This is a genomic window from Lunatimonas salinarum (assembly GCF_017811155.1).
Classification (GTDB): domain Bacteria; phylum Bacteroidota; class Bacteroidia; order Cytophagales; family Cyclobacteriaceae; genus Lunatimonas; species Lunatimonas salinarum.
In genome coordinates this window covers 1-57,671 of record NZ_JACVCV010000010.1, presented here as the reverse complement: position 1 = coordinate 57,671, position 57,671 = coordinate 1, and the positions used below count along the sequence as shown (strand labels likewise).

Annotated in this window: 51 protein-coding genes (1 of these 51 running past the window's edge); 14 read left to right on the top strand and 37 right to left on the bottom strand. The window is 45.4% G+C overall.

All coding sequences use genetic code 11. The features are described from left to right. The 4 genes from IAQ59_RS13335 to dusB all read right to left on the bottom strand — a co-directional run. Positions 1-394, bottom strand: the start of a protein-coding gene (locus tag IAQ59_RS13335) for a glycine--tRNA ligase (RefSeq protein ID WP_209331323.1). It extends 1,076 nt beyond the left edge of the window; the window shows 394 of its 1,470 coding nt (coding positions 1-394); the start codon lies at positions 392-394; its stop codon lies off the left edge, out of view. Positions 395-471: 77 nt separating this feature from the next. After that, positions 472-1,395, bottom strand: coding sequence for a mechanosensitive ion channel family protein (locus IAQ59_RS13330; protein WP_209331322.1), 924 nt, complete (start codon positions 1,393-1,395; stop codon positions 472-474). 45 nt (positions 1,396-1,440) lie between these two features. Beyond that, positions 1,441-2,358, bottom strand: a complete 918-nt coding sequence (locus IAQ59_RS13325) for a DMT family transporter (RefSeq protein WP_209331321.1) — start codon at positions 2,356-2,358, stop codon at positions 1,441-1,443. A 102-nt stretch (positions 2,359-2,460) separates the two neighbouring features. Next, positions 2,461-3,450: a tRNA dihydrouridine synthase DusB gene (dusB, locus tag IAQ59_RS13320; RefSeq protein WP_209331320.1), complete on the bottom strand. Its 990-nt coding sequence runs from the start codon at positions 3,448-3,450 to the stop codon at positions 2,461-2,463. A 146-nt stretch (positions 3,451-3,596) separates the two neighbouring features. Between dusB and IAQ59_RS13315 the strand changes: the two genes are divergently transcribed. Genes IAQ59_RS13315 through IAQ59_RS13300 form a run of 4 tightly spaced genes read left to right on the top strand, consistent with a single transcriptional unit; the run spans position 3,597 to position 6,284 of the window. After that, positions 3,597-4,547 (top strand): CPBP family intramembrane glutamic endopeptidase, encoded by a 951-nt coding sequence (locus IAQ59_RS13315; RefSeq protein WP_209331319.1) that lies wholly within the window; start codon positions 3,597-3,599, stop codon positions 4,545-4,547. After that, positions 4,531-4,737: a putative signal transducing protein gene (locus tag IAQ59_RS13310; protein ID WP_209331318.1), complete on the top strand. Its 207-nt coding sequence runs from the start codon at positions 4,531-4,533 to the stop codon at positions 4,735-4,737. The genes IAQ59_RS13315 and IAQ59_RS13310 overlap by 17 nt, the downstream gene beginning before the upstream one ends. Beyond that, entirely contained in the window at positions 4,721-5,560 is an 840-nt protein-coding gene (locus IAQ59_RS13305) for a phosphatidate cytidylyltransferase (protein ID WP_209331317.1), read from the top strand. Before IAQ59_RS13310 ends, IAQ59_RS13305 begins: the two co-directional genes overlap by 17 nt. 58 nt (positions 5,561-5,618) lie before the next feature. After that, positions 5,619-6,284 carry a phosphatidylserine decarboxylase family protein gene (locus tag IAQ59_RS13300; RefSeq protein WP_209331316.1) on the top strand — a complete coding sequence of 222 codons (666 nt, stop codon included), beginning with the start codon at positions 5,619-5,621 and terminating at the stop codon, positions 6,282-6,284. Positions 6,285-6,383: 99 nt separating this feature from the next. On the opposite strand, the gene IAQ59_RS13295 is transcribed toward IAQ59_RS13300, so the two are convergent. From IAQ59_RS13295 to ileS, 5 genes are all read right to left on the bottom strand, one after another. Beyond that, positions 6,384-7,022 carry a response regulator transcription factor gene (locus IAQ59_RS13295; RefSeq protein WP_209331315.1) on the bottom strand — a complete coding sequence of 213 codons (639 nt, stop codon included), beginning with the start codon at positions 7,020-7,022 and terminating at the stop codon, positions 6,384-6,386. Between the two features lie 47 nt (positions 7,023-7,069). Beyond that, positions 7,070-7,834, bottom strand: coding sequence for a sensor histidine kinase (locus tag IAQ59_RS13290; RefSeq protein ID WP_245189590.1), 765 nt, complete (start codon positions 7,832-7,834; stop codon positions 7,070-7,072). An 840-nt stretch (positions 7,835-8,674) separates the two neighbouring features. Continuing rightward, positions 8,675-9,025: a hypothetical protein gene (locus IAQ59_RS13285; protein ID WP_209331314.1), complete on the bottom strand. Its 351-nt coding sequence runs from the start codon at positions 9,023-9,025 to the stop codon at positions 8,675-8,677. Between the two features lie 119 nt (positions 9,026-9,144). Then, positions 9,145-9,768, bottom strand: a complete 624-nt coding sequence (locus tag IAQ59_RS13280; RefSeq protein WP_209331313.1) for a lipoprotein signal peptidase — start codon at positions 9,766-9,768, stop codon at positions 9,145-9,147. Between the two features lie 108 nt (positions 9,769-9,876). Then, entirely contained in the window at positions 9,877-13,254 is a 3,378-nt protein-coding gene (gene ileS / locus IAQ59_RS13275) for an isoleucine--tRNA ligase (protein ID WP_209331312.1), read from the bottom strand. A gap of 121 nt (positions 13,255-13,375) precedes the next feature. Here ileS and IAQ59_RS13270 point away from each other — a divergent pair, with 121 nt between their 5' ends. The 3 genes from IAQ59_RS13270 (at position 13,376) to IAQ59_RS13260 (ending at position 19,164) form a co-directional block, all read left to right on the top strand. Then, positions 13,376-13,531, top strand: coding sequence for a hypothetical protein (locus tag IAQ59_RS13270; RefSeq protein WP_209331311.1), 156 nt, complete (start codon positions 13,376-13,378; stop codon positions 13,529-13,531). A 350-nt stretch (positions 13,532-13,881) separates the two neighbouring features. Next, positions 13,882-17,103, top strand: coding sequence for a SusC/RagA family TonB-linked outer membrane protein (locus IAQ59_RS13265; protein ID WP_209331310.1), 3,222 nt, complete (start codon positions 13,882-13,884; stop codon positions 17,101-17,103). A gap of 39 nt (positions 17,104-17,142) precedes the next feature. Beyond that, complete coding sequence (locus tag IAQ59_RS13260; RefSeq protein ID WP_209331309.1) at positions 17,143-19,164, top strand: RagB/SusD family nutrient uptake outer membrane protein; 2,022 nt, start codon at positions 17,143-17,145, stop codon at positions 19,162-19,164. Between the two features lie 101 nt (positions 19,165-19,265). On the opposite strand, the gene dgt is transcribed toward IAQ59_RS13260, so the two are convergent. Continuing rightward, complete coding sequence (gene dgt, locus IAQ59_RS13255; RefSeq protein WP_209331308.1) at positions 19,266-20,603, bottom strand: dGTP triphosphohydrolase; 1,338 nt, start codon at positions 20,601-20,603, stop codon at positions 19,266-19,268. A 64-nt stretch (positions 20,604-20,667) separates the two neighbouring features. Between dgt and IAQ59_RS13250 the strand changes: the two genes are divergently transcribed. After that, positions 20,668-21,624, top strand: coding sequence for a pyridoxal-phosphate dependent enzyme (locus IAQ59_RS13250; protein ID WP_209331443.1), 957 nt, complete (start codon positions 20,668-20,670; stop codon positions 21,622-21,624). On the opposite strand, the gene IAQ59_RS13245 is transcribed toward IAQ59_RS13250, so the two are convergent. Genes IAQ59_RS13245 through IAQ59_RS13235 form a run of 3 tightly spaced genes read right to left on the bottom strand, consistent with a single transcriptional unit; the run spans position 21,621 to position 24,450 of the window. Continuing rightward, complete coding sequence (locus IAQ59_RS13245; RefSeq protein ID WP_209331307.1) at positions 21,621-22,766, bottom strand: cysteine desulfurase family protein; 1,146 nt, start codon at positions 22,764-22,766, stop codon at positions 21,621-21,623. The genes IAQ59_RS13250 and IAQ59_RS13245 overlap by 4 nt on opposite strands. Positions 22,767-22,790: 24 nt before the next feature. Continuing rightward, on the bottom strand, positions 22,791-24,182 hold the full coding sequence (glmM, locus tag IAQ59_RS13240; RefSeq protein WP_209331306.1) for a phosphoglucosamine mutase: 1,392 nt from the start codon (positions 24,180-24,182) through the stop codon (positions 22,791-22,793). A 37-nt stretch (positions 24,183-24,219) separates the two neighbouring features. Next, positions 24,220-24,450, bottom strand: a complete 231-nt coding sequence (locus tag IAQ59_RS13235; RefSeq protein WP_209331305.1) for a hypothetical protein — start codon at positions 24,448-24,450, stop codon at positions 24,220-24,222. 74 nt (positions 24,451-24,524) lie between these two features. On the opposite strand from IAQ59_RS13235, the gene mazG reads away from it, so the two are divergent. Further along, positions 24,525-25,343: a nucleoside triphosphate pyrophosphohydrolase gene (gene mazG / locus IAQ59_RS13230; RefSeq protein WP_209331304.1), complete on the top strand. Its 819-nt coding sequence runs from the start codon at positions 24,525-24,527 to the stop codon at positions 25,341-25,343. Between the two features lie 450 nt (positions 25,344-25,793). Here mazG and IAQ59_RS13225 read toward each other — a convergent pair whose 3' ends face one another. The 9 genes from IAQ59_RS13225 to IAQ59_RS13185 form a co-directional block, all read right to left on the bottom strand. Beyond that, the gene (locus IAQ59_RS13225) at positions 25,794-27,311 is read right to left on the bottom strand and encodes a GH3 auxin-responsive promoter family protein (RefSeq protein ID WP_209331303.1); all 1,518 of its coding nucleotides are present in this window, start codon (positions 27,309-27,311) and stop codon (positions 25,794-25,796) included. 13 nt (positions 27,312-27,324) lie between these two features. Next, on the bottom strand, positions 27,325-28,056 hold the full coding sequence (lptB, locus tag IAQ59_RS13220) for an LPS export ABC transporter ATP-binding protein (RefSeq protein ID WP_209331302.1): 732 nt from the start codon (positions 28,054-28,056) through the stop codon (positions 27,325-27,327). A 3-nt stretch (positions 28,057-28,059) separates the two neighbouring features. Beyond that, a complete protein-coding gene (gene recJ / locus IAQ59_RS13215; protein ID WP_209331301.1) occupies positions 28,060-29,760 on the bottom strand; it encodes a single-stranded-DNA-specific exonuclease RecJ in 1,701 nt (566 codons plus the stop codon). 101 nt (positions 29,761-29,861) lie between these two features. Beyond that, positions 29,862-30,476 (bottom strand): hypothetical protein, encoded by a 615-nt coding sequence (locus IAQ59_RS13210; RefSeq protein WP_209331300.1) that lies wholly within the window; start codon positions 30,474-30,476, stop codon positions 29,862-29,864. 193 nt (positions 30,477-30,669) lie between these two features. After that, positions 30,670-32,070: a class II fumarate hydratase gene (fumC, locus tag IAQ59_RS13205; protein WP_209331299.1), complete on the bottom strand. Its 1,401-nt coding sequence runs from the start codon at positions 32,068-32,070 to the stop codon at positions 30,670-30,672. A gap of 118 nt (positions 32,071-32,188) precedes the next feature. Next, positions 32,189-32,683: a hypothetical protein gene (locus tag IAQ59_RS13200; RefSeq protein WP_209331298.1), complete on the bottom strand. Its 495-nt coding sequence runs from the start codon at positions 32,681-32,683 to the stop codon at positions 32,189-32,191. Positions 32,684-32,713: 30 nt separating this feature from the next. Next, a complete protein-coding gene (locus IAQ59_RS13195; RefSeq protein WP_209331297.1) occupies positions 32,714-33,097 on the bottom strand; it encodes a RidA family protein in 384 nt (127 codons plus the stop codon). A 71-nt stretch (positions 33,098-33,168) separates the two neighbouring features. Beyond that, positions 33,169-33,864 carry a response regulator transcription factor gene (locus tag IAQ59_RS13190; RefSeq protein ID WP_209331296.1) on the bottom strand — a complete coding sequence of 232 codons (696 nt, stop codon included), beginning with the start codon at positions 33,862-33,864 and terminating at the stop codon, positions 33,169-33,171. Beyond that, entirely contained in the window at positions 33,861-35,576 is a 1,716-nt protein-coding gene (locus IAQ59_RS13185; protein WP_209331295.1) for a sensor histidine kinase, read from the bottom strand. The genes IAQ59_RS13190 and IAQ59_RS13185 overlap by 4 nt, the downstream gene beginning before the upstream one ends. A gap of 90 nt (positions 35,577-35,666) precedes the next feature. On the opposite strand from IAQ59_RS13185, the gene lysA reads away from it, so the two are divergent. The 3 genes from lysA to IAQ59_RS13170 all read left to right on the top strand — a co-directional run bounded on the left by lysA (position 35,667) and on the right by IAQ59_RS13170 (position 39,260). Further along, positions 35,667-36,899 carry a diaminopimelate decarboxylase gene (gene lysA / locus IAQ59_RS13180; protein WP_209331294.1) on the top strand — a complete coding sequence of 411 codons (1,233 nt, stop codon included), beginning with the start codon at positions 35,667-35,669 and terminating at the stop codon, positions 36,897-36,899. Positions 36,900-37,356: 457 nt separating this feature from the next. Beyond that, positions 37,357-37,605 carry a hypothetical protein gene (locus tag IAQ59_RS13175; protein WP_209331293.1) on the top strand — a complete coding sequence of 83 codons (249 nt, stop codon included), beginning with the start codon at positions 37,357-37,359 and terminating at the stop codon, positions 37,603-37,605. Positions 37,606-37,730: 125 nt separating this feature from the next. Beyond that, on the top strand, positions 37,731-39,260 hold the full coding sequence (locus tag IAQ59_RS13170; protein ID WP_209331292.1) for a cryptochrome/photolyase family protein: 1,530 nt from the start codon (positions 37,731-37,733) through the stop codon (positions 39,258-39,260). A gap of 5 nt (positions 39,261-39,265) precedes the next feature. On the opposite strand, the gene IAQ59_RS13165 is transcribed toward IAQ59_RS13170, so the two are convergent. From IAQ59_RS13165 to IAQ59_RS13115, 11 genes are all read right to left on the bottom strand, one after another. Beyond that, on the bottom strand, positions 39,266-40,690 hold the full coding sequence (locus tag IAQ59_RS13165; protein WP_209331291.1) for an aldehyde dehydrogenase family protein: 1,425 nt from the start codon (positions 40,688-40,690) through the stop codon (positions 39,266-39,268). 329 nt (positions 40,691-41,019) lie between these two features. Beyond that, the gene (locus IAQ59_RS13160; protein WP_209331290.1) at positions 41,020-41,604 is read right to left on the bottom strand and encodes a precorrin-2 dehydrogenase/sirohydrochlorin ferrochelatase family protein; all 585 of its coding nucleotides are present in this window, start codon (positions 41,602-41,604) and stop codon (positions 41,020-41,022) included. Positions 41,605-41,616: 12 nt separating this feature from the next. Beyond that, positions 41,617-42,390, bottom strand: coding sequence for a uroporphyrinogen-III C-methyltransferase (gene cobA, locus IAQ59_RS13155; RefSeq protein ID WP_209331289.1), 774 nt, complete (start codon positions 42,388-42,390; stop codon positions 41,617-41,619). After that, positions 42,390-44,492, bottom strand: coding sequence for a HEPN domain-containing protein (locus tag IAQ59_RS13150; RefSeq protein WP_209331288.1), 2,103 nt, complete (start codon positions 44,490-44,492; stop codon positions 42,390-42,392). The genes cobA and IAQ59_RS13150 overlap by 1 nt, the downstream gene beginning before the upstream one ends. A gap of 48 nt (positions 44,493-44,540) precedes the next feature. After that, positions 44,541-45,263, bottom strand: a complete 723-nt coding sequence (locus IAQ59_RS13145) for a phosphoadenylyl-sulfate reductase (RefSeq protein WP_209331442.1) — start codon at positions 45,261-45,263, stop codon at positions 44,541-44,543. A 153-nt stretch (positions 45,264-45,416) separates the two neighbouring features. After that, positions 45,417-45,833 (bottom strand): RrF2 family transcriptional regulator, encoded by a 417-nt coding sequence (locus tag IAQ59_RS13140; RefSeq protein WP_209331287.1) that lies wholly within the window; start codon positions 45,831-45,833, stop codon positions 45,417-45,419. Positions 45,834-45,938: 105 nt separating this feature from the next. Next, the gene (gene htpG / locus IAQ59_RS13135) at positions 45,939-47,825 is read right to left on the bottom strand and encodes a molecular chaperone HtpG (protein WP_209331286.1); all 1,887 of its coding nucleotides are present in this window, start codon (positions 47,823-47,825) and stop codon (positions 45,939-45,941) included. A 122-nt stretch (positions 47,826-47,947) separates the two neighbouring features. Next, complete coding sequence (locus IAQ59_RS13130; protein WP_209331285.1) at positions 47,948-48,454, bottom strand: hypothetical protein; 507 nt, start codon at positions 48,452-48,454, stop codon at positions 47,948-47,950. Between the two features lie 99 nt (positions 48,455-48,553). Then, positions 48,554-50,209, bottom strand: coding sequence for a BF3164 family lipoprotein (locus IAQ59_RS13125; RefSeq protein WP_209331284.1), 1,656 nt, complete (start codon positions 50,207-50,209; stop codon positions 48,554-48,556). A 104-nt stretch (positions 50,210-50,313) separates the two neighbouring features. After that, positions 50,314-50,607, bottom strand: coding sequence for a hypothetical protein (locus IAQ59_RS13120; protein WP_209331283.1), 294 nt, complete (start codon positions 50,605-50,607; stop codon positions 50,314-50,316). A 290-nt stretch (positions 50,608-50,897) separates the two neighbouring features. Beyond that, positions 50,898-51,461 carry a hypothetical protein gene (locus IAQ59_RS13115; RefSeq protein WP_209331282.1) on the bottom strand — a complete coding sequence of 188 codons (564 nt, stop codon included), beginning with the start codon at positions 51,459-51,461 and terminating at the stop codon, positions 50,898-50,900. 291 nt (positions 51,462-51,752) lie between these two features. Here IAQ59_RS13115 and IAQ59_RS13110 point away from each other — a divergent pair, with 291 nt between their 5' ends. Both IAQ59_RS13110 and IAQ59_RS13105 read left to right on the top strand, forming a co-directional pair. Further along, positions 51,753-52,655: a lysylphosphatidylglycerol synthase transmembrane domain-containing protein gene (locus IAQ59_RS13110; protein WP_209331281.1), complete on the top strand. Its 903-nt coding sequence runs from the start codon at positions 51,753-51,755 to the stop codon at positions 52,653-52,655. Further along, positions 52,652-54,259: an ArnT family glycosyltransferase gene (locus tag IAQ59_RS13105; RefSeq protein ID WP_209331280.1), complete on the top strand. Its 1,608-nt coding sequence runs from the start codon at positions 52,652-52,654 to the stop codon at positions 54,257-54,259. Before IAQ59_RS13110 ends, IAQ59_RS13105 begins: the two co-directional genes overlap by 4 nt. A 191-nt stretch (positions 54,260-54,450) precedes the next feature. Here the strand turns inward: IAQ59_RS13105 and IAQ59_RS13100 are convergent, their stop codons facing one another. From IAQ59_RS13100 to IAQ59_RS13085, 4 genes are all read right to left on the bottom strand, one after another. After that, a complete protein-coding gene (locus IAQ59_RS13100; RefSeq protein WP_209331279.1) occupies positions 54,451-55,590 on the bottom strand; it encodes a 6-bladed beta-propeller in 1,140 nt (379 codons plus the stop codon). 72 nt (positions 55,591-55,662) lie between these two features. Beyond that, positions 55,663-55,923 (bottom strand): hypothetical protein, encoded by a 261-nt coding sequence (locus IAQ59_RS13095; protein WP_209331278.1) that lies wholly within the window; start codon positions 55,921-55,923, stop codon positions 55,663-55,665. 218 nt (positions 55,924-56,141) lie between these two features. After that, on the bottom strand, positions 56,142-57,227 hold the full coding sequence (locus IAQ59_RS13090) for a BF3164 family lipoprotein (protein WP_209331277.1): 1,086 nt from the start codon (positions 57,225-57,227) through the stop codon (positions 56,142-56,144). A 70-nt stretch (positions 57,228-57,297) separates the two neighbouring features. Continuing rightward, entirely contained in the window at positions 57,298-57,558 is a 261-nt protein-coding gene (locus IAQ59_RS13085) for a hypothetical protein (RefSeq protein WP_209331276.1), read from the bottom strand. Positions 57,559-57,671: the final 113 nt, after the last annotated feature.

The following is a 57,671-nucleotide window of genomic DNA, read 5'->3' as shown; positions in this document are numbered from 1 at the left end:
AAAGGAGTGATTTGGCTCTGTCAATATCTCCGGCGTTTTCGTACTGGGCGGCTTTTTCTTCTATCAACACGTCCGCACGGTAGCGCTTTTTGCTGTCTTTGTTGTCTACCATGGGGTCATTGAAGCTATCCACGTGGCCGGAGGCTTTCCAAGTAGTCGGATGCATGAAGATGGCGGCGTCTAGCCCTACGATATTTTCGTGCAGTCGGGTCATGGATTCCCACCATACCCTCTTGAGGTTGTTCTTCAGCTCTACGCCGTAGGGACCATAGTCGTACACGGCCTGCAAGCCATCGTAGATTTCAGATGAAGGGTAAACAAACCCATACTCCTTTGCATGGGCGATGATATCTTTCAACAAATTGTTTTCTTGCGACTGATCTTTTTTTGCCATAGCCGCAAAATTAGTCAAAAAGTGACATTGTACAAGGGTTTCGTTTTTTATGCAAGCCGTGGGTTTGATCCTGCAACCTAACGAGTAGGCCCCTTTTCAGCACTGGGGTGGGTAGCAGGATGAACCTGATCCTGGTGTAACAAAACCGTAGAGGTAGGATAGGCAATCCGGATATGGTCTTCCGGACCCAAGCGCTCCAAGATCGACTCTGTAATCGAATGGGTGAGCATCCTTCGCTTTTTTGGATTGCAAAGGTACCGCATGGAGAGCTGTATGCCCCGCTCGGTGATATTGGTGAATATCATTGGGGTAAATTGCTTATACACGATTAGGCACTCGTGTTTGGCCCGTTTGAATTCCTTTTCGGCGAGCATAAGCTCGTCTTTTAGATGTTCGTTCAAAATGTCCAGCAGGATCGTTTTGGCCTTTTTAAAATCACTTCTCAGCGTGATGTAGATGGATTGTTCATTCCATATGTAATTAAAACCTATGGAGTAGTTGGCTTGGGGATCGGTAAATACCTTTCCATTTGGGATGTGCATCACTCGTCCGGTACTTTGATCGGCATCCACCCAGTTGCCGATTTCCAGCAGGCTAAACTGAAAAAGCCGTAAATCGATCACGTCCCCTCTAATGCCTCCTATCTCGATCCGGTCTCCCACATCAAAGGGTTTACGAAGGTAGATAAATGCCCACCCGGCGATGTTTACAAAGATGTCCTTTAACGCAATAGCTATGCCCGCTGACAATAATCCCAAAAAAGTAGTGATGGATTGGAAGTTGCTGACCCAAAGGTTACCGATGATCAGCAGGCCAATGATGGAGGTGGTGTATTCCACCACTTTCCTCCAGTGGTACTGCTTCCGCATTTGATCGGAGTCGCCCCGGTATATGAATTTCACCGACAGCTTGTTGATAAGTAGCATAACAACGATCACCAAAACAGTCTGTATCAGACGGTTCAGGATTTCTTTGTCTATACTCAAAAGGTTTTCAAACATAATCGGCTAAAATTAATCATTAATCCAATTTCAAGCTAACATCCATCAGCTGTTTGCTGCTTTTGGCCTGCGGTTTCCTGTCCAAACCCCCAAAATTACAGCCGCAATACCCACAAAATGCCAAGGAAGCAGCGCTTCGCCATCCCAAACGCCCCATCCAATGGCCACCACAGGAATCAGGTAGGTAACGGTACTGGCAAATACGGGAGACACCAATTTCACCATGGTGTTGAAAATGATCAATGCGATGGCTGTGCCTATGATCCCAAGTGTGGCTATGTAAAGTGCGGGCTGCCAAGCACCCGGTACGTGAACCAACTTGAAGGAAAATTGCGTGTAGGCGAACAAATAGATTGATGCCAAGGGTAACACCATCATCAAGGATACCGCAGTGATGGCTAGTGGTTTGAGCTCAGCGAGTTTGTATTTTATGATGTTTACATTAAACCCGTAGCACAGGGTGGCGGCAAGCACAAAAAACGCATAGAAGTTGATCCCTGAAAATACATCCCAGCCTGTGTCTGCCCGGTACAGGACCAGTATAGCCACTCCGAGCAAGGCGAGTAGCAGGCCAAGTGCATTTCGTCGGGTAATGTACGATCCAAATAACCATGCACCGATCAAGACTACCATGAGCGGAGTGAGCGCATTCATTACGCCGGTGAGTGAACTGGGTAACTGCGTTTGGGCTTTTGCAAAAAGAAAGGAAGGGATAAAACTCCCCACTAGCCCGATGATGACCAAGTATTTTATCTGCCTACTATTCAATGTTTTGAGTGGTGGCATGGCGAGGGGAAGCAAGACGAGCCCCGCGGCGACGATCCGGAATGCCCCCACCTCCCCCGGAGAAAAAACCACGAGCGATTTTTTGATAAGGATGAAGGAACTACCCCATATCAGTGAAAGGAGAATCAAAAGCAGCCAACTTTTTAGGACATGTTTATTCGGGTCAGTTGGCGTCATAGAGAGGTTAGTGGTTTGATATGTCAATTCCCAATGGGATTTTTGCTTCGGTCGATGGTTGTTATGCGTGCCTGCCGGCCAATAAAAACCAGGAATGGATCCTTAGAATTCGTAATTGGCGTATGCCTCACCCACTTTGTCCAGCAGTTCCAAAATGTGCGGATAATCTTCAGAGGTCACTAGTTCCGTGCGGTAAGGCTTGAAATTGGGCATGCCCCGAAAATAATTGGTATAATGACGGCGCATTTCCAAAAGCCCTAATTTTTCCCCTTTCCATTCCACGCTAAAATCCAAATGTTTTTTGGTGATCCGGATGCGTTCATCCAGATCGGGTGCCGGTAGAAGTTCACCAGTGGCGAAGAAGTGTTTGATTTCATTGAATATCCAAGGATATCCAATGCTGGCTCTGCCGATCATGATGCCGTCCACGCCATACTTTTGGCGGTATTCCAATGCCTTTTGCGGGGAATCCACATCGCCATTCCCGAATACCGGAATGGTGATTCTGGGGTTGTTCTTTACCTCCGCCAAGTATTCCCAGCGTGCGGTGCCCTTGTACATTTGCTTGCGGGTACGAGCGTGTATACTGATCGCTTGGATCCCTACATCTTGAAGGCGCTCTACTACTTCCTGGATGCGTATGGTGTTGTCATCCCAGCCGAGGCGGGTTTTTACCGTGACGGGGATATCGACGGCTTTTACGATCTCTGCCGTCATCGAGACCATTTTGTCTATGTCCAGCAGGATCCCTGCACCGGCACCTTTGCAAGCGACCTTGTTTACCGGGCAACCATAGTTGATGTCTAAGATATCGGGTTTGGCTGCGGCAGCGATTGCGGCTGCTTCCCGCATAGAGGATATCTCATTGCCAAAAATCTGTATGCCGATAGGCCGTTCGTAGTCGAATATATCGAGTTTTTGCACGCTTTTGGCGGCGTCGCGGATCAGTCCTTCCGAACTGATAAACTCCGTAAACATCAGATCCGCTCCGTTTTCCTTGCAGACAGCACGAAAAGGAGGGTCACTGACATCTTCCATGGGGGCCAGCAAAAGCGGAAATTCCCCTAGTGCGATGTTGCCGATTTTTACCACTTTTCAATTTTTTTTGCAAAGTTCGGGCATTTTGACTTGAAATCAAGGTTTTACCAGAAACTAATTCTCCGCCGGTGGATTTAAATGACGGGTTATTGCCCTCTTTTCTTGCGGTGAAGCCTATTTGATGTAAATTTACTCCGAATATGGAGATCTATGAAAACCAACAAGGAAGGCCGGTAATCCATCCTTGGCTGTTGTCACTTGTTTTGCTGTTTCTGGTGGTGTTTGGCGCTTTGCTGGTGACGCAAGGAATTGCGGTAGCGCTGATACCCGTATTATTTGATATGCCATTCGAGGAAATCCTTTCTGTGGCCGCGGGAAATTCACAGCATGAAAATGCCCGCATGTCGCTGTTATTTATTCAGGCGCTTGGCGGTGGGGGAGGATTCCTGTTGGGCGGTTGGATATTTCTGAAGTTCATAGATAAGAAATCGCTCAACTTGCCCAAGCAGTTTGCGAACCTGCGGCCGGGAGGGCTCATTTTGTTAATTTCATTAATTGGGGGATTTATTTCGTTTAACTCGCTTTTCGTATACCTAAATGGTCACATGCAGTTTCCAGATGCAATGGCAGAGCTCGAGCGTATGCTTCGGGCCAAGGAGGATGAACTGATGCAACTGACGCTTTTTATTACTGATTTTGCAAATGTAAACGAGCTTTTGATGGGTATTTTTGTTATCGGCATCATGGCCGGAATCGGAGAAGAGTACCTTTTCAGAGGCATTTTGCAGGCGAAGATGCACGGATACACCGGAAATGTCCACCTGGGTATTTGGATTACGGCAGCGATTTTTTCTGCAATTCACCTGCAGTTTTATGGGTTCTTGCCCCGGTTGATGCTAGGTGCACTATTTGGTTATTTGTATGTGTTTTCTGGAAGTCTGGTTTACCCCATTTTGGCCCATATACTTAACAATACCTTTACGGTACTGATGGTCTATGCGGCTAAACTTGGTATGGTGGACTTTGACATGGAAGAGCCTACCGAACTCTACTGGCATTACGTATTGATCGGGCTAGCTGTTTTTGCAGTCAGTGCCAGGTATTTTATTCAGCTGCATCCCAAAAAGGAGATCGATGGCAAAATGGCATAAGGTATATGCAACCGATTCACCGGTTAGGGCGGAAATTGTCAAAGGTGTGTTGGCCGAAAAGGGTATAACCGCTGTCATCCTCAACAAAAAGGAGTCCGTGTATCATATCCACGGAAGTTACGAGATCATGGCCTCCGATGATCAGGTCTTGGAAGCAATAAACATAATAACCCATGAGATCACGTTTTAATATCAGCAATTACAGCAATTTGGCGCAACGGGTTATTACCGCAATCGTAGGGGCGGTGCTGATTATAGGTAGTTTGATCTACAGCGAATGGGCATATTTTGTTGTTTTTGGGATAATCTTAGGGTTTACGCAAATGGAGTTTTATAAGCTTTCCGGCCTAGATGGCATGTTGCCGTTAAAGAGTTTTGGAACGTTTATCGGACTCATGATTTTTACCCTAACGTTTCTAGAAGAGATGAAGGTGATACCTATTCGGTATTATTTTCTGGTTTTTCCATTGATATCCATGATATTTTTTATCAAGCTATACCGAAAGTCCGATAAGAAACCCTTTACCGGGATTGCATATACCATTTTGGGGATTTTTTATGTCGCGATTCCATTTTCACTGCTTACGGTTGCAGCGTTTTCGGTGGACAAAACCTTCCACTACGAAATCGTCATTGGTTCGTTGTTTATCTTATGGGCGAGCGACTCGGGGGCCTATTTTGCGGGGACTAAGTTTGGCAAAACCAAACTCTTCGAGCGGGTTTCGCCCAAAAAATCTTGGGAAGGAAGTTTGGGAGGCGCTGCTACGGCACTTACTGTCACCTACTTTATTTCTCAATACTTTACTGTGCTGCACGCATGGCAATGGTATTCCATAGCGGCCATTATTATCATTGCTGGCACTTACGGCGATTTGATTGAGTCACTTTTTAAGCGAAGCATTGACATCAAGGATTCTGGGCGCGGACTTCCGGGGCACGGAGGCTTTATGGATAGGTTTGACGGCTTGTTGCTTTCTACCCCATTTATAGTCGCATTTTTAAAAATTTTCTGACATGCTGTAAAAAAACCCATATTTTTGTAGCGAAACCAACGAACTCTACGATTTTGACATGACCATACATAAAGAAGGTAAGTCCCTGTTGTTTTGGATGATGATCATCCTTGCAGGTCTAAATTTCGGCCTGCATCAGCTTTTGGAGGAACAGGATACATTATTGAACGTGCTGCTTTTGACGAGCATTGTATTTTACCTGTTGGTACTACAGTTTTTCAGAAATCCGGCCATTCCCCTTCCAAATAGTCCGGATCTCGTTTTTGCCCCTGCCGATGGAAAAGTGGTGGTGATAGAACAGACACAGGAGGAGGAATATCTAAAGGATAGGAGAATACAGGTATCGATCTTTATGTCTCCCATTAATGTACACGTAAATAGGTCCCCTATCACCGGAATCGTCCGTTTTTTTAAGTACCATCCCGGAAAATACTTGGTAGCCTGGCATCCGAAGTCGAGTACCGAAAATGAGCGTACTTCTATGGTGATTGAGCATCCAAGCGGGATTCAATTGATGGTGCGGCAGATAGCAGGTGCTTTGGCGCGTCGTATTAAGTGGTATGTAAAAGAAGGCGATCCCTTGCCCCAAGGGTATGAATTTGGATTTATCAAGTTTGGCTCTCGGGTTGACGTGTTTTTGCCCTTGGACGCAGACGTACTCGTCACTCCCAATCAAATCACCCGGGGAGGGGTCACGCCTATAGCGAGGTTAAAGAATGTCTAGCTGACTTTACTTGAAAATCGCATGCGCTAGATCACCGAAAAAAATACCTTAAGGATCGGTCAAGGATACCCTTTGGCGTTTTTTTCTAAATTATCCAGATTAGCCCAATCCCATGTCAATGGCTTTTTTGATGAGCTCAGAGGTGTTGGAAACCTTTAGCTTGGAATGAATGTGTTTGCGGTGGGTTTCGATGGTGTGTATGCTGAGATTTAGCTTTTCAGCAACCTCCCGGTTACTCATTCCTGTGGCAAAATACCTTAAAATTTCAATTTCCCGGCGGGAGAGTTTGAACTTTAGCTTATAAGCATCCAATTCTTCATAGGGACTTTCTTCGGCTTGGTAAAGCACCCGCTGAAAGTCGGCGATGTGGCGGTCTTCCATTACCTCACGTATGGTATATACGAGCTCGTCAGGATCTGCATTTTTCAGGACATAGGCATCTACTCCCTGTTTGATGCATTGTTTGAAAATCTCCTCGTCGTCGTACATGGATAACACGACAATCTTAACCTTGTGCCTATTCTTTTTCACCTGTTGGATTAATGCAATTCCATCCATTCCAGGCATGTTCATATCCGTGATCAGTAGATCTACAGGCTGCTGTTCCAGTTCAGCGAGAACCTGTCTGCCGGAGTTATGAACGGCGACTACCTCAAAGTCGGGTTCTCGCTTAAGTATGTTTGCAATGCCGACAGCAAACATCTTATGGTCGTCTGCCATCACGATTTTGGTAGGCATGAAGGGCTTGGATTGCATAGGGTGGTTAAGTCAAATACAGGGTTTGGTTACAAAACGATGGACATGCTAATACGGGTACCCACGCCGGGCGAAGAATCCAAGTCCAATTTGCCCTCGATTGCTTCCATGCGGGACTGAAGGTTTCTTAAGCCTAGGCCACTGTAGGAAAGTTGCTTATCAAATCCCTTCCCATCATCCGTTACTTCCAGTAAAAGCCTGTCTGCATCCTGTGAAATATCGATTTCGATCGTGCTCGGTTCGGCGTGCTTGATGGCGTTGTTCAGACATTCTTGAACCAACCGTATTAGGATGAGTTTTTTATTGGCATCACCGATGACAATCCGGGATTCTGGTCGGGTTAGTTTGGTTTTGCAAAACCCACTCCGCTCGATTTTTTCTAATTCTTCCAGCAAAAAATCTCCAAAGTCGACGTCCTTGATGTAGTCTCTGTTTATGGATTTGGACAGACTGCGCACCTCTTTGATGATGGAGTTGATCAGCTGCCTCCCCTCTGACACAGCAGAGGGATCGGGGTTGCTGAGTACCAGTTTGGTTAGGGAGAGCATTTGGCCTATGTTGTCGTGTAACTCTTGACTGACGTAGTGAAGGGTATCTTCCCGGATCTCTTTTTCGGCATTTAGGAGCGTGTTTTGGTATTCGGCTTTGAGAAGCTCTATTTTGTGTTGGTTCCTTAATTGACGCTGACGGTGGATTAAGACCATCGAAACGACGAATGTAGCCATCAAAAACAGTCCTACGATGCCCGCGACCAGCATTATGAATAATTCAAATGAGATATCATCAGTGGCCATGGAAGAGTGTTGCAGATCTGTTGGATGATGGAAGTAATTACCTGCAAGATAAGGTCCAGGGATTAAATTCTAGTGCCTTACACTCGAAAAAATAAGTTTTGGCCTAGATGTTATATAAGTGGTTGGCCAAAAGCCCTAGGTAATTTTTATCTGGCTTTTAGGTCCTACGACTTTTGGAATCCAAAACGAAAAGCCGAGTGTTAAGTATAATAAACCGGCTAGAATTTGATTTAAGATTGTTAACAAATCTCCTAAAAAACGATGCTGTTCGAAAATCAAAAATTGGATTTTAGTGACCGAAAGCGAAAAGAGGAATGCCGCAGAAAAAAAGGCCAATAATAAAGCGATGTTCCAAAAATGGGGGACTGAGTAAAGTGGCTGATCTATAAAGCGGTTATACCGGATGATTTCCCAAAAATAAAGGCAGCAAAATAGACAGATTCCAATGGCAGCTACGAAAAAGGAATAGGATTGATAGGAAGTCAAAAAGGACTGCCACAAGAAGTGGTTGAGTAGGACAAAAAGTAAAAAGACTATTGGAAAAACAATCGTGTATCTTTTAAGCAAGATAGAGGTACTGATCTGTCGGAAATAGACAAACAAAATCAATGTTTCCAGACATACCATACAAATATTGTATAGGATCAGGGTAGACTTCTTCTGACTGAAAAGATGATAAGCATAGAATTCAAAGCATACTACGAATAGGAGTAGACCAATAATCGTCCATTGTACGCTTTCCTTTTCATGAAAATATCTGATTTTATACCCTATTGCGGCCAAAAGCCCAATCAGTAGAGATAGGTTATAGGGCTTGAGCAGAATATCGATCATTTCAAATTAACCGCAATTTGGGGGGCAAAACCAGCCGCCATTAATTACCTGGGTTTCCTCTTGGGGGTCGTTGTTTTCGTCCGAAGCTGCCAAAATGACCGTAAGCCTTCCTCCCATCTGTTTCCTGAGTTCGGTGTCTTCAATTTCTGGCAGGGTTTCCTCGTCGTACTGCCCGAAGTAGATCTTAAGGCCTCCCTTTTTCGAGTCCGTCATTGCCAGCAATTTTTCAATCGTTGCCCGGTCAAACCAAACCGATCGGGTTTGCTTTATTGCTTCGTCGCCATGTATGTCTTTTTCGGCAGTTTCTATAAACTCCTCGTAATTCGCCCTTAATCTATTGAATTTTTTAAATTCCATTGCCTCTGAATTTACGTAGCTGTGTTGTCTTTCAAAAATAGGCAAAGTATTCGGATTATTTTTACCGAATGATTATTATTCAACCTATTGAGGCGTGCAAATGTGAAATGGGCATAGCATTAGTTGCCGTTTACCAACTCGGTTTTCTCCTCTGCATCCCGCTTGTCTTCCTCGTCAAAGAAACGCTTTTGAAAAATTAATATAATGGCGACTCCCACAAAGATGGAGGCATCCGCGATATTAAAAATGGGCCACAACGCGGTGTAGCTGCCACCAAGCAACGGTACCCATTCAGGGATAAAACCTTCCCAGATGTCGATATAAAACATGTCAATTACCTGCCCATGAAACCAAGGGGTTGGGGCATCGTAAGGGGCGTTGCCAAACCAAATGCCATAAAAAACACTATCTATCAGATTACCAATAGCCCCGCCTAATATCATGGCGATGCAAGCAATGTAACCGGGGTGGGACTTCTTTTGAATAAGTAAGTACAGGTAATACCCTATTCCAAACATCGCGATAAGTCTAAAACTGGTAAGTATCAGTTTTCCATATTCCGAACCAAGCTGCATGCCAAACGCCATCCCCGGGTTGGTGGTGTAATGCAGCTTAAACCAATCTCCCAACACCTTGATCTGACCCGCCGTACCGAAATCCATTTGGTAGTGCACCAACAATTTTACTGCTTGGTCCACAGCGATTACTACCAGCGTAATGGCAAAATACTTAAAATAGTGCATGTGTTATTTTTGTTTCGAATGGTTCACGGTGATTACCTTTCGCAGTTGTCTTTCAACGCTGCGTCTTTTTGGCTTGCGACCGAAAGTACCGGTGTGTAATAACTTCATTTAGATTTTCTCAATAATTAGCGTTAATTCAAAATCATCGAGCTCTAATCTAATTCCATCTGTCAGCTTGTCGACGAAAACAAGCTCGATGGCCTGTGTTTCCGTTTGTATATACGAGGAAAACAACTGAATGGCCGTGTCTACTTCGTTATTTAATCGTTGTAACTGGATTCGGATTTTGTCTTGGACTTCCAGCCCGAGGTCTTTGCGGAGGTTTTGGACTCGGTTTACCAATTCCCGGGCAATGCCTTCCTGCTTGAGTTCTTCGGTCACCGTCACATCCAAGGCGACGGTAAGTCCACGCTCCGTTGCCACTGACCAGCCTGGAATATCTTCGGAACTGATCAAGACCTCTTCAAGTAGCACAAGTACTTCCTCTTCTCCCAAATGGACGGGATGATTACCATTCCGTTCGATAGCGGCGATTTCTTCCTTGCCCCAGCCCTGAATGGCCTGAGAGACTTGTTTCAGCTTCGGTCCGTACTTCTTTCCCAACAAGGCAAAATTGGGCTTGACACTTTTCACCAAAATACCCGAAGTGTCGTCAATATACGAAACCTCTTTGACGTTTACTTCCGATCGGATCAGTTCTTCCACATGTTGGATCTGTGTTTTTCGCTGCTCGCTTAACACCGGGATCAGGATCTTTTGAAGGGGTTGCCTAACCTTCAGCCGGTCTTTCTTGCGGAGTGAGTGCACCAGAGAGGAGATGTCCTGTGCCAATTCCATGCTGATTTCCAGGTCGGCATTGATCCAAGCGGGCACAGGTTTGGGCCAATCGGTCAAATGTACCGAGAGAGCCGATTGTTGCCCGATAGCGTTGGTGAGGTTTTGGTACAGCCAGTCTGCATAAAAAGGCGCAATGGGTGACATGACTTGGGAAATGGATAGCAAGCATTCGTACAGGGTTTCGTATGCTGCTTTCTTGTCAGGGTTCATGTCTCCTCTCCAAAACCGCTTTCGGGCGAGTCGAACGTACCAGTTGGATAATTGGTCCACGGTAAAATTCATGATAGCCCGGGAAGCGGGCGTGGCGTCGTAGTCATCCAATGCCCGTTCCACTTCAATCAATAGGGATTGTAGTTTGGAGATAATCCACCTGTCCAATTCAGCCCGCTCCCCGACGGGGGTTACGTTAGCTGGATCATAGACAAAGGCATCCAAGTTGGCGTATAGCGCAAAAAAGTTGTAGGAATTTTGCAGGGTGCCGAAAAAGCGCCGCTGTACCTCGACCACCCCATCGGTGTTGAATTTTAGATTATCCCACGGGTTGGCGTTGCTTAACATGTACCAGCGGAGGGCGTCCGGGCCATATTCCTTCAATGTTTTAAAGGGGTCCACGGCATTTCCAAGGCGTTTGGACATTTTGTTTCCGTTCTTGTCCAAGACCAGCCCATTGGCGATCACATTCTTGAAGGACACGCTGTCAAACAGCATCACCGCCAAGGTATGCAGGGTGAAGAACCATCCTCTGGTCTGATCTACTCCCTCAGCAATAAAATCAGCGGGGTAATTCGCATCAAATACCGATTTGTTTTCGAAGGGATAGTGCCATTGCGCATAGGGCATGGCGCCAGAATCAAACCACACATCAATGAGGTCGGGTTCCCGGTACATTTTTTTTCCGCTGGGTGAAACTAGGATCACCTCATCCACATATGGACGGTGTAGGTCTATTTCCCGGCCTTCGTAAGGGGATTTTTCGAGATAACCCTTGGCAATGGCTTCTTGGATACCCTCTTCCAATTCGGCGATCGATCCAACGCACCGAGACTCGCTTCCATCTTCCGTACGCCAGATCGGCAGTGGAGTACCCCAAAACCGCGAGCGGCTGAGGTTCCAGTCCACCAGGTTTTCGAGCCAGTTGCCAAAACGGCCTGTTCCGGTAGCTTCCGGTTTCCAATGGATGGTTTTGTTGTGGGCTACCAGCTTATCTTTATAGGCGGTGGTCTTAATAAACCAACTTTCCAACGGGTAATACAAGATCGGCATGTCGGTCCGCCAACAGTGCGGGTAGCTGTGTTCGTATTTTTCTACCTTAAAAGCTTTGTTTTCGTTTTTGAGGATGATGGAGATGATCACGTCCGTACTTTTGTAGTCGGGGTGAGTTTCATCGTCCTGTGGGTAGTTTTTGACATAAAATTCGTCCGATGCCAGGTTTTTGTGGGCGGTGATGTCGTGTTCGGCCATTTTTTCCGCGAGGTAGTTACCCACTACGGGAAGGAACCTTCCCTGTTTGTCCACGACGGGGACCTCATTGCCCTGCTCGTCCTTTACGAATATGCCTGGTATTCCTTGCTGCACGAGGGTCCGGAAATCGTCCGCACCGAATGCTTTGGCCAGGTGCACGATGCCGGTGCCATCTTCTGTGGTGACGTAGTCACCGGCCACCACGGTAAAGGCGGGGTAGGGCTGCAATAGCGCTGGAATGGGGAACAATGGCTCATACGCTAACCCAAGCAGGTCTCTTCCCTTTAAGGTCTCTATGATCTGAAAGGGAATCAGCTTATCTCCTGGCTGGTATTCATTTAGGTTCAGGTCTTTGGCCTTGGGGTTGAAATAGGCGTGTAACCGATCCTTTGCCAATAGGACGGTCTGCGCCTCGAACGTGTATGGGTTGAAGGTCTTTACCTTTACATATTCAAGGCTTTCTCCTACCGCTAATGCAGAGTTGGAAGGCAAAGTCCAGGGCGTGGTAGTCCATGCCAATATGTACGTATCTTCTTCGTTGGCGAGTTTGAACTGCGCCGTGATTGAGGTGTCTTTTACGTCGCGGTAGCACCCGGGTTGGTTGAGTTCGTGTGAACTGAGGCCCGTCCCTGCTGCGGGAGAGTAGGGCTGAATGGTATATCCCTTATACAGCAGGTCTTTGTCGTACAACTGCTTCAGCAGGTACCAAAGGCTCTCGATATAAGGTGCCTCAAAGGTGATGTATGGATCGTCCAAATCCACCCAATAGCCGATTTGTTCGGTCAGGTCATCCCATTCGTGCTTAAAGCGCATGACCGTTTCCCGGCATTTCCGGTTATATTCTTCCACGGAAATGCTTTTGCCTATGTCTTCTTTGGTAATCCCGAGCTCCTTTTCCACCTGCAGCTCTACGGGAAGGCCATGGGTATCCCATCCACCTTTGCGTTTGACTTGATACCCTTTCAGGGTTTTGTAGCGGCAGAACACATCTTTAATGGTGCGGGCCATGACATGGTGGATGCCGGGAGTGCCGTTTGCCGATGGGGGGCCTTCATAAAACGTGAAGGTCTCTGCGCCCTGCCTGTTTTCCACAGACTGTTCGAAGACGTGATTTTCCTTCCAAAATGCCAAAATTTGTTCACCGATTTCAGGGTATTGTACCTGTTTAAACTCCCGATATTTTTTCACCTTGATGTGGTATTATTTGCCTATATAGGTTATAGATGCCTTGCGTGTTGAATCCGTTTTTGGACACTCGCGAAGGTAAGTCCTTCAAAAGAAGCCGTAAAGTTAATAAAAACTGGTTGATGTGAATGCTCCGAGAGCAAAAACTGCTTTTCCGGGGATTTTGGGTGGAAAGCGACACGCAGAAGTAGCCGCTCGGAAATCCGAAGCCGCTGAACGTTTTCAGGGAAAAGGGATTGGATCGGACGGTGTCGATTTTTTATTACAAAAGGAGGGGTAGAGACATCCAAAAGTGGGTTACATTATTTTTTTGTTAATTACTTTTCAGAATTGTTTTTTTGTCGGAGATTAATTTTTATAATGCAACGTCGTAACGGTCTAACGATCTCTATAACCAACTTTCTATCGTAGTTCGCCACAATTGTTTACCGGTTCGGTAACCTTACAGGTGGTTTATTTTGACCATGATCCGGAATATAATCCTAGGATTAACTTTATGTAAACTTACTATATATAACCAAATAAATGTTGATTGCCTATGGAATAAACCTTGTTATACTATGTGATTAGAAAGTCTATCCACATGAAAGTAAACATTTAACAAATCCCAAAATGAAACTAAATTTACCAATGCAAATCACAAGGAGTTACCACTCTTTGTGTATGGCTGGCATTTTGTGTACGTTTTCCGGAACACTCTATGCAGCTGAAAATTCAAACGTGGATCGATCCGTTATCCACGCGCCGCTTGTGGCTGAAGCAAGCTTGGCCGGAGTCTCGATGCTAGATGCCGAATTTGACATTACCGTGACTGGACGGGTGGTCGACCAAAATGACGAGCCCATACCAGGGGCTACCGTTGCCGTGCCGGGTACTTCCATCGGCACAGCCACCGACTTGGATGGTCGGTACTCTATTACCGTTCCAGAGGGTTCTTCTCTGGTTTTTTCCTTTATCGGATTTGAAAGTACGACCATCGAAGTGGGCAATCAGTCCACCATCGATGTGACGCTTTCGGAAAGTGCCCAAGCCCTTGACGAGGTAATCGTAATTGGGTATGGAACGCAGCAGAAAAAGGATCTTACCGGAGCCATTGTGAACGTAAAGGCGGAGGAAGTGATGAAGTACAAGCCTACCAGTGTTTCCGAGATCCTGCGTACTACTGTACCAGGATTATCAGTGGGCTACGCCACCAACGCCCGAAACGTACCGGAGTTTGAAGTACGGGGCGATGCATCCATAAAAGCAGATGCCGATGACGAAAGAGCGGCCAACCGCCCCCTCATTGTCGTCGATGGCGTGATTTTCAGAGGGGATTTGGCGGAGATCAACCCCAATACTATCGAAAGTGTGGACGTCCTGAAAGACGCGAGTGCGGCAGCAGTATTCGGATCACAAGCGACCAATGGGGTGGTGATATTTACCACCAAAAAAGGTTCCTTTGGTAAGCCCCAGATAAATTTCAGTAATCGTGTGGGACTTGTTACGGGCGCGCGCAGGCAGCGGACCTACAGAGGTGGCGAGGAAGTATTGAATTGGCTCACCGACATGAACGAGTCCATCACAAACACCATCACGGAGCCTTGGACTAGGTTTAGGGATTACTACAGCATCGACCCGCAATATCAGTCCCAATGGTTGGAAGCCAATGGCATTCCCGGGGCAACAGACCCAAATGTAATAAATACAGCTCGGGTCAATAATTTTAACTTCTGGGATAACGAATTGGAAAATTTCCAAAATGGGATCGTACATGATTGGCAGGATTACCTATTTCATACGGGTGTTCGACAAGATTACGACGTCAGTGTGTCAGGCCGTACGGAGCGGGTTTCGTATTACTATTCCTTGGGGTACAGCGACCGGGAATCGGTGGTCATTGACGATCGATTCAAGGCAATCACTTCACGGCTTAACCTGGATGTAAACCTAGCGGAATTTTTTAGCATAGGTGCCAATGCAAATTTCATGTATCAAGATGAAGGACCAATGCCGATCCCAAACGGTGGCTATCGGTCTTTTTCACCTTATGATCAACCTTGGAGAAATGGTATGCCCCGTACACGGGAAAATTTGACCGATCAGCCGGCTGGATCGAACCTGACGAACCCTTACCAAGCACCTGCTTGGAATACACGAAGCCATACCCGGTTTATGATCAATCCGACGCTTTATGCGAATATTACGCTCCCATATGGCTTTAGTCTAAGGACAGACTATACGCCTCGCTTTGACGTGAGAAAGCGTTTTGACCTAAACGAGCGGGGTAATCCCCAACGAGCCGTGGATGCAGCCGAAAGAAGGTATAACGATTCCTTCTCCTGGCAGTCCAATACCATTTTGAACTGGGATGGGGAATTTGGAAACCACCGGTTAAACTTCACGGGTCTATACAATACGGAAAGAAACCAAAGTTGGGAGACCAGGGCATTTAACAATACCTTTTCGCCGACTGCAAGTTTAGGTTTTCATGCCATGCAGCTAGGACTAAACCCCACGATGAGTACGTACGATGAGACAAACTCCCGGACCGGGCTAATGGGACGTATCAACTATGCATTCGATAACCGGTTCAATATTACCGCTTCTATCCGCAGGGATGGTTTTTCCCGGTTCGGAATAGATAACATTTACGGAAATTTTCCCTCCGTTTCTGCCGCATGGACGCTTACCAACGAGGGTTTCATGCCAAAAGGAAAGTCACTAAGCTACCTAAAGGTTCGGGCAAGTTATGGAGTAAACGGTAATAGTAGCGGACTGGAAGATTACAATGCCTACGCAAGGCTTTCCAATGGTGTCTATTTGAATTACGATGGAGGCTACGTTGCAACCCCTTACACAGAGATTACCCGAATCGCCAATCCGTTGTTGTCATGGGAGCGAACCGGAGCATTTAACTTTGGGATTGACTATGGATTCTTTAGTGATCGGGTGACGGGATCTCTTGACGTTTACCAGTCCCAAACCCGCGATTTGCTGTTGGATCAGAAGTTACCAGACCTGACCGGGTTCGGTTCTGTGAAGACCAACATCGGTAACCTGCAAAATAGTGGCTTTGACTTGGGGATTAAGTCCATCAACGTGTCCCGAAAGAATTTCTATTGGACATCTACCTTTAACGTGACTTACCGGGTCAATAAGATTGTAACCTTAGGAAACGATCCAATTGCCATGACCGACGGTGAAGGAAATACTGAGATGAGAGAACCGGATGACCTACAGAATGGATGGTTTATTGGGGAAAACAAGGACATCATCTGGGATTGGGAATTGGACGGTGTGTATCAGTTGGGTGAAGAAGCCGAGGCTTCCCAGTATGGCCTTTTTCCAGGGGATTTCCGCGTAGTGGATCAGAATGGCGACGGAGTCATCGACATAGATGACCGGGTATTTCTTGGTTTGAGCAATAACCCTTGGTATATGACCTTCCGAAACGATTTTGAATGGAAGGGGTTTGATTTTGGGTTGGTTTTCCTAGCTAAACTTGGATATTACGGAGGATCTCAGGAGCCATTTAATAACAATCAGGAATACATCAAGAACCACAACTGGTATAAAATCCCCTATTGGACGCCCCTGAATGGGCTGAATGACTTTGCTCGTATCAATTCCATCAACCTGACTGGAAGCCAAAAGTGGATCAACCGTTCCTACTTGCGTCTACAGAATGTATCTGTAGGTTATAGTATTCCAGATTATCTGGCGGAAAAAATCAAATCATCGCGCATCCGCCTTGCATTAAATATCGAAAATGCCGCAGTATTCACCGGTTGGATTCCAGAACTTGGTGATCCCGAGTCTGCACGGGAAATGCCGAGAACCTTTTCGTTTAGTTTGGACGTCACTTTCTAACGTACCCATGGCGATTTAGAAACTTAAACATGTATCGAAATGAGAAATTCAAAAATAATAAATCGATTAGTTGTTGTAGCGATGCTCTTTTTTGGAGCTTCCTGTAGCGATGATTTTCTAGATGAGAAACCATTATCTTTTTTGAGTCCGGAAAATACGTATACTGATGCGGCGGGTCTCCAAACTGCATTGGATGCTGCGTTGCGGGGTGTAATGACCCAATGGAACGGTGATACCCGCGAGCTGATGTTTAACCACAACATGAGCGATGCGTCTGTGGTGGCTTCTACGGATAAGCCCGATGCCTTCGTAGACTTGCGTACCTATGCAACCCCCACCAATGCTCGGAATAACGACGCCGGGCGTACACGGTCTTTTTATGCGGATAACTACAATCACATCAAAAAGGCCAACACGGTGATCGACTACATCGACCTCCCGGAATGGCCGGAGGGTTCCGCTAACGCTGAGCGAAATCACCTGCTTGGATCTGCCTATTTCCTGAGGGCTTTCTTCTATCTTCAGCTGACCATGCAATTTGGTAATGTGGCGTTCCCGTTAAACGTTGTTAATGAGGCCCGTAGGGATTTCAAGGTTTTTCACATGCAGGGTATTTGGGATCAAATGATCACCGACTTGGAATTTGCCGTGCAGCACGTGAAGCCTAAAAGCGAATTGCCCATCGGTCAGGCTCCCAAAGACGCAGTCCGTATTTTGCTTGCCAAGTACTATATGTTAAATGAACGCTTTGCAGATGCAGAGCGGCTGATGACTGATGCGATAAACGACGGACAATCCCGTTTGTTTACCGACGCCATGATTCCATCGGGCGTCACCCAGGTAGAGGTAGCAAATACCAATAATCCCAATACCGGCAACCCGCTCCCTGGTAGAAGTGGCTTTGCACCCGCCGATGCCATTAATTACCTGCATATGGACCGCGGTGCACAGAAGGCTAGCAACCCAGAAGGGATTTGGCTGGTGGTGAATGAACCCTTTATCCTGGGTACCCAAGGTCAGGCCGCTAGAATTCGGGCTTGGGGGCCAAACTTCGTAAGCACCAACTTGGGTGTGTGGGAACCAGGTACGACACGAATAGGCACTGACGTGCAGGCTACCACAGCCGATGCGAGAGGCCGTATGATGAAAAAATGGGGACGTAGCCAAGGGTTCGCCCGGCCTACCAACTATTCGCAGTACGATATCTGGAACTTCAAAGGCGAGGTGGATGAGCAAGACTACCGGCACAAGGACCTGAACTGGTTTGAAATGGAGGACGTGCTCTATGATAATCCTTCTTTGAGAGATGATGGTAGCCCATTCTATATGCAGCCATTGAGACTTTACGATGATAATGGGAACCTAACTTGTCGGGACACCATTCGATGCTGGTTCGGATATCCTCGGTATAAATTTTATTCCGTCAATCAAGAATCCCGTCCTGATAGGCAGGATAGTGGAAAAATGGATATGTATATCCTGAGAATGGCCGAGGTTTACTTGCTTCGTGCGGAGGCCCGTGTTTGGCAAGGGGATTATGCTGGTGCTGCGGATGACCTCAACACAGTCCGGCAGCGGGCCAATGCCATTCACATGTACACCGTAGCGGATTTGCAGGCGGAAGGAATCGGAGCTGTGTTGGATGAAAGAACGCGGGAGTTGTACGGAGAAGAGTATCGGCACGATGAGCTGGTGCGTATATCTGTTATATTCGCTAAGTCAGGCAAAACCGCATACAATGGCAAGACCTACTCTATCACTGGAAACGATATCGAGAAGTCCTTGTCAGCCAGCAGTTTCTATTACGATCGTATCATGGAAAAAAATAGTTTCTTCAGAGACGAGGTTCCATGGGCCACTTACAATACTACCAAGTATACCATGGATCCACACCACGTCTTCTGGCCGGTGTACCAGCCGTATCTAGTGGGTAACGTGGAAGCCACATTGAATCAAACTACCGGCTACAACGGAGCCGAGAGCAACATTGAGCCGCTGACCCATGTGGTGCAGCCTGCAGGGGCGCCTAACGAAGATCCCATGCGGGCAATCGGAGAGTAAGCGAACCTATTTATTCTTACCCCCGGAGGTTTCTTCGGGGGTAATTTTTTTATAGAAAGAATTTGCTGATTTTTCCTTTCTTGAATGGAAGGGGATATCGATCAGTTTCCGGGAAGAGTAATGCCTTTTACCCGTTGGTAAAGCAGCAGGGCGAACTTATCTGTCATGCCTGAGATAAAATCCATCAAGGCTCTAAGTCTGGCATATGGATCGACCTCCGTTCCCAGTGGAAACCCTTGGGGCAGCAGTCTCAAGATGCTTTTATCCCTCCCCGAAAACCGGCTGGTATCGTGGAATTTGTGCCAAAGGGCTTTGGAAAAGACTTCCAATAAGCCTTCCAGTACCTGGAAACCTGCAGCCTCCTTTTCCAGTACCGGCTGGGAGCGATAGATTTTCTTAACGGAGAGAAGACCGATTTTATCCAGCACAGCTGCCGAAGGCAGGGTTTCGGTAAGCGCCTGATCAAATGTTCCCTCCAGCATAGCGGCCTCGTGCTGCTTAAACGCTTCTACCGTTTCCGTGATCAATTGCTGTATGGCCATGGCCCGAAGGATACCAAGTTTTTGTTTGTCGCTGGGATATTCATTGAGTTTCTTTGCAGAAAAGCGTTCTCCGATAATGGCGGCCAAAAGTTCAACAACCTCCCCTAAAGGCACCAGTCCCAGGGTGCAGCCGTCTTCCAAATCGATGATGCTATAGCAGATATCGTCGGCTGCTTCTACCAAGAAAGCAAGGGGATGCCTTGCCCATGCTTCGTCGCTCAGTTCTTGTATGTCCAATCCTTTGGCCACCTGACGGTAGGTTTCCAATTCTGTTGAAAAGAAGCCAAACTTTTTCTGACTTCTTCTTATTGGAAACTCCTGTTTTACCCTGGCAGGGCGGGGATATTTGGTAAAGGCTGCCAGCGTGGCTGCCGAAATCCGGATGCCGTTTTCCTTGGCTACCAACATGCGAAATCCCTGCGCATTGCCCTCAAAGCGAATCATGTCTTCCCATTGGGGCTCCGTGAGCAGGGGTTTCCATACCTGACCGTAGGGGTGAAGCCTAAAAAAATCCGAAATCGCCTCCTCGCCAGCATGGCCAAAGGGGGGATTTCCAATATCATGGGTCAGTGCTGCAGCCGAGACGATTGCACCGATATCGCCCGCACCCACTTGTGTCAATGGTAGCTCGGGGTATTTGCCGATTAGGTACTCTCCTGCAGTTTTTCCCAAAGAGCGGCCTACAGAAGCCACCTCTAAGCTATGGGTCAGCCGGGTATGCACAAAGTCGTCTTCAGGCAAGGGAAAAACCTGAGTCTTGTCCTGTAGATTGCGGAAAGGTGCCGAAAATACGATTCGATCAAAGTCGCGTTCAAAAATACTTCTGGAAAGCGGTGTTCCAGTAGCAGTGTGGCTGTTCAATTCCAGGGGCCTAAGCAGATTTTCCCATTTCATCATGGGGGCAAAAATACGATTTTTTCGCGGGATCAATTACCTTTGGGTTATCAACCGAACAGTAGTCATGACTCCCGAGATCACCTTTCCCTCCCTCCTTGATATCCGAACGGCCCATGCGCGCATACAGCCCATGATTCACCGTACCCCTATTCTCACCAGTTCGGCTATCGATCGAATCGCGGGATGTGAAATATATTTTAAATGTGAAAATTTTCAAAAAGTAGGGGCTTTTAAGGCCCGTGGTGCCGCCAATGCCGTGCTCAAACTGAGTTCCCAACAACAAAGCCGAGGTGTAGCCACCCATTCCAGCGGGAATCATGCGGCTGCTTTGGCACGTGCGGCGAGTGCAGCCGGCATCAATTCATATATTGTCATGCCGTCTACGGCTCCCGAGATTAAAAAGAAAGCGGTGGAGAGTTATGGAGGTCAGATTATTTTTTGCGAGCCTACACTCGAGGCCCGTCAGCATACGTTGGAGGAAGTAGTTTCTGACACAGGGGCTACGTTTATTCCTCCCTACGACCACTTGGATGTTATTGAGGGTCAGGCCACTTGTGCGCTCGAAATATGGGAGGAAGGTCTCTCATTAGAAGCCCTGGTAGCTCCTGTCGGCGGCGGTGGCTTACTGGGCGGCACAGCATTGACCACGCACTCTTTGGTACCAACCTGCAAGGTCTACGGGGCGGAACCGGAAGGCGCAGATGATGCTTATCGCTCTTTTCAGGCAAATCAGCTGATTCCAATGGCCAACCCAAAAACCATAGCCGATGGGTTGCTGACTTCGTTGGGAAATCTCAACTGGGCAATCATAAGTCGATATGTAGCAGATATTCTTACAGCGAATGACGCAGAAATCATCGCGGCGATGCGGCTGGTGTATGAACGAATGAAAATCGTCATTGAGCCAAGCTGTGCGGTTCCTTTGGCGGTGGTCCTCAAGTATCCGGAATGTTTCATCGGGAAAAAAGTAGGGATCATTCTCTCCGGAGGAAATGTCGATTTGGGGAAGCTGCCTTTTTAGGCGTATAGTTCTCTAAGTTTTTCTATTGTGTAGTCCAACTCCTCCAGGGTATTGAACCGGCTAAATGAAAACCGAACAGATTCTCTCTCGGGTGATGCGTCAAGTGCTTGAAGGACATGGGAGCCTAAAACGGCACCGCTGCTGCAGGCGGATCCGCCAGAAGCCGAAATTCCGCCAAGGTCCAGATTGAACAGAAGCATGCCCTGATTAGAGGGAGAGGGTGGAAAACTGACATTCACCACCGTGTATAGGCTTTTGTCCAACTCGCCGGAGTTTCCATTGAATTGAGTCTCGGGGATGGCTTTCTTGAGTTGTTGTACGAAATGCGATTTCAATTTTTTGATATGAGCAGCATGCGCGGCCATTTCACCATATGCGAGTTCCAACGCTTTAGCGAGTCCGATAATGCCGGGGACATTTTCCGTACCGCCCCGCATATTTCGTTCTTGGGAACCTCCATAAAGGTAGGGCGTAATTCGTCTATCTTTTTTAACATAGAGAAATCCTACTCCTTTCGGTCCATGAAATTTGTGTGCTGCGCCTGAAATAGCATCTACAGGAAGGGATTTGAGATCATGGTGAAAGTGCCCGACGGTCTGCACGGCATCTGAGTGAAAATAGGCGCCAAAGCGCTTACACAGATCGCCGATGACCTGCAGATCGGTGAGGTTCCCGATTTCGTTGTTTCCCTCCATCAAGGTTACCAGGCTATTGGGGTTTTCTTCGAGCAAGCTGGTCAGTTGATCCAAGTCCAAGTTGCCCGCTTGGTCTATGTGTAGTAGGGTAAGGGGGATATGGCGGTTTTTTGCGCAAGCTTCGGCTGCGTGTAGCACCGCATGGTGTTCTAACGGTGAGGTGATGATTTGGGTAAGACCAAGCGCATCTACAGCACCATGTATGGCGGTATTGTCGGCTTCTGTACCGCCTGAAGTAAAGAAGATTTCCCCGGGGGTTGCATTAAGGAGCGCAGCGACGGTCTTTCTGGCTTTTTCGATGGCAACCCGTACTTCCCGTCCATGCTTATGGACCGAAGAGGGGTTGCCAAAGTGGGATCTCAGAAAGGGTAGCATGGCCTCCAAAACCCGTTCATCCAACGCAGTAGTAGCCGCATTGTCCAGATAGATAGCCGTGGGGTGTTTCATTCGTCGCTACTAGTCCTGGTGATGTTAGATAGTCTCTGAAATCACCTCTTTGATATCCAAAATAATCTTATTGGCCAAATGATCCGCTGTGGCCTGACTGTCGGATTCGGAATAAATCCTGATAATGGGTTCGGTATTTGATTTGCGCAGGTGCACCCATTCTTTTTCAAATTCTATTTTTACACCGTCGATGTCTATGATGGGATGCTTTTTATATTTGAGCTTGATCGCGTCCAAGATACGGTCCATGTCAATACCGGGGGTTAGCTCAATTTTGTTTTTCGAGATATGGTAGTTAGGATACGTAGCTCTCAGTCGGCTTGCGGATTTGCCAAACTGTGCCAAATGGGTCAGAAAAAGGCCAATACCGACCAAGGCATCCCGCCCGTAGTGCGATGCGGGATAGATCACACCGCCATTCCCTTCACCTCCTATGAGGGCGTTTACCTCTTTCATTTTGTGGACTACATTTACCTCGCCCACTGCAGAAGCATGGTAATCGCCGCCGCGACGCAGGGTAACATCCTTCAGTGCCCGCGAAGAGCTGAGATTGGATACTGTGTTGCCTGGAGTTTTTGACAGCACATAGTCGGCGACGGCCACAATGGTGTATTCTTCCCCAAAAAAGCTACCGTCTTCGCAGAAAAATGCCAGACGATCTACATCGGGATCTACTACGATTCCAAGGTCAAAATGCCCGTTTTCCAGTTTTTTGGCAATGTCCCGAAGATTTTCAGGCAATGGCTCGGGATTATGGGGGAAATCGCCATTGGGGTCACAGTAGAGTTCCTCTACTACCTCTACGCCCAATGCTTTGAGGAGTTTGGGGATCACGATACCACCGGTAGAGTTTACACAATCGATCACTACCTTGAAATTTCTTGCAGCGATTGCCTTGGTATCGACCAATTCCAAGTTCAGGACATGATCAATGTGTTTGTCCAGGTAGTCGTTTTTTGGTGTGTATTTACCCAACTTTTTGACGGTGGCAAAATTGAAATCTTCTTTTTCTGCTTTTTCGAGTACCGCTTTCCCATCTTCGTCGCTGATAAATTCTCCCGAGCTTCCGAGTAATTTAAGGGCATTCCATTGGATGGGGTTATGACTCGCTGTGATGATGATGCCTCCGCCGGCATGTTCAAGCGGCACGGCCAATTCTACCGTTGGGGTTGTGCTTAGACCTAAGTCAATCACTTCCAGGCCCATACCTTGCAGCGTTGCCGTGATCAGCTGCGAAACCATGGGTCCGGAGATGCGTGCATCTCTTCCAATCACAATTTTTGGGTTGTTGGTTTTTTCAACTACCCAAGAACCGAATGCCGCAGCAAACTTTACAATATCTATGGGCGTAAGCGCTTCCCCACTTTTACCGCCAATCGTACCCCTAATGCCGGAAATAGATTTGATTAATGCCACAGAAAATTTTTTAATGAACCTGTTAAAAAAAGATTTATTATTTGAATCTAGCCAAGACTTTATCCACTTCGTTATCGGGATTACCGCAGGCCTCTCCTGATTCCACCTTTTTACCGCAATATCCACAAGTACCGCCCTCTTTATTTAGGTAGGGATTCTGCGATGCACAGGTTCCTTTGAACTCTCCGTTTTTCAGGAAGATAAGCCGCACAGACATAAGGATAAAAAACAAGGCGATAAAACCAAGCGTGAGGTATACAGTTGCCATATCAAATTTATTTCTACAAATTTACGGAATACTTTCAAAACGCACGTATTTTCCGAATAGTTTCCCCAGCGCCTATGTCAATCAAACCAGACAGAAGTTCCCAACTTGAGGCTTTTGGCCGTTTACTGGATATCATGGATGATCTTCGTGAGAAGTGCCCTTGGGACAAGAAGCAAACGCTGGAGAGTCTGCGGCATCTGACCATTGAGGAGACCTTTGAGTTGTCCGATGCCATATTGGATGCAGACCTACAGGAGATAAAAAAGGAACTGGGTGATCTTTTGCTACACATTGTCTTTTATGCCCGTATAGGATCTGAAAAAGGGGCGTTTGATATAGCAGAGGTTATCCACAGTTTAAACGAAAAGCTTATTCGGAGGCATCCCCACATATATGGCGATGTGAATGCGGAAGACGAAGAGGCGGTGAAGCAAAATTGGGAGCGAATCAAGCTTCAGGAAAAGGGGCAAAAAAATAAATCGGTTTTGGGCGGTGTACCTCGATCGCTTCCCGCTTTGATCAAGGCTATGCGTATTCAAGAAAAGGCCCGAGGGGTGGGCTTTGACTGGGATAATGCTTCACAGGTGTGGGACAAGGTAGAGGAAGAGCTCGGCGAATTCAAAACAGCCTACGCGTCGGGAGACCGGGAGATCAACCGACAGGAGGCGGCTGCCGAGTTTGGAGATCTGTTGTTTTCGCTGATCAATTATTCCCGATTCATCGATATCAATCCGGAGGAAGCCTTAGAACGTACCAACCGAAAATTTATTCAGCGGTTTCAGTATTTGGAGCAGGAGTCTGCGAAGGAGGGCAAACGCTTAGTGGATATGAGCTTGGCTGAAATGGATGCTTATTGGGAAAAGGCAAAGGATTTGGGAAAGGAAGGTATGTAGCCATATGTTTATTTCTGCTATCGGTTTTAGCGATATGATTGATCAGGATAGGCGAAGCACATAAATAGCGTAGTTGAGTTGCTTGTAGAGCCGGAAATATTACCGGGGTTTTTCCCTATTCAAAACACATTAAATTAGCTTTCAAATTCGAAAATATTACCGATGCGATTTTTATCGCTTCAATTTCAATTGGTTATCCACAAATTGTATTTTTCAAATAAGGGTGTAAGTATCAAGTAATCAGATAATTAACATATTACGCCAATATTATGTGGATAAGTGTGGATAAATGTGGATAAAAAAGCTTGTTTTTTACAATCTTTGATTAGGTGGCGTAAAGACTATTTTTTGCGGATAAACCCGTCGTATTCCGTAGAAATTTTTGCGGAACTCGGGGCGCATCAACCAATTTACCCGATCTTTTGTTTAAATAAATTTCCTAAAATGGTACTATAACCATTTCAGAATTTCGTCGATATATTCCCGGTTATTAGACAGACGCGGGACTTTGTTTTGTCCACCGAGCTTACCGCGGGATTTTAACCACTTTTCGAAGGTGCCCGGGTTGGCAAAGTGGATGATCGGTTTTTTGAGTACTATATCGTGATATCGTTTGGCATCGTAGTCGGAGTTAATTTTCCGAAGGTTTTCGTCGAGTAGTGATTTGAAGTGCTCCGTATCGGATGGCTGCTCGGCAAATTCGATGATCCATTCGTGGGCGCCCTGGTTTTTCTTTTCTTCGAAGTAGACAGGTGCCGCGGTGAAGTTTGTGATTTTTGCACAGGTAGCGGCACAAGCTGCCTCTACCGCCCGCTCTGCATTTTCGACGATCACTTCTTCTCCAAAGGCGTTGATGAAGTGTTTGGTTCGTCCCGATATCTTTATACGATAGGGTTGTATAGACGTAAACTTAACCGTATCGCCGATTTTATAACGCCACAATCCACCATTGGTACTGATTAGGATGGCGTAGTTGTTGCCCAATTTTACCCCTTCCAGAGGAATAATCTGAGGATCCTCCTTGTCCCATTCTTCCATGGGTATAAACTCGTAAAAAACACCGTAATCCAGCATAAGCAAGAGTTCGTCGGAGTCCTTTTGATCCTGTAGGCCAAAGAAACCCTCGGAGGCATTATAGGTTTCCATGTAGTGCATGCCTTTCGAAGGGATCAATGTGTTGAAAAGCGATCTGTATGGGCCGAAAGCCACTGCACCATGAAAGAATACCTCCAGATTAGGCCACACTTCTGAAATGTCGCTTTTGCCGGTAATATCCAAAATGCGCTGAAGTAAGACAAGCGTCCAAGTGGGTACACCCGTCAGGCTTGTCACATTTTCTTTGCGTGTTTCTTCTGCCATTTTTTGAATTTTCGCTTCCCATTCGTCCATTAGGGCAGTTTCTAAGCTTGGTGTTCTTGCCAGTTGGGCCCATAAGGGAAGGTTTTGCATGATAACGGCAGATATGTCACCATACTTGCTGTTTTTGCTTCCATCCAAAGGGTTGATCTGATGGCTGCCGCCAATGGATAAGCTTTTACCCGTAAACAGCTTGGTTTCGGGGTAATTGTTGATATAAATGGAAAGCATATCCTTGCCGCCTTTGTAGTGGCATTCTTCCAGGGATTCTTCCGTTACGGGGATGAATTTGCTTCTAGAGGAGGTGGTGCCGGAGGATTTGCTAAACCAAGTGACTGCGGTGGGCCAGATGACGTTATTCTCCCCCTTCATCGTTTGTTCTATATAAGGTTTGAGCCCTTCGTAGTCGTGGGTGGGGACTTGACGGGCGAAATCGCCGTATGACGCAATATGGCTGAACCCGTATTTTTTTCCAAACTGGGTCTTTTTTGCGGTTGTTATTAGTTTTAAAAGTATCTCGTCCTGGACTTCATGCGGATTTTTTTTAAACCGTTCGATCTGGCGTATCCGGTGTTTTAGTATCCAAGTCATCAGTGAATTTATCACTTCCATGGTATTATCGGGGTTAGATTTTTCTCTTCAGCTCAAAATGTTTGCCAAGATACACCTTTCTTACCTGCTCGTCGGCGGCAAGTTCTTCCGCTGTTCCAGCTTTTAAAAGTCTTCCCTCAAACATCAGGTAGGCACGGTCTGTGATGGAAAGGGTCTCATTTACATTGTGATCTGTGATCAATATGCCGATGTTTTTGTTTTTGAGCTTGGCCACGATGGACTGGATTTCTTCTACGGCGATGGGGTCTACGCCGGCAAATGGTTCATCGAGCAATACAAATTTTGGGTCAACCGCGAGCGCACGGGCGATCTCTGTTCTCCGTCGTTCTCCTCCGGAAAGTACCATTCCTAGATTTTTTCGGACATGGGTGAGGCTAAACTCCTCCAGCAGGCTTTCTACGCGCTCCTTTTGTTCCTTTTTGGGAATATCGGTCATTTCCAAAACAGACAGGATGTTTTCTTCCACGGAAAGCTTCCGAAACACTGAAGCTTCTTGGGCTAGGTAGCCGATGCCAAGTTTTGCCCGTCGGTACATGGGAAGCGGGGTGATGTCGGTTTGGTCGAGAAAAACCTTTCCCCCATTGGGTTTGATCAGCCCGACGATCATGTAAAAAGAGGTGGTTTTTCCCGCTCCATTGGGACCAAGCAGCCCGACAATCTCTCCCTGTTCCACTTTGACGGAAATATCGTTTACCACCTTTCGGCCCTTGTAAACTTTTATCAGGTTTTCCGCTTTCAATATCATGGGCTAGTCAAATTTGATGTCTTTTACGTAAAGTTGTAGGGTGCTGGTGTTGCGGAACGTATTTTCCCTTACTTCAAAAGCAATGTTAAACCTCATCTTACTATTTAGAAAATCAACATATTTGGCAAATCCAAACCCAATGCAGACCGGTCGAGTCTGTTGGCCATCCTGCACGAGCTCGAATCTCAAATGTTTTTCTTTGAGTACCCTTACGTTTTCCGCATAGACTTGGTTTGCACAAAATACCGGCTCGGGGTTTCCCGGCCCGAAGGGTGCCATCTGTTTCAGGATGTTGAAAAACCTGTAATTGATTTGGTCCAAGAGAAGTTCATCGTCGATTTCCAGTGTAGGTCTCAGGTGTTCCTCGCGGATTCGGTTGCGCACCACCTGTTCAAATTTTGCTTGAAATGCCGGTACGTTCCCCACCGCAAGCGTAAGTCCTGCGGCATATTTATGGCCGCCGAATTGATCCAGCAGGTCGCTGCACTCCTGTATGGCTTCATAAATGTCAAAGTCATACACCGAGCGGGCACTGCCGGTTGCTTTGTTGTTTGACTCGGTCAGGATAATGGTGGGCCGGTAATATTTTTCGATGCATCGGGAAGCGACTATTCCGATCACTCCTTTATGCCAATCCTCTTTGAAAAGTACAGTGGTTCGGTAGCTGTCAAGTGATTCCCGGTCTTCGATCATCTGTAGGGCTTCTTTGGTGATATTTTCGTCGAAGTTTTTTCGAGTGGCGTTTACGTCTTCGACCAATTCGGCTTTGCGAATGGCACCTTCTAAATCCTTCGATAGTAATAGTTCCACCGAGGCTTTGGCATGTTCGATCCTTCCCGATGCGTTTATTCGGGGGCCTATCTTAAAGACGATGTCGGTAATGTTGATGTCTTTTTCCACCTTGCCCTTTAGGATAAGCGCTTTTAAACCCGGGCGGGGGTTATTGTTTATCCGGTCAAGACCATAGTATGCCAACACGCGGTTTTCCCCGCTGATGGGTACGATATCTGAGGCAATACTCACTGCCAATAGATCCAGATAGCCATAAAGGGAAGCAGGATTTCTTCCGGTCTTTTGGGAATAGGCTTGTATCAGTTTGAAGCCTACTCCGCAGCCGCTTAGTTCTTTGTAGGGATAAAGGCAATCGCTTCGTTTGGGATCTAGAATCGCAACTGCTTTAGGCAAGGTATCACCGGGAGTATGGTGGTCGCAGATAACAAAATCAACTCCCAGCGCATTTGCGAGGTCAATTTTATCCAAGGCTTTGATACCGCAGTCCAAGGAAACCACCAGACTGAAGCCATTTTCCGCGGCAAATTTCACTCCCCTTTCGGAAATACCGTATCCTTCTTTGTATCTATCCGGAATGTAGTAGTCTACCCGGTCGTAGAATTCTTTCAAAAACCCATAAAAAAGAGCCACTGAAGTGGTTCCGTCTACGTCGTAGTCGCCATAGACAAGTATTTTTTCTTCACGTTCAACGGCTTGGATAATCCGTTCAACGGCCAGGTCCATGTCTTTCATCAAGAAAGGATCATGCAGCTTGTCCAGATCCGGCCTGAAAAAATCTTTGGCGGTTTGGAAATCAACTACCCCTCGGTTTACCAACATGTTGGCTAGGGTGGGGTTTACGTTTATTTCCTGACTGAGATGCTCAACTAAGGTCGGGTTTGCTTTTTGCTTGATTTTCCACCTAAAATCCATGTGGCGAAATTACGAAAGATTAGGCCTAGGACGGCATGCGGTTACAATTAATATTTGCCGATCAAACGAGGCAGCAAGTATGCCCGGATAGCTTAGGGCCGTCATTCATCTGCCAAGGCTTCTTCCAAAACCTCTGCGAGTGGCACGCGTTTCCCATCTTTGTAGGGGACGATCCAAGTATGTTGGACGCCGATCCGGCGTAGATAACGCTTCAGCTCGTCGGCTTTTTCGTATTCCCTAAACTGCCCCAATACATATTTTATGAAACCATCTTCCTTTACGATTTCCAGGTCTGGGCTGTCTTTGACCATTTCGGATAAGTCGTGATCTTTAAACGCACCAAACTGGACGCGGAATGCGACACCTTGATCCCAAGGGGATTTTTGTTCAAGTTCGTTGACCTTGGCAAGCTGGCCTTTAAGTTCGGCAAGCTGCTGGTTTTGCCGCGCTTGAGAGGCCTGGAGGCGGTCTATGGTGGCCTGTTGATCGCGAGAAGTTTCGAGTAGGCGACTAATTTCTGAGCTTAGGGAGTCGGCCATAGCGGAAAAATGGGCCCTTTCGTGCACCAGTGTCTTCAGTTCTTCGGGGCTCATCTTACGTTTGGTTTTTTTCCATGTCTTGCGCTCCTGCTTGGAGAGTTGTGCAATGGCGTCTTCTGGGGCGAATAAAAATACCGTGACCAATAAGAGGGCGAAAATGGATTTGATCAGACTCATGGGCATATGTTTTTTTGAGGCTATGGTAAAAAAACGAAACTTATGCTTCCAAATTACAAAAAATCAATCATTAATCCGCTTTTGGATGAAATTAACCTACCCTTTTTAGAAAAAGAGGGTGTCCTTAAAGTCGAGCAGCCTCATGGCCGTAAAAAAAAGGCTGCCCTTTTCGGACAGCCTTGCGGTGAATCAACTAGGATAGTCCTCCGATCATTCGCTCGGGTTTCACCCATGCGTCAAACTGCTCGTTGGTAAGTAGCTCCAATGCCAGGGCGGCCTCGCGCAGGCTAGTTCCTTCCTTGTGGGCTTTTTTAGCGATTTTCGCCGCATTTTCATACCCAATATGGGGGTTTAATGCAGTAACAAGCATCAGCGAGTTTTCGAGGTGGCGCTTGATAAAGGGCTCATTGGGTTCAATGCCGATGGCGCAGTTGTCATTAAACGAGACACAGGCATCTCCAAGGAGACGTGCGGAGTTTAGCAGGTTGGTGATCATCATGGGTTTAAACACATTCAGTTCAAAATGCCCGTTGGAGCCCCCAATGGATACTGCGGTATCGTTTCCGATCACCTGAGCGCACACCATCGTCATTGCTTCGGATTGGGTTGGGTTTACCTTTCCCGGCATAATGGAGGAACCCGGTTCATTTTCTGGAATAAGGATCTCCCCAATACCGGACCGTGGACCGGAGGACAGCATTCGGATGTCGTTGGCGATCTTCATAAGGCTAACTGCCAATTGCTTCAAGGCACCGTGTGTTTCCACCACGGCGTCGTGAGCGGCTAGGGATTCAAACTTATTTGGTGCGGTTACAAAGGGGTTGCCAGAGATTTCGGCGATCTTTTCTGCTACCTTTTCGGCATAACCTTTCGGGGTATTAAGTCCAGTACCTACCGCGGTACCTCCCAAGGCCAGCTCAGACAGATGGGGGAGCGTGTTTTTAATCGCTCGTAATGCATGGTCCAATTGGGCCACATAACCTGAAAATTCCTGGCCCAGCGTCAGCGGCGTTGCATCCATAAAATGGGTTCTGCCGATTTTAACTACCTGCATGAATTTTTGTGATTTTTCCCGTAGGGTATCCCGTAGTTTTTCCACGCCGGGGATCGTGGTTTCCACTATCATCTTGTAAGCAGCAATATGCATCGCCGTAGGAAAGGTATCGTTGGACGATTGCGACTTGTTCACATCGTCGTTTGGATGAATGAATTTTTTGGCATCAACCAGCGCCCCTCCCATTTTCACGTGGGCCCGGTTGGCCACTACCTCATTCACATTCATATTAGACTGTGTGCCCGATCCGGTTTGCCAAACCACGAGTGGAAACTGATCATCGTGCTCTCCGGCCAAAATCTCGTCGCATACCTCGGCGATGATCGCGGCTTTGTTGGCATCCAATACGGCCAATTCGGCATTGGTCAGTGCTGCCGCCTTCTTCAACACCGCAAAAGCGTGTACGATCTCCAAGGGCATCTGATGCTTTGGACCACCAATTTTGAAATTGTTTATGGAACGTTGTGTCTGGGCACCCCAATATTTTTCTGCGGGGACTTCCACAGGGCCCATGGTGTCATGTTCTATTCTATAGCTCATTTGTTCGTTTATTTATCCAAGTGGTTTATTTGTGCAGCTAAATTACTACCTAGAGGGTATAATCCATAGGACGAAGTAGAAAAGTTGGTCGCGAAGAGTACAGGCTCCATGTACCCTTTTATCCGTGATCTTTGGTTTGAAGGTCAAGAAGCCGGTGCAGTGTCTGTTTCGAATCCTCCACCTTCCTGCTGAAATTAGACCAGGAAAACAGCCAATTCCCTAGGCCGGCCACCAAGCAGACCACTGCTAAGGTATGGTCTCCCTGGATTCCACTAAAGAATAGCGTGAGCAACATGCTGGCCACCGACCAGAATCCCAGAAAAAAACGAGACCCTGGAAATAGGTTGTATTCAATAAAGATAATACTGCCGTGGGGGCTGGATTCGATCCGCCCACGTAGGAGGGGTAGAAAACTATCGGCCCTGGTGATGACCTTTGAGATAGAAAACGCCCTATCTGAAACATTGCCGTTGAAGAATGTGGCTACCTGCTTTTCTGAAAAGCTGGGTTCAAGAAAGTTTACCTTTTTGGTGACCGATGCTATTCTCCGGGTTATTTCTGTTGAGGCTAACGTCGATACAAGTACTTCGCTATGTGTCGGGAACCAGTTCACACTTGCTTAACTTTCAATGGATAAAAAGGTTCAGCGTTTCACTGCGATACAGGATATCTCGACCTGTACGTTTTTTGGGAGACCGCTTACCTCCACTGTTTCGCGGGCCGGAGGATTTGATTTAAAATAAACCGCATACGCGTCATTGATGGTGGCAAAGTCTGCCATGTTTCTGACAAAAATCGAACACTTCACCACGTCTTGAAACCCAAAGCCGGCTTGCCTAAGCACGGCTTCCAGGTTTTTCATCACTGCGTGGGTTTCTTCAGTGATATTCTCGTTGATCAATTCTCCTGTTTGAGGATCCAGTGCAATTTGGCCTGACACGTACAAGGTGTCGCCTGCTTTTATGGCCTGACTGTATGGGCCTATTGGTTTAGGGGCTTCCTCGGAGATGATGATTTCGTTGGCCATAGACTGTTCGTTTTGTCAAAAGTACAAAATAGCGGCACAATATTGGTCGTATGAATCAGGAAATTGATGTTTCAGGCGTTGGTTTCTACGAGTTTGAATCCCTCTCCGTGAAGCGTGATGATTTCCACGGTCGGATCTGCTTTTAGTAGTTTTCGGATTTTACTGAGGTATACGTCCATACTTCGGGCGTTAAAGTAGCTGTCATCCCCCCAAATTACTTTCAGTGCGTGGGAACGGCTTACCGTCTGATTGAGTTCCGACGCAAGTAGTTTAAGCAATTCGTTTTCTTTCGAGGTTAGCTTATGCTCGCCCGTTGGGCTTTGGAGCATCTGCCTGTCATAGTGAAGAATGAACTTGCCAAACGAATATGTCTTAAGGGCTTTAGGTTCTTCTTTTGCCGTTGTTCTGCGTAGTATTGCCGCTATTCGTAACAGAAGTTCCTCCATGCTGAAAGGTTTGGTGATGTAATCATCTGCTCCAAGTTTCAGGCCGGCGATCACATCTTCCTTGAGGTTTTTGGCGGTCAGGTAGATGATGGGGATATCTTCCTGTACTTTTTTTATTTCTTTTCCGAGTGTGAAACCATCCTTTTTAGGCATCATTACATCAAGGATGCAAAGCTGATAGGCATCTTTTTTAAAACGGTTCCAAGCCTCTTCCCCATCTCGACACAGCAAGGTTTCATACCCTTTCATGGTCAGGTATTCTTGAAGAATGTCCCCTAGGTTGGGATCATCTTCTGCCAATAGGATTTTTGGTTTGCTCATTGTCTGATGGGTAGATTAATGGTAAATATACTGCCTTTTCCAAGTTCACTTTCCACCTGCACGGTGCCATGGTGTGCCTCTACCATCGTTTTTACATAAGAAAGACCTAAACCAAAGCCTTTTACGTCGTGGATGTTGCCGGTTGGCACACGGTAAAATTTGTCAAATATCTTTTTGAGGGCATCTTTATTCATGCCTATTCCATTATCACGGATACTTATGCGCACAGAATCCCCTGATGCTACTACGAATATATCAATCAATGGTTTTTCCGGGCTGTATTTGTTGGCATTATCCAACAGGTTGTTGAGGATATTTGCCAAATGGAACGCATCGGCCTCAATAATCGGTTGATGGACTTCCGAATGAACCTGAATGGTACCACCTTTTTTTTCCACGATTAGGCCAAAATGCGAGCGTACATTTTCAATCAATTCCAGTAAATCGATTTTTTCAAATTTCAGTACAAAGTCCTTTCGATCCAGCGCAGCGGCCTGAAGCACCTGCTCCACCTGCGTACCTAGGCGAATGTTCTCTTCTTTGATGATGTTGAGGTACCGATTTCGGAACTGATCCCGCTGTCCGATATCGGGATCCTGTAGCGCCTCTATCGCTAGACTGACCGTAGAGATCGGTGTTTTGAACTCATGTGTCATGTTATTGATGAAATCGTTTTTGATATCGGACACCTTCTTTTGCCGAAAAATGACCCGGATGGCATAGACAAAACAATAGATGATGATCGTAAGGAATAACAGGGAGCTTGATAAAGGTATCCATATCTGTCGCAGCAAGTAGTTTTGCTCGAATGGAAAGTTGATCACCAGAAAATTGGTGCGCCCTACCAGATCACTTGGAAATAGTTCTGCCCGAATACCACTACTTGCTAGTGATTTTAGGTCATTGATGGGCCCGATTCCAACAAAATGCTGACTGTCTTCTAAGATTGCCAATTCGAAGGGCGTATCGATTCCCCGTCGTAGAAGCTGTTCTTTAATTTCCCGCTTGATGGTCGTTGTATCCAATCTGGTGAAAATGTCCCGTTGGGTTTGGCTCAGCAATTGATGAACAACCACCTCCACGAGCCCAATCTTCATGTTTGCCCGCACGATTTTTTCGGCTACATCCCGAGAGACGTTGTACTCTTCCAATATCACCTCCTGCCGGTAGGACGCAAAATTGCGTTTGTTGGTGTACTGATCCTGCTGACTGAGGTATTCTAGGTGCTTTTCTTTTTCTTGCAGGAAGATAGCCATCTCATCGGGGGTGAAGAGCGAAGAGGCATCTGCTGGAGTGAGCTCCAGGTATTTCTCCAGTACCTTGGGGTCTTCCACCCCCCCTTCTTTGGTAGCGATCAACTTTTGAAAAGTAGGTGATACCTGTGGGATAGGCTGACTAAACATGGAGTCTACCATGGAGGGGCGACGGATGGCCACCTGATGCCTACGCACCTGAAGCTGTATGGGCTCGATGGGCTGAAAAAGTGTCTGTTGAAATACCGTATCGCCTATGATTGAGCTAAGGAGGATATCACTGGTTTCGCCTTTTTCCAGTTTGTCGGCGGTAGCCATCAGCGCCTGCGATACGTTTTGCTGAAATCGCTCCTTATTAATCTTCAATACGTTGCCTACCCAGTAAAACTGAAACCCTATTAGACCAAGCGTTGCAAGCGACATGATCAATATGACTGTTTTGATGCTGGTTTTCGACATGTGACAAATTTAACGGATAGGTTAAAGAATGGGTGATTCTTAACTTTTTTTAACAGCAATCCATATATTTGTCGATCGAAAAATCAACTCATGGAATTAACAGACCACGCTTACCGGATTCAGGGAATGGCCCTGACGGAACTTGCCCAAAAGTATGGGACACCTCTTTATGTGTACGATGGAGATAAGATCGTAAGTCAGGTAAATACGCTGAAAGAGGCGTTTTCAGGCGTGAAACTTAAGATTAAGTACGCAACAAAGGCGCTTTCTAACGTGAATATTCTCAGGCTGATGAAACGGGCTGGCACGGGAATGGACGCGGTTTCTATCGAGGAAGTTAGGCTTTGTTTGCATGTTGGGTTTGATCCCAGTGAAATCATGTATACACCGAACTGTGTGTCTTTTGCCGAAATTCAGGAAGCTGTTGAGTTGGGCGTGATGATCAACATCGACAGTATTCCGATGTTGGAGCATTTTGGGACAACCTATGGAGGCTCTGTTCCAATTTGTATTCGCTTGAACCCCCACATTTTGGCCGGAGGTAATGCAAAAATCTCCGTGGGCCACATTGATAGCAAATTCGGTATTTCTATCCTTCAACTTAAGCATGTGCACAAGGTGGTGGAGGCGTATGGATTGCGCGTGGTGGGACTGCATGTACATACTGGCTCGGATATTCTGGATGCGGAGGTGTTTTTAAAAGGAGCAGAAATTCTCTTTGAGGCAGCCACGGAATTTCCTAATCTGGATTTTCTGGATTTTGGAGGAGGATTCAAGGTAGCGTATAAGCCGGGAGATATTTCAACCGATATGAAAGATGTTGGTGCGAAGGTTTCGGCGGCCTTTCAACGTTTTTGCACTTCCTATGGCAAAGAACTTGAGATATGGTTTGAGCCGGGTAAGTTCTTGGTAAGTGAGTGCGGGTTGTTATTGGTTACGGCCAACGTCGTGAAACCTACGCCTGCGACTACCTTTGTGGGTGTCAACTCCGGCCTGAATCACCTGATCAGACCCATGATGTACGATGCCTACCACGGAGTTGTCAATGTGTCCCGGTTGGCAGGACCGGAGCGGATCTATACAATCGTAGGATACATCTGTGAGACGGACACTATCGCTGCCGACCGGAAGCTGCGGGAAGTGCAGGAAGGGGATGTGCTTGCTATTAAGAATGCAGGTGCCTATGGTTTTAGCATGTCTTCGAATTACAATTCCCGGCTGCGTCCCGCGGAGGTTTTGCTTTTTGGAGGCAAGGATTACCTTATCCGCGAGCGGGAAACCTTTGCGGATATACTAAGGCATCAGGTCGATGTTTCGTTCTAGGTGGCGGCATGCCTTCGATCTAATACTGGTTTTAAACGCATTTTATAAAATTGCCAAAATAGGGGCAGGTTCTTTTGACCTGCCTTTTTTTTGCTTTATAGCAGCTTATTTGTAGTTCGATATAGGTGTAAAAAAAAGGAGAATTATTTTTTTGCCTAATGTTGGAAAATACAATAATATTCTATTATTTATATAAGAAGACCTACAAATGAAAATATCATTTATATGTATTTCAAAAACATAAAATAATATTTTAATATTTGAAATACATAAAAATAAATTTGTAAGGCAAAAAAGTTGGTAAAAACGTCAAGGATTGGGTTCCTTATGATTCGGATGGGACTGCGCCATTTTTCGAGTGGTTACCTAGGCGTGAATGGGTGAAAGCTGCATGACTTGGTTCTGCGCTTTTTGGTAAGTATTTGATCGTATTAGAGTACTATAAAACAATAACGAGATGTCACTGATGGCAGTAAAATCCAAGGCAATTATGCAGATCCAGTTGGATCAGAACGATGCTGACAGGATTGCAGGCGACCTGATTGAGTATGCGGAAACCCTATGTGGTGCATTGGGTTTGGATTGTGAAAAGGTGGTCAACGACCTGAAACGAAAAGACAATGTTCACTTGTTTCGAACCTTTAACAGGTACTTTGGCGAGTACATCGAACTACTCGACACGGAAAATTCCATTTTTAACGACTGATCGGCGCTCCTGCTTTTTTGGCATTTTTCCGCCGATAGATCAATAGCCCGGGATTCTCCGGGCTATTGGTTAAACATTTGTTCCCATTTTGGTGGTTATAGGCCTGAGGTATAAACGAAAGGTCTATGGGCAAGAAACTACGATTGATACTGGGGGATCAGTTAAATTACACACACTCTTGGTTTAAGGAGTCAGATGCGGATGTGGTCTACCTGATGATGGAAATGCGGCAGGAAACCGACTATGTCGTCCATCATATCCAAAAAGTGGTCGCTTTTTTTGCTGCTATGCGTTCGTTTGCCACTTTTTTGCGGGATGGAGGGCATCAGCTGGTCTATTTGACCTTGGACGATCCCGCCAATACCCAAAGTTTGACAGCGAACTTGGAGAGAATCATCGCACGCGAACATGTCACCAGCTTTGAATACCTATTGCCTGACGAATACCGGCTGGATCTTCAGCTGCGGGAGTTTTGTCAGAGTCTTTCGATTTCGTCTCGTGTATGCGATTCTGAGCACTTTATTACAGAGCGGGGTTTCCTGAAAGATTTTTTTCGGGGTAAAAAAACCTATTTGATGGAAAGCTTCTATCGGGAACTAAGAAAACGGCACGATGTGCTGATGGATGGGTCCCTTCCGCAAGGAGACCGTTGGAATTTTGATGCGGAAAACAGGGGAAGCATCTCTGATGTGGATGCGGTTCCGAAGCTGATTCAATTTTTTCATAATGTGGAACCGCTCGTGAATATGCTGGATAGCTGTGGCGTAAAAACGCTGGGAGTGATGCCGGAGATGGGCTTGGATTGGCCGATTAACCGAGAAGAGAGCCTGTGCCTATTGGAGTATTTCTGTGAAACGCTACTTCCATACTTTGGGAAATACCAGGACGCCATGCATTCGGATAGCCGTTTTCTATTTCACAGTAGGCTCAGCTTTGCCCTGAATACGAAGATGCTAAACCCTATGGAGGTAATCCGAAGGGTGGAATCCGTCTGGTCCGACAATCCCGACAAATACCCTTTGGCAGGGGTAGAAGGTTTTATTCGCCAGATTTTGGGATGGAGAGAGTACATGCGTGGAGTATATTGGGCGCGAATGCCGGAATATGCTGAGCTTAATTTCTTTGGTCATGCCTCGCCACTTCCTGCCTTTTTTTGGACCGGAACAACGAAAATGAACTGCCTCCGTCAGGCAATAGGGCAATCACTGCAAAATGCCTATGCCCATCATATTCAGCGTTTGATGGTTACCGGTAATTTTGCGCTTTTGGCAGGGGTAGCTCCGGATGCAGTGGACGCTTGGTACCTTGGCATCTACATAGATGCAATCGAATGGGTGGAGATTACAAATACGCGAGGTATGAGTCAGTATGCAGATGGGGGACTCGTGGGTACTAAGCCTTACGTGTCAAGTGCCAACTACATCGCTAAAATGAGTAACTACTGCAGTTCCTGCCACTACGACAAAAACAAGAAGGTTGGTCCAAAGGCTTGTCCGTTTAATAGTCTCTATTGGGCATTTTATGAACGACATCGCCCGCTGTTGGAGAAAAACCCCCGCATCGGATTTGTGTACCGGACCTTGGATCGGATGAAAAATAAGCATGAAATCCTGACGCAAGCGGACGCCTATCTTCAAAACTTGGATGCGCTGTAAATGGCTTAGGATAACTTGGAAAAGAGGCTGATCAATTTCTTTTTTTTGATCGAATAAGGGGGGTAAAGTGATTTGACTGGATTGAACCGCGTGGATTGCTTGAAGACTGCTTTTTCATTCGAAAATGCCAGAAAGCCGAAGTGACCGTGGGCTTTGCCCATTCCGCTGACATTTACGCCGCCAAAGGGTAAATTCGGATGACCAAAATGCACGGCACAGTCGTTTTCTACCAAAGCACCACAGCTCGTTTGTACAGAAAGTTGGTCGCTTACATACTTTTCTTTCGAAAAGACGTACAGCGCCAAGGGTTTTGAATTTCCGTTGATGTAGGCAATGGCTTCATCCAACCCGTTGTAACTGATGATAGGTAGGATTGGACCAAAAATCTCCTCTTGCATGATCCGCATACCCTGATCCACACCTGTGATAACCGTGGGTGCCAGGAATTTCTCGGTGACGTCCAATTCTCCTCCGAAGATTATCTGTCCGCCGCCTGCGACTGCCTCGTCCAGAAGCTGCTTTAAACGAGCCCAATGGGTAGTGTTGATGATGCGGGCATAGTCTGGGCTTTTTGCTATTCCCTTTCCTTTCGGATTGAGTAGCTGGTCAAAGGCAGCGGTGAGTTTTTCGAGAAAAGCCTGATAGACGGATCCGTTGACCAGGATGTAGTCGGGCGCTATGCAGGTTTGCCCGCAATTGATGGATTTAGCCCATGCGATTTTTAGGGCAGCATCGTCCAGGTCACAGCTTGCGTCGACCACTACCGGGGATTTCCCACCTAGTTCTAGGGTCACGCTGCATAAATGCTGTGCCGCCGATTTCATTACTTCTTTGCCCACCTGCGGGCTGCCGGTAAAAAAAACGTGGTTAAACGGAAGTGCCAACAGTGCTTTAGCGACCTCCACTTCTCCCTGAAATACCGCCACCTCGTTTGGCGCAAACAAATCGGACACCATACGCTTAATCAGTGCGGAAGTATTGGGAGATAGTTCCGACGGTTTGAGAACCACCGTGCAGCCTGCTGATATCGCCGACACCAACGGGCCAATGGATAGGTTGAAAGGGTAGTTCCAAGGGGATATAATCAGTGCGCATCCCCTTGGCTCGTATTGAATGCGACAATCGGCTCCCGCGAAGTGCATGGGGTTGCTGACTTTTTTGGCTTTCATCCACTTGGGTAGGTGTCGGATGGCATGGGAAATCTCGCCCAGTATCACAGAGATTTCGGTGATATCGGTCTCAAGATATGGTTTGGCCAAGTCGGCAAATACGGCTTTTCGGATATCATTCGAGTGTTCCCTAATCCATGCTTTCAGGGATTTTAGCTTGTTGATCCGCATGGCGACCGTCTCCGAGCGTAGTAGCAACGCTTTTTCCTGTTGTAACATGAAAACCTGCTCGGGGGTAAATTGCGGATCGTAGGAAGCCATAACTATCGATTGATTTGAGGGGGTTAAAATAGTCTAATTTCCACCTGAAAAGCAAGTTGGCGGATTTTTGCCGTTGATCCTCGAAAATACGATAAATGTATAAAGTACATTAAATTTTTATTAATCAAAAACCATTTAGTTGAAAAAATGGTTTATATTTAACGTATAACCTAAATAATCAACTAAATGTACTGGAGTATTGACGGGTTGTTTCAGCGGGATATGCTCCCCGAGAAGCAACGACTAAGAGTAATTAAAAATTATATCAACAAAATAAACGAAGATAAAAAAACCAAAAAGCGGAGATAGGATCTCCGCTTTTTTTGGGTTTATACTTTTTCGCCTTTTTGGATAAGCCCCTCGGTAAGCCTGTTCAGCGCTTCCACTTTGTATTCAAAGTCTCCTTTTAGCGTTTCCCTGTATTTGTGGATGTTTTCTACCATCTCATTGATGTCTTCGGGAATGATTTCTTCGAGCAGTTGTCGGAGTCGCTTTGCCGTAGTGGGGGATTTCCCATTAGTACTGATGGCGATTTTCACATTTCCCTTCGTCACGATTCCACCTAGGTAAAAGTCACAGCAGTCCGGGGTATCGGCTACATTTACCAAAATGGATCTTTGTTTACAGTCTTCGTAGATGGTTTTGTTAATCTCGGGAAAGTTCGTCGCCGCAATCACCAAGTGTCGGTTTTCCAAGTAATCCGGATGATAGGAGTCTTCGATGAGCTTGATGTTTTCCTTGTTGCGAACGAGTTCTCTCACAGCCTCGGAAATTTCCTTGGATACCACGGTGACCCGTGCGTTGGGGCTGGATTTTAGCAGAAAGGTGAGTTTTTCCAAGCCCACAAAGCCAGCCCCCACCAATAGGGTGTCCAGCTGGGAGACTTTTAAGAATACGGGATAAAGTTCGTTCATGGGTACGTTTGATTAGGCATATCGTCTGCTTAGCACGACTTCTTGGTAACACTCCATCAGCCTGGGACTTTCCAGAACCACCTCACCGATGACAATCACAGCGGGGGAGGAGATCTCTTGCTCGGCTACTTTGCAAATAATGTTGTCCATTATCCCAGCGGCAACCTTTGCTTCCTGTGTAGTCCCACTTTGGATGAGGGCTATGGGCATATTGCCCAGTCCTAATCGTTGGTAAATCGCTGTAATTTCCTGGAGTTTGCCAGTTCCCATCAGTATCACTACAGTGGCGGTAGACTGGGCGGCCAACTTGACATCGGCCGAAAGCTGTCCCGATGAGGTCGTTCCCGTGATGACCCAAAAACTTTCCGAAACACCTCTCTTGGTGACGGGTATGCCCATAGATGCAGGTACTGCCACAGAGGACGATATTCCGGGTACCACTTCCGTTTGAATACCGAATCGGTGAATATAGTCAATTTCCTCAGCGCCTCTGCCAAACACAAAGGGGTCTCCGCCCTTCAGCCGAACCACGTGGCCGTATTTCTTGGCATAATACACACAGAGTTCATTGGTATCTTGCTGAGGATTCATGCGGCTACCGTTTCGCTTGCCCACAAATACTTTAAGGGCCTGTTCGGGCGCATGTTGCAGTAGTGTAGGATCTATCAGGGCATCGTAAAGCACCACATCGGCCCTGTTCAGTGCCAATACACCCTTCAAGGTGATCAGCTCAGGATCTCCCGGCCCTGCACCAACCAAGGTGACTTTTGGGAATGCTTTTTCCATTATGCGTTTACTTCTTTTGCCCGGTAGGCGTTGATTTGTTCGAAAACCGTTCTCGCGTCAGCCAAGTATTTGTTCGCAAATTGCTCGGATGGTTCGTTCGCCTTAATCTGATAGACGATGTCCGAGAAGGATTCGCTGAGATTTACCTTTCCTGCACCGGCTAGATGTTCGTCAAACGAGCTGATGATGTTCGCATAGCTGTTTGTATTGATGCTCTCGGAAGTTAAAATGGCTTTGGCCGCATTGACCATGGCCGCATAGGTATGGTAGATGCTGTCAGACCATTTTCCTGTTCCAAAGCATTCCTGGGCAAGTTCCAATTTTTCTTCGGCTTCCAACATAAGGGTTGCTACCAAGTCGATTACGACACCGGCGCATTCTCCTACACCGATGGCTTTTACATACTCTTGCTCATTGCCCCAGTCCACAAAGTCCGCCTGAACCAGGTCGTCCGTGCTGGCCAGGGGTTTTAACAGTTCATAGAAGTACATCTGACCTTGGCGTTGGTAGTATTCATGGAATACCTCTTCGCTTTGCGCGTTTTCCTCGTAATCATCCAGCAGGGCACGCAATGCTTCAGGGCCACGCTTGCTGGGTATTTTGATCACTTTGTCAGCGAAAATGCCCTGACCTCCACCTAGGGTAGCTCCTCCCAATAGCACTTGGAGTGCAGGCAACACGTTTTTACCCGCCTTGATGGACATCCCCTGAAACCCAATGGATGCCATGTTGTGCTGGCCGCAGGCATTCATACATCCGGATATCTTGATGGTAAGGTCGCTGTTCAGCAGGTATTGGGGGTATTCGTTGGCAATTACCTCTTCGAGTACCACGGCTGCGCCGGTACTGCTGGCAATACCCAGATTACAAGTGTCTGTGCCTGGGCAGGCGGTGATATCTCCTACCGTATTGTAGCCGAATGAAGCCATGTTCAACGCTTTCAATTCCTGATAGAAGAAAGGGATGAGTGATTCCTTCACGTCCCGGATGATGATATTCTGCCGCAAGGTGAACCGCACTTCATTGTTGGCGTAGGTTTTTACCAGGTCTGCCAGCTTGCGGGCTACGTCCGTTCTAAAGTCTCCTAAGGGAACCCGGATTCCCAAGGTGTAGAAGCCAGGTTGTTTTTGGGGGAATACGTTGGTTTTACGCCATTTCAGGTAGGCATCGTCCGAAGGTTCGGCTACTTCTACCGAAGGAGGGTTGGGGAGGGTTTGTGCCTTTTCGTACGTTTCATGATCTATCGGGTAGGTCTTGAAAGGGAGCGCGGTTTTTTCCTCCTCTACTAACTGCATAAATGCTTCCAGCCCTATGCCGCTAATAAGAAACTTCATTCTGGCCTTCATCCGCTTGGCTCGTTCACCATGCCGGTCAAATACGCGTACAACCGCCTCTACAAAGGGGATAAGTTGGTCGGTAGGCAAAAATTCATACACCACGTCTGCGTGGCGCGGCTGCGAACCCAATCCTCCGCCCAGCAACACTTTGAATCCGCGTAGCATTTGGCCGTTTTCATTTTTAGCTACCGCGATAAACCCAAGGTCATGCAAATAGGCCAACGCGGTATCAGCTTCACTGGAAGAAAAGCTGATTTTGAATTTTCGACCCATTTCTTGGCCAACAGGATTTCTCAGCATATACCTAAAGGTAGCGTCTGCATAGGGAGTCACGTCAAAGGGCTCTAGAGGATCCACTCCGGCAGTTTCCGATGCCGTAATGTTTCGCACCGTGTTGCCGCAGGCTTCCCGGATGGTTACATCGTCTCTGTCCAATTCTGCCCAAAGGTCGGGTGTACGGTCTAAGCTTACGTAGTGGATTTGGATATCCTGCCTGGTAGTGATGTGCAGCCTGCCCGTTGAATACTCGTCGGATACTTTGCAGATGCGGTGTAGCTGTTCTGAGGAGACTTTGCCATACGGCAGCTTGATCCGGATCATTTGAACTCCCGGTTGCCGTTGTCCGTAGATACCTCTGGCCAACCGTAAACTTCTGAATTTCTCTTCGTCAATCTTACCGCCTCGGAACAGGGCTATCTTTTTTTCCAGTTCGATGATGTCCTTCTCTACCACCGGGTTTTCTATTTCAGTCCTGAAGCTTTGCATGATGCTATAATTTTGTTGATTAGGTCAGTCTCTTGTTGAATGTAATGGTTATTTCTCGATCGCAGGAGCCTGTTCGTGGAGTCCACACTCTTTATGGGAGGCTTCCCACCACCATCTGCCCGCCCGTGGATCCTCGTGTGGTTCTATGGCACGGGTACACGGTGCGCAACCGATACTAATGAAACCCTTGTCGTGAAGGGGGTTGTAGGGAATGTGATGCTTGTGGATATAATCCAACACCTGATCCATCGTCCAATCCAACAGAGGGTTGAATTTGATGATTTGATTGGCGGGATCCCACTCTAGTTTGCGCATTTTTTGTCGGTTGGCGCTTTGCTCGGCGCGAAGTCCCGTCACCCATATCTCGTTGCCCGCCAAAGCTCTCTTTAGCGGTTCCACCTTCCTGATGTAACAACAGGACTTTCGGTTTTCGACAGACTCGTAGAAGCTATTAATACCCTTTTCCAGCACGAAAGTTTCCACACTTTCCGTGTTAGGGTAATAGGTTTTGATATCTAGGTTATATTTCACTACCGTCTTGGCGAGTAGATCATAGGTTTCGTAAAAGAGCCGTCCCGTATCCAACGTGAAGATTTGTACAGGCAGGTTGTTTTTGGCGATTAGTTGCGTGATTACTTGGTCCTCCTGTCCGAGGGAGGTAGAAAAGACGATTTTTCCCGGGTGTAAATCACATAGCAATCGGAAACTGTCCTCGATATCCAACTGCTGAATCTGTTCAGAAAGATGCGCTAGGGTTTTGTTCTCTGCCATACCAATGTTTCGTTCGTGTGATTTATTGTTCCTTTCCAGTTTCATTTTCTTTTCCTTGGAGCAAACAAGCCGCCAATGAGCTGATTACGGGAAAGGTAATACGTTACAAAAGTACACAAAACCTACAAAATATATAGAGTATATGGAAAAAAATTATTCGTTCTCCAAAATGTCCTGAAGACTTTTCATTTCCAGGATTTTAAGTGTCTCATCCCGGACGTTCGCCATGACCTTGTTGAGGCCGCAGGTCGCCTGGTTTTCGCATTCTTCGCAGGGCTCGTAGTAGTTGAGACTCACGCAGGGTAGGAGGGCAATGGGGCCGTCAAGCAGGCGAATGATGCGGGACAATTGGATTTCCTTGGGTTCTTTTATCAGGTAATATCCACCGCCTTTGCCTTTTTTGCTGCCCAAAAAGCCGGCTTTCTTGAGTTCCAGCAAGATGTTTTCAAGAAACTTGTGGGAAATCCCGTATTTTTCTGAGATTTCCTGAATTAAAATCGCTCCCTTTTCCTGATTTTTCCCCAAATAGACAAGGGCGTGGAAGGCGTATTTGGTCTTTTTAGATAGCATATAGTTACAAAAATATCATTTTTTGCCAAACCAAGGAGGTCGTAAACGAAAAAAGCACTTGGAAACCCGGTTTCCAAGTGCTCTTAATGAGGGGGAAGGCGCTGCTTAGAGCATGCCTACACTTCTTTTTACAAAGTCCGTAAGATCCTTGCCGGTGAGCAGTCCCTGCGCCAATAAGGCCAAGTCAAATGCCTGCTTAGCCAATTTGGCCTGTTCTTCTTCGTTCTCTGCTTTTAGGATCTTGTCTATCACACCGTGATTGCCGTTGATGGCCACTTTGTAGCTGTCTGGCAGGGATCCGTAAAAGGACATCCCGCCTCCGCCTGTTTGGGCCATGTCTTTCATGCGCCGCATGAATTCGTCCATCGTCACGGTTACTGGAAGTTCTTCAGGGCTTAGGCTTTCCACTTCCACACTGTACGTTTTATTGGCGATAGCTTTTTCAAAAACCTCTTTTACCTTCGTCGATTGTTCCTCTGTAAGCAAATTGGCATAGCCGTCGTCTTTCTGGATCAGCTTCTCGGCTACATCAGAATCCACGCGTTTCAGGGAAGTTTTTTCCAGCTTTCCTTCCAGGTGTTGGATGAAATGGCTGTCAATCGGGGAATCCATCACCAACACATCGTAGTCTTTCTTATTGGCTGATTGGATGAAGGCATCCTGCTTGCTGACGTTTGTCGCGTACAGGTAAATGGTCTGATCGTTTTTGTCGGTCTGAATCGGTTTTACTTTGTCGCTGTACTCGTTCAGCGTGAAAAATGCACCGTCGGTGTTTTTCAAAAGGGTAAATTCTTTGCCTTTTTCGTAGAATTTATCCTCGCTGATCATGCCGTATTTTACAAAGAGGCCGATGTCATTCCATTTCGCCTCATAAGCTTGCCGGTCTTTTTTGAAAAGCTCCGAAAGTTTATCGGCCACCTTTTTGGTGATGTAGTTGTTGATTTTTTTCACGTTGCCGTCCGCTTGCAGGAAGCTTCGGGATACGTTTAGCGGAATGTCAGGGGAGTCGATCACCCCGTGCAGGAGCATCAGAAATTCAGGAACGATGTCCTTTACTTCGTCTGTAATGAAGACTTGTCGGCTAAAAAGCTTGATTTTGTTGCGCTGTAGCTCAAATTCGTTCTTGACCTTTGGGAAATACAGGACTCCGGTAAGGTTAAACGGGTAGTCTACATTTAGGTGAATCCAGAACAGCGGATCCTCACTGAAGGGATACAGCTCTTTGTAGAATTTCAGGTAATCCTCGTCCGTTAGCTCATTGGGGGATTTGGTCCAAATGGGCGTGGTGTCGTTGATGATGTTGTCTACCTCCACGGATTTCCATTTCTTCTTGCCTTCCTCGTCCTCGCCATCTTCGACACTTTCTGTTTTGGTACCAAACTGGATAGGGACAGGCAGGAATTTGGCGTATTTGTCCAAGATTTCCTGGAGCTTAAACTTTTCCAGAAACTCCTCGGATTCGCTGTTGACGTAAAGGATCACGTCGGTTCCGCGGGTGGTACGGGTTCCGGGGCCTATTTCAAATTCCGTACTGCCGTCGCAGGTCCAGCTAGCGGGTGCAGCTCCATCCAGATAGGAAAGGGTTTGGATTTCCACTTTATCGGCTACCATGAAAGCGGAGTAAAAGCCAAGTCCAAATTTACCGATGATTTCATTGGCGTCCTTGGCTTCTTTGAATTTCTCCACGAATTCTGCTGCACCGGAGAAAGCGATTTGGTTGATGTACTTTTTGATTTCTTCCGCCGTCATACCCAATCCGCTGTCGGATACGGTGATGGTCTTTTTGTCTTTGTCAAAGTTTACCTTGACGGTGGTATCTCCCAACTCTCCTGTGTATTGACCCAATTGGGCCAATCGCTTGATTTTCTGTGTGGCATCAACTGCGTTGGAAACCAGTTCTCTTAGAAAAATCTCATTGTCTGAGTAGAGAAATTTTTTGATAATGGGGAAAATATTTTCGGTATGGATCGAAATGGTACCTTTTTCCTGCATGGCTTTATATGATTTTGATTAAAACAATTTCGTACGTTAACTGAAGCAGGGTAATCAAGACCTGTTCCAAAAACAAAAGGGTGTCAAAATGGCAGGGTTTTAGCGCTAAATAACTTCTGGAATTATTCTTTCGTTAATTCATCAAGTCTCTCCTGGAAGTTGGGAATCGTGGGATTCCCCATTTCTATTATCCTATCCTCTCTAACCAAAAAAGAAATAAAAGACAGATTATTTTCTATAATATTCGATTTGTAGAACTTTTTATCAGGATCCCAAAGGACAGGGTGTGAAAAGTTGACTTCTTTCATATGCTTGACCAGTCTGGCAGAATCTTTTTCTGATACATAAAATAAGAATGCAACATTTTTATTTTCTGAAATTGTAGTTTGCCAATCAAGCTCCATAGTCGAATGTGGTCCCGCTTTTTCAATGAACACGACGACTTTGTATTTACTGTCGATCCAACTACTATCAAATTTAATCGAACCGCTTGGTTCAATCACAGCTAGATTGGTTGGGAAAGTTAATTCTTTTCCATTCTTACCCGATCTGTTCGGGTGGCACGCCATGGTAATCAGCCACAGCAAACAAACACTGATAAGATTTACTATCAAACTGTCGGTCTTCATGGGGTATTGGATTTGGTTAGAGATTCGAAGAAAGCATCTCTGATCTTATCGAAGGAATCCAGACATTTTGCTTTATCACTATTTTGCCCATCCCGAAGTTTATCTGTCTTTTAGGGTTAGGGAAGCTAGAGCTGCTTGTGCATCCTTATAATAATGCTCATATTGGCAACTGGTGAAGTTTGTGTTAATTATCCTCCCCTCTTTTTCGAATAAGGTCACCTCAGAACGTGAAATAAATTTGTGGCCGTTTGGATCAGTTAGCTGGTTGGAAAAATTTATTCTGTATCCCTTTGAACCATTGGAAGTATCTGCTTCCTTGATGATAAGTGCGTCTAAATTTGTATTAGACTTAAATTGGTCTGCAAGTGATTTCAAATGGCCATCAAAATCGAAATCCGCTTTTTTAGGAAAAGCAATTTTCACCTGCATCGAAGCACCGCCGCAAAGGGAATTTTCTTCAAGCTTTTCACTAATAAAAATTGCTCCGGTCACGTACATTTCGTCAGTTTCCCCCAATACATTTTTCGATTCCAGACTTGCCTGTGAATATTTCCAGCCTGAGGGTAACTCCATTCGGTAATAATCGTTCTCTGCAATGTGCTCACTAGTTGGATTGTTACCCTGACCTCCTTTTTTCGAGTCTATGTCTATTTCGGTTGAAAACCCCTCAAGGCTTCTATCCATATTAGGGCCGGATATCATGCTTCGTTTTAAATCATACTCAAAAAATAGATCTTCTTTAAAATAAGAAAAACCGTATAATTTTTGGAATTTTTCGGAAACAGCAAACGAAGTGAGTGGTTGATCAAGTGTAAAGCGTTCCAACAAGTTCCCGTCCCAATCCCAGATTTCCAGGTGTGGTCTGAAGATTTCAGGTTGTTTCATTACTTCGCGTTTGGGTTTGCCTACATACATCACATAGATATGTGTCGAGGTAGCAAACGGTTCCACCCTGTACATGTTCAATTCTTCCTCCAAATCATTCTTTGGAGGCATTACAATTTCTATTTGCTGCATTAGTTCGCCCTGACTGTTATAGTACTTTATCTGATTTTGGAAAAAGTAAAAGGCCGCAAGCCTCCCATCTTTTGGGTTAACCACTGTCCTTTTCCCATAATCGAGGTAAAGACGTTCTAATTGACTATTGTTTTCAATATTGGATAGTTCAGGATATTTACCGAATGTTGTGAGCTCTTCTCCTCGTTGTAAATGAACCAATTGGTGTTCCGGCCCACCTGGCTTGGCATCCATTATATCGCTAATATAGGTGGATTCATCTATCATAACTAACCCATTTACAGGCGAACTATTTGACATGAACAGCTCAATACTCTCACCCATCACCGAACTGTCATTTTCCAGCTTTATTTTTATAAGGTTTGTACCAGAGACGACTACCAAATTATCGTCCATGGCCTGTAACGAATTTTCATTTACATAACTAAACTCATTGGGACCTTCTCCAATTTCCCCAAAACTGTACAAAAAGGTGAATTCAGGCAATCTGTACACCTTGAACAAATCTTCTTTACCATTGTCAAAAATAACCGCCTTGTCGGGAAACACCAGTATTTTTGCAGGTATCAGAACAGTACTGTCCAAGGTTATTTCTTTGGATAGTAGGCTTCCTGAATCTGGAATCTCACTGATTAGCTTCTTTGAAGAATCGTTGGATTGACAAGAATGAAAAAAGAGAACAAGGACCGGAAGTAATATTTTTTTTTTACAATAGATAGCTCTCTGGAGGGAATACATATTCAATTCTTTTAAAATGTAGAATTTTGATAGCTAAATAGCATTCAGATTGGGTATAACAGGGATGGTCTTACATGTACCTTGAGACCATCCCCGATATGTGTCTATGAGCAAGTTCCTGGATCCCCCCATGAATCTGCTCTTTGGTCTTCACAGGGGCCATATGGTTTACACCGATAAATATACGAACAGTTCCAAAATAGGCATGAGTTGTAGGTAGTATAGCAGATTGTACCTGCACCGCCACTCCCCGCAATCGCCTTCTCCAAAGCCACTTCGTTTTCAGAAAACGGTGCTTCCGTACCGCTAACACCAAACTGCCATCCGGCCACCAGCATAAAAGCTACAGCCCCAAAGACTGCTATTCCTTTTTTTGAATTGTTAATCCATTGCTTCATGTTTTTTTAGTTTGGAGTAAAACATTGATTTAATGGCATCTAAATTGAAAAAAAAAAAACGAGAGTTGCAACTATTACTTTAGAAAAGGTTGAAAAAATAACAAATAATCTGTTTTAAAGCTTATATGGGGGATTTATGTCGAAATTGCAAATTTCTTTTGCGCACCACGGCAAGTTCAGTTAAGCTCCAGTCGGTAACGGAATGCCGGGAAGCGTTGGTTATATCGTTAGACCAACTTGTCAAACCAGATAGCCTTTATGTTTCACCTAAAATAGCCAGCCGCTGTCTATCAGCAGTTTTCGGTAAATAGTTTTAGCCACTCACTTTCACTTTTCGGAGGGTACTGCTGTAAGTATTGTAGCATTTTTTGAATACTGTTGTTGCCATACATCTGGTATCTTTCCCACCAAAGTGCGGACCAGAAAACGGAACCGTTTGGAAAATACTTTCCCCGAAGGATTTCAAATTCATTCGGTTTATTGGACTGCAGCCATTCGGGTTTCATTTTTTTCCATCGTTCATTTTTATCGACCATATATTCTGAATAGGGTTTACCGTTTATCGGCGCGACTTTGATTTTCAGTTCGTATAATAGCAAATCCCTAAAAAAAACAGCAAATCCAGTACGGATATCATCCATTTCTTGCAGTTTAATGTCGGATGGCTCATAAAACCAAAAGTTCCTTCCCAACTCGTAGAAAAACAAATGGTCATAGTCTCCATGCTGTACAAACTGATTATATATCCTCTTGAACTTTTCCTCCGTTATCTCTATGCCCTTTCTGCCTAGTCTACCGCACCCTGATCCACAAGTAGAAGGCACTATGGCTACTGGAAGTCTATCGATTTTCATAGGAGACGGTTCGGGCTCCCTACCAGAGATGTTGGCTGCCAGCTCATAGGCGAGATCATAAGTTTTAAGAATTGATCGAATTGTATCCGGGTTAAAACTGACCTTTGGATGTAGTAGCAGGACATGTTTGCTTTCCTCGTAGGATAATTCAAGATGGCTCCCTTCGAATTGCTGATATCGAATAGTACCAAGATTACAGCTTTGGCATATTATCAATATTAAAATAAAAATATATTTCAATTTTTTATTTTTTTTGTTGGATTTTATCATTTTTATTATTTAGTTAACTGTGTGAATAAAGCCAAAAAGAAAGATATAATCAAATGGAGTTTAAAATTTTTGCTCTCTGGCGTAGCACTTTATTTTGTTTTTCGTATCGTCGATCCAGATTCGATTTTTGATGCTTTTTTTTCTTCACACCCCTGGTACCTGCTTTTGGCATTTTTAGCATTCAATGGGTCCAAAATTCTTGCTGCGTTTCGATTAAATCGGTTCTACAAAGCGATAGGTGTTTACCTGACCAACCGCTACAATCTTTTACTTTATTACATAGGCATGTTTTATAACCTGTTTTTACCAGGGAGTGTGGGCGGAGACGCTTATAAAGTTTTTTTACTACAAGAGCGAAATAACGGGAGGACGAAGCCCCTACTATGGGCTACCCTTCTCGATAGGGTAAGTGGGCTTGTGGTGCTTGCCCATCTCACCTTTGGGCTCATTCTTCTGAGGAAAGATTTGGCCGGGATACCCTATTTACAGCCCCTTGTCTGGTCAGCACTTCTGCTTACAATTCCTGCTCATTGGTTATTGAAAAGAATTGTCTTTACACGTTTTATACCTATATTCTGGCCCACCTTATTTCTTTCTTTCTGGGTACAACTAGGCCAACTGATTTGTGCTTGTTTTATCCTATTGGCACTGGGCATTCAGGGAGGTTATTTGGATTACCTGATCCTGTTTATGGTATCTTCGGTGGTGGCGGTCTTGCCTTTTACCGTTGGAGGAGTGGGGGCCAGGGAGTTGGTTTTCCTTTACGGGTACCGTTTTCTTGTAATTGATGAACATTTGGCGGTGGCTTTTACCTTTCTCTTCTTTTCGATCCTCGCTGTTTCTTCTCTGCCGGGGCTGGCGTTCTCATTTAGTTCCCTTCCTGCTCCAAGCGGATCACCAATCTCTCAAATCACGAAATTATGAACAATGGGATAAAGTTTGTTTTCCTGGCTTACCTTCTTTTTGGTACGATACTGGTGGGAGATTATGGCCTCAGTATGGATGAGCCGGTGCAGCGAAAACACGGTATTGTAGCCTTTGAGTATGTCAACGATCTATTTGGATTTTATCCAGACCTACCAAATCTCACAGTAGAGCACCTTCCAGGCTATGATCATCGGGACTACGGCATGCTTTTCCAAATGGTGGCTTATGGCTTGGAGCTTACGATGGGCATCGACAACACCAGGGATATTTTTAGGCTAAGGCACCTGATGGTCTTTGTGCTTTTCTGGGCAGCCTCCTGGGTATTTTATTGGATCCTCTATTCTCGGTTCAATTCTGTGCCATTGGCTTTAGCCGGGGTGCTAATGCTTGTACTCAGTCCACGTATCTTTGGGAACAGCATGTACAATCCTAAAGATATCCCATTGCTTTGCTGGTTTGTGTTTGCTTTTTATACCCATATTCGCTTTATGGACGGGAAGGATCGGTATGGACCAGTATTACACGGGTTGGCTTGTGCCCTGGCCATCGGTAGTCGTGTGGTGGGGGTGGTATGGCCGGTATTATCACTCGGATACCTCTTATGCCACCTGATTATCCAGAGAAGTTCCAAAGCAGAAGTAATGTTATACGTCAAAAGAACCACTTTTTATCTGCTGTTCCTCCTGGTTTTTACCTTTACGCTCTGGCCAGTTTTATGGGAAGATCCGATAGGAGGCTTCTTACATTCTTTCAACAGCATGAAACAGTTTCGCTGGTATGCAGAAATGCTTTACCTGGGTAATATGGTTCGGTCCACGGAGTTGCCCTGGCATTACATTCCTGTTTTGATAAGTGTGACCACTCCTTTAACGATCCTATTGGTAATTCTATCAGGATTATTTGTCATGTTTAGCAATGTATGGAAGTACAAGCAAAAGTTGTTTATCCAAACCAACTTGGGTCAGGACACGGTAGCATTAGGTGCAGCATTAATTCCCTTACTGGCGGTGGTTTTGTTCGGGTCGGTATTATACAATGGATGGCGACACCTTTATTTCATTTATCCTTTTTTGGTCTATTTGGGTGTATTGGGCATCGATACGTTGATAAATGTGTTCAGGCGAAAGCGGTCTAACGTAATGGTGAAGGTTTTTGCTGTAGGATTGTTGGGCATGGCCACGTGGGACGTAGGTAATACGGTTTACTTCCTTATAAAATACCATCCCCATCAAAGCGTGTATTTTAACTTTCTTGCCGGTGATGTGGAAAAGAATTTTGAAAGGGATTATTATGGGGTTTCTTATAAGGAGGGATTATCCAGGTTATTGGAGCGCTATCCTGAAAAGAACATTAGAATTTACAGTATGGATTTTATTGGTAGGATTAATACGATGGTCTTTCCAAAACAGGATGCCGAAAGGCTGGAATTTGTGGATAGCCCAAAGGATGCAGAATTTTTCTTTACCTTATTTACTTTTCGTTCCAAACAAGAATACCAGAAATATATCCAAAATGATTACCCGTACAATCAACCAATTGATTTCGCAATTAGAGTTAAGGGGTACCGAACGCTTCAAGTTTATCGATTAGGTCTACCATAATAAACCAAGTTCGACTTTTTAAATACTAAAATCCAGTTACTTTAACTTTACAGGTATAACATAATTAAAAATGGGAAAAATATAATCGAAAAGCAAATTATGAGTGTCGGTATCTTTATTAAGAAAGTCAATTTTAAAGTTCCTATTAGGATTTTCAAAAGATCAGTGATTTATTAAGAATATCAGAGTGCCTACGGATTTAGTGTGTATTTGACTATAACCGGATTACGAGAATCATGAGGTGTGCTATCAGTCTGACTAACATTTGGCAGCTTTAACCAGTCATCATATGTCAAATACCCAAAAAAGAATGCTTCGGACCCATACACAGGACCACGAAGACTTGTTCCTTTCAACCAATTATTTTCTAATGGGAAATGACATAATTTCTTGGATTGTTTGTGATAATAAGAAACGAATTCCTGATCTTCAGAATTGTTAAAGCCACTTTTGCTTTTCACCCAATGAAAGCTTAAATAATTGTCATTTTCTATAAGATTCCCTGCATTAAACACGTATGGGTTTTCCATGAAAAAATTTCTCATTTCATTTAACAACATTTTTTTTGTATTTTTTGTTAGGCGGTCTTTTCCGAAATCTAATATCAACTCTGGAATTATACTATTTTCAGATATATTGAATATAGTGTCTGTCCATGCGTGAAGAAACCGAATATTATTACCGTATTTTGAAAACTCGATTGCACTTTTATATGTATCGGTATTTCCAATGTCGATTGCTCCTTTAGCAACCATTGAACCTGTTTTATTTTCGAAAACATTAATCAGTTCATGTTCATCACTTCCGTAACTTCTTAGATCTATATGATAAGCGGTTAAATAATTGTTGATTGGTAAAAAACTAACAACTTGCCCTTCAAAAGGAATCCTGCTTTCATGCTTGAAATTACCATCAAGATCAAAAACAATAGTTTTCTTATGAAACAAATCTAATACATATAATTCATTGTTAAATAAGCTCATATCGAAAGGCTTATTGAACTCACCAATACCATCTCCAATAGTATTTATTTTAAACAAGAACTTTCCAGATGTTGAAAAGCAAAAAATACTTTTTGTTAAATGGGTATCTAAAATGAAAATCTTATCATTATAAATAGACATTTTATCTATTGACCCAATTATAGAAGAATCATTTGACTCAAGTTCTACGAACTGGTAATCGGGACTATCAATTGAATAGGCCGGCTTTAATTGATCAAGATTAATAATTATCTTTTCAATAGATGATTCGTTAGAATTACTTTCACTTGATTTTTTGCATGATCCGATAATTAACAAAGAGTAGAAGAGTACAAATTTTAGTTTCATACGTTTAGATAAAATAAGGTTGCAGGTGGGCAAGGGAGTAAAAAAATAGCTCCCTTGTTTACTACTATTACATTAAGAAAAGCAACATATTGCCGTTGTTGTCTCATCACAACATAGATCCCATCTTTTACCACAAGTTCCCCAAGTCTGAATTCCTGTGGAAGAATGCCCTGGATTACATGATCCTTTAATCGCATTCTCCAAAGCCACTTCGTTATCAGAAAACGGCACTTCCGTACCGCTAACACCAAATTGCCAGCCGGCCACCAGCATTACTGCTACAGCCCCACAGGCTGCCATTACTTTTTTTGAGTTGTTAATCCATTGCTTCATGTTTTTTTAGTTTGGAGTAAAACATTGATTTAATGGTGCTTAAATTGAAAAAATAAAAACGAGAGTTGCAACTATTATTTTAGAAATTTCTGAAAAAACAACAAATAATCTGTTTTAAAGCGTATACAGAGGGAGTTAGTTGACAAGCTTTGAAGGGCGGAACGATTTCGTTAGTTTTCCAAGTGATAAAAGCGGGAAAAACGATATCGCATTTACTACTAATCACCGTAATCAAATATTACCACATTCGGATCCTTATCTGATGAAATACCGAAAAATCGCTTGTTTTTCTCGTCTACTGCAAGGGAAAAAAGGGCGTGGTCAAGTGTGTAGGTTTTTACCAAATTGCCGGAATAATCGAACACGAATATTTCTCTGGCCATTTCACCCTCCTGAAAGAAAACATCCACGGACTTCCCAAAATAGAGGGCATAAATATATTCATCTCCTGCAACGGCGTAGGTATAATAGTATGGCAGGCTCCTGTTGGTAAATTGTGCCATGGGATAGCCTGCGGAGTAATCTACCTCAAATGCTGGGATATTGTGTTCCGGCCCACGGACAGAGATGATCTTTCCACTTGGGAGGTGCAGAATTTCTATAAAATCCCTTAAGAGTCCTACCAGCACGTATTTTTTGCGATCAGCCCTGATAGACGATTTACCCTGATGAACAGATTTGATCACATTGGGTGGAGTAGAGCGGTCTTCCAGCATTTGGCTCCAAGTACCATAAGTCGAAAGAACGTTACCCAGCGTATCATAAAGCACAAACTTATCATCTCCATCTGCCAACCGACACATAAGGGTGCTATCAGAAAACCAACCTATATCGGTGGCCAAAAACATTTTCTCCGGTTGACGAAAAGCCTTTTGGTACAATTCATCAGGCGAATTCAGGTCAAACAAGGCAATCAATTTTTGGGTATGGTCGTAAATCCAGCATTCATTTACCGATTTCCCTCGCTGCAATTGATAGGTGGCAACGATTTCCCCTGGTCCCATACCATCTTTACCCATTGTTTTGATCAGCTGTTCACTATCAGGATCGACCACGTGCAGGTGGTAGTCTAGGGCATTGCGCTCTGCCACCACCAGGTATTTACCTGTCCATAAAATTGATTTGGGGTTTAACAGCGCAGGAAGATTGAGTTTCTTGCCCTTAAGTGCATCCGGGGCAGGAATATCGTCCGAACCAAAAGTGCGGATAATATAGTCTGAGGCCACAGAATCCTTGGGTGGGGTTCCACAAGAAATGAAAAAACCAAAAATGAGGAGTACCAAAAGCGGGTGTGGAGTATGCATAGCGATGAAAGGGTTTTTCATAGTTGTAATGAGGAGAGATTAAAAATTATCTCCCCTCATTGATTTTACTTTAAGGGCAGCTGGTATATCCACCATACCACCAGGATTCTTCGAAAGTTTTGCCTATAGGGTGCTCGCATTCTGTTCCAATCCATGCACAACAAAGACCTCCATAGCCACTCCCCGCAATCGCCTTCTCCAACGCCACCTCCTTTTCAGAAAACGGCACATCCGTACCGCTAACACCAAATTGCCAGCCGACCACCAGCATCACTGCTACAGCGCCACAGGCTGCCAATAATTTTCTTGAATTTTTTAGCCATTGCTTCATGTTTTTTTAGTTTGACGTAAAACATTGATTTAATGGCACTTAAATTGAAAAAAAAAATCGAGAGTTGCAACTATTATTTTAGAAATTTCTGAAAAAACAACAAATAATCTGTT

What these genes read in the sequence shown, in the direction of transcription:
- IAQ59_RS13330 (WP_209331322.1), bottom strand. Translation starts at nt 1,395, where the DNA reads ATGTTTGAAAACCTTTTGAGTATAGACAAAGAAATCCTGAACCGTCTG.
- IAQ59_RS13325 (WP_209331321.1), bottom strand. Translation starts at nt 2,358, where the DNA reads ATGACGCCAACTGACCCGAATAAACATGTCCTAAAAAGTTGGCTGCTT.
- IAQ59_RS13315 (WP_209331319.1), top strand. Translation starts at nt 3,597, where the DNA reads ATGGAGATCTATGAAAACCAACAAGGAAGGCCGGTAATCCATCCTTGG.
- IAQ59_RS13310 (WP_209331318.1), top strand. Translation starts at nt 4,531, where the DNA reads ATGGCAAAATGGCATAAGGTATATGCAACCGATTCACCGGTTAGGGCG.
- IAQ59_RS13305 (WP_209331317.1), top strand. Translation starts at nt 4,721, where the DNA reads ATGAGATCACGTTTTAATATCAGCAATTACAGCAATTTGGCGCAACGG.
- IAQ59_RS13300 (WP_209331316.1), top strand. Translation starts at nt 5,619, where the DNA reads ATGACCATACATAAAGAAGGTAAGTCCCTGTTGTTTTGGATGATGATC.
- IAQ59_RS13295 (WP_209331315.1), bottom strand. Translation starts at nt 7,022, where the DNA reads ATGCCTACCAAAATCGTGATGGCAGACGACCATAAGATGTTTGCTGTC.
- IAQ59_RS13290 (WP_245189590.1), bottom strand. Translation starts at nt 7,834, where the DNA reads ATGGCCACTGATGATATCTCATTTGAATTATTCATAATGCTGGTCGCG.
- IAQ59_RS13285 (WP_209331314.1), bottom strand. Translation starts at nt 9,025, where the DNA reads ATGGAATTTAAAAAATTCAATAGATTAAGGGCGAATTACGAGGAGTTT.
- IAQ59_RS13280 (WP_209331313.1), bottom strand. Translation starts at nt 9,768, where the DNA reads ATGCACTATTTTAAGTATTTTGCCATTACGCTGGTAGTAATCGCTGTG.
- IAQ59_RS13265 (WP_209331310.1), top strand. Translation starts at nt 13,882, where the DNA reads ATGCAAATCACAAGGAGTTACCACTCTTTGTGTATGGCTGGCATTTTG.
- IAQ59_RS13260 (WP_209331309.1), top strand. Translation starts at nt 17,143, where the DNA reads ATGAGAAATTCAAAAATAATAAATCGATTAGTTGTTGTAGCGATGCTC.
- dgt (WP_209331308.1), bottom strand. Translation starts at nt 20,603, where the DNA reads ATGATGAAATGGGAAAATCTGCTTAGGCCCCTGGAATTGAACAGCCAC.
- IAQ59_RS13250 (WP_209331443.1), top strand. Translation starts at nt 20,668, where the DNA reads ATGACTCCCGAGATCACCTTTCCCTCCCTCCTTGATATCCGAACGGCC.
- IAQ59_RS13245 (WP_209331307.1), bottom strand. Translation starts at nt 22,766, where the DNA reads ATGAAACACCCCACGGCTATCTATCTGGACAATGCGGCTACTACTGCG.
- IAQ59_RS13235 (WP_209331305.1), bottom strand. Translation starts at nt 24,450, where the DNA reads ATGGCAACTGTATACCTCACGCTTGGTTTTATCGCCTTGTTTTTTATC.
- mazG (WP_209331304.1), top strand. Translation starts at nt 24,525, where the DNA reads ATGTCAATCAAACCAGACAGAAGTTCCCAACTTGAGGCTTTTGGCCGT.
- IAQ59_RS13225 (WP_209331303.1), bottom strand. Translation starts at nt 27,311, where the DNA reads ATGGAAGTGATAAATTCACTGATGACTTGGATACTAAAACACCGGATA.
- lptB (WP_209331302.1), bottom strand. Translation starts at nt 28,056, where the DNA reads ATGATATTGAAAGCGGAAAACCTGATAAAAGTTTACAAGGGCCGAAAG.
- recJ (WP_209331301.1), bottom strand. Translation starts at nt 29,760, where the DNA reads ATGGATTTTAGGTGGAAAATCAAGCAAAAAGCAAACCCGACCTTAGTT.
- IAQ59_RS13210 (WP_209331300.1), bottom strand. Translation starts at nt 30,476, where the DNA reads ATGAGTCTGATCAAATCCATTTTCGCCCTCTTATTGGTCACGGTATTT.
- fumC (WP_209331299.1), bottom strand. Translation starts at nt 32,070, where the DNA reads ATGAGCTATAGAATAGAACATGACACCATGGGCCCTGTGGAAGTCCCC.
- IAQ59_RS13195 (WP_209331297.1), bottom strand. Translation starts at nt 33,097, where the DNA reads ATGGCCAACGAAATCATCATCTCCGAGGAAGCCCCTAAACCAATAGGC.
- IAQ59_RS13190 (WP_209331296.1), bottom strand. Translation starts at nt 33,864, where the DNA reads ATGAGCAAACCAAAAATCCTATTGGCAGAAGATGATCCCAACCTAGGG.
- IAQ59_RS13185 (WP_209331295.1), bottom strand. Translation starts at nt 35,576, where the DNA reads ATGTCGAAAACCAGCATCAAAACAGTCATATTGATCATGTCGCTTGCA.
- lysA (WP_209331294.1), top strand. Translation starts at nt 35,667, where the DNA reads ATGGAATTAACAGACCACGCTTACCGGATTCAGGGAATGGCCCTGACG.
- IAQ59_RS13175 (WP_209331293.1), top strand. Translation starts at nt 37,357, where the DNA reads ATGTCACTGATGGCAGTAAAATCCAAGGCAATTATGCAGATCCAGTTG.
- IAQ59_RS13170 (WP_209331292.1), top strand. Translation starts at nt 37,731, where the DNA reads ATGGGCAAGAAACTACGATTGATACTGGGGGATCAGTTAAATTACACA.
- IAQ59_RS13165 (WP_209331291.1), bottom strand. Translation starts at nt 40,690, where the DNA reads ATGGCTTCCTACGATCCGCAATTTACCCCCGAGCAGGTTTTCATGTTA.
- IAQ59_RS13160 (WP_209331290.1), bottom strand. Translation starts at nt 41,604, where the DNA reads ATGAACGAACTTTATCCCGTATTCTTAAAAGTCTCCCAGCTGGACACC.
- cobA (WP_209331289.1), bottom strand. Translation starts at nt 42,390, where the DNA reads ATGGAAAAAGCATTCCCAAAAGTCACCTTGGTTGGTGCAGGGCCGGGA.
- IAQ59_RS13150 (WP_209331288.1), bottom strand. Translation starts at nt 44,492, where the DNA reads ATGCAAAGCTTCAGGACTGAAATAGAAAACCCGGTGGTAGAGAAGGAC.
- IAQ59_RS13145 (WP_209331442.1), bottom strand. Translation starts at nt 45,263, where the DNA reads ATGGCAGAGAACAAAACCCTAGCGCATCTTTCTGAACAGATTCAGCAG.
- IAQ59_RS13140 (WP_209331287.1), bottom strand. Translation starts at nt 45,833, where the DNA reads ATGCTATCTAAAAAGACCAAATACGCCTTCCACGCCCTTGTCTATTTG.
- htpG (WP_209331286.1), bottom strand. Translation starts at nt 47,825, where the DNA reads ATGCAGGAAAAAGGTACCATTTCGATCCATACCGAAAATATTTTCCCC.
- IAQ59_RS13130 (WP_209331285.1), bottom strand. Translation starts at nt 48,454, where the DNA reads ATGAAGACCGACAGTTTGATAGTAAATCTTATCAGTGTTTGTTTGCTG.
- IAQ59_RS13125 (WP_209331284.1), bottom strand. Translation starts at nt 50,209, where the DNA reads ATGTATTCCCTCCAGAGAGCTATCTATTGTAAAAAAAAAATATTACTT.
- IAQ59_RS13120 (WP_209331283.1), bottom strand. Translation starts at nt 50,607, where the DNA reads ATGAAGCAATGGATTAACAATTCAAAAAAAGGAATAGCAGTCTTTGGG.
- IAQ59_RS13115 (WP_209331282.1), bottom strand. Translation starts at nt 51,461, where the DNA reads ATGAAAATCGATAGACTTCCAGTAGCCATAGTGCCTTCTACTTGTGGA.
- IAQ59_RS13105 (WP_209331280.1), top strand. Translation starts at nt 52,652, where the DNA reads ATGAACAATGGGATAAAGTTTGTTTTCCTGGCTTACCTTCTTTTTGGT.
- IAQ59_RS13100 (WP_209331279.1), bottom strand. Translation starts at nt 55,590, where the DNA reads ATGAAACTAAAATTTGTACTCTTCTACTCTTTGTTAATTATCGGATCA.
- IAQ59_RS13095 (WP_209331278.1), bottom strand. Translation starts at nt 55,923, where the DNA reads ATGAAGCAATGGATTAACAACTCAAAAAAAGTAATGGCAGCCTGTGGG.
- IAQ59_RS13090 (WP_209331277.1), bottom strand. Translation starts at nt 57,227, where the DNA reads ATGCATACTCCACACCCGCTTTTGGTACTCCTCATTTTTGGTTTTTTC.
- IAQ59_RS13085 (WP_209331276.1), bottom strand. Translation starts at nt 57,558, where the DNA reads ATGAAGCAATGGCTAAAAAATTCAAGAAAATTATTGGCAGCCTGTGGC.